The following is a 57,671-nucleotide window of genomic DNA, read 5'->3' as shown; positions in this document are numbered from 1 at the left end:
ACAGCCTATCCTTCAGAGGCCCTTCGGAGTGCTAGCTCCGCTTTCCAACAATCTATGAGAGCGTCCCCAGGGACGGATCTGATGCCTGAAACTACAGACCTGCCGAAAGAGGCCACGATCGCGCCGCCGCTCGTGGACCTTCCGATCAATACGCATGACCGCGGATTCTACGACGGTTTCAGTCGAGCGGTCACGATCCCTTCCAAGATCGTCGTGTCGCTCATCGTACTGTGGGCAATCTTCTTTCCCGTAAGTGCGAGCGAGACGCTGACGGCGGCCAATTCGACCATTATTTCGACCTTCTCGGGGTGGTATGTCTATCTCGTCGCCTCCCTCATGGCGATTTGCGCCGTGCTGGCGATCATTCCGCAATCGGGGTCGCTGCGTATCGGTCATCCCGGCGAGAAGCCTGAATTCGGTCGACTGTCGTGGTTCGCCATGCTTTTCGGCGCCGGTATCGGCATCGGAATGCTGACCTATTCGACCGGCGAACCGCTCGCGCATTTCTCCAACAACCCCGACGTGATCCGCGGTCTCGTAGAGCCGCAATCGGCCGAAACGGTGCGTTCGGCCTACATCTATACGTTCCTTCATTGGGGGTTCGCGGCTTGGGTAACCTACGCGCTCGTCGGCCTGGCGATCGGCTACGTCGCCTATCGGCGGGGACTGCCTCTGACGATCCGCTCGGCACTTGCTCCGATCTTCGGCAGGGCAATGTCCGGATTGGCAGGACATCTGGTCGACATCGTTGCCGTGGTCGCGACGATCCTGGGAGTGGCCGTCACGATGGGGCTCGGCGTAGAGCAGTTCGTAGCCGGTCTTGCGAGGCTAGGACTTGGCGACTGGCTACTCGATGCCGATGGAAGCTCGTCCCTGCCGGCGGTCCTTCTTGCACTCGTCCTGCTTGTCGGAGCCTCGACGCTGAGCGCGCTGTCGGGCGTCGGCAAAGGCATCAAGTGGCTTTCGAATGTCAACTTGGGGCTTTCGGTCGCTCTGCTCGCATTATTCGCACTTGTCGGTTCCGGGATGTTCGGACTCGAACTGCTAGGTGTCGGCATTTACGACTATTTCCGGACCTTGATACCAAACTCGCTCACCCTCTTCTCCGACGCCGCTCCGTTCGGAGAGGAACTGGTGCAATGGCAGCTGGACTGGTCGGTCTTCTACTGGGCATGGTGGATCGCTTTCTCGCCATTCGTCGGTATGTTCATCGCGCGCATCTCGCGCGGGCGCACGGTGCGCGAATACGTTCTGGGCGTCGTGCTCGTCCCTTCCCTCGTCTGTTTCATCTGGATGACGCTGGTCGGCGGAACCGCAATCGATCTGGAACTGAGCGGTGCAGCGAACGGAACGATCGTGAACGCGGGCATTTCGGACCAGCTATATGCGACACTTGCCCTATTGCTCGATCCGGCCATCTTCCAAATCGTCTCTGCCCTCATCGTACTCCTGCTGCTGACCTATCTGGTCACTTCGGCGGACAGTGCCATTCTCATCGTGAATACGATCAACGGCGCAGGCGAGACGGAGGGCGAAAGACAGGTCCATATCCTGTTCTGGGGGATGGCTCTCGCCTTCGTCGTAGGTTCGATGCTCGTGCTCGGAGGTATCGAGGCGATCCGCATAACGATGATCATTGGCGCCCTGCCATTCTCCGCCGTCGTCGCACTGATGGGGATATCCATCTGCAAGGCCGTCCTGTTCGACCTGCTGAGGAAGCGGCAGGGGGTACCGACTACCGCCGAGGGCTGCGCGGAACTGATCGCGGACGAAGTTCGCACGGGCCAGTAGAAAAATTTCTTCTATCGATCTTCAACCCGAATGGCGGTCGTTCATCGGAGAGCTCAGCCAGTTCAGTTTGAAGAAACCTCGGAAGGCCTGTCTTGTTAATAGTCAAGCAGGAGCAGACTGATCTTTTTCAAATACCAAGCAAGCAACACGATCATAGCGAGAGATCGAACACCGGGCTTTCATCGCTGCGTCAAAGGCGCCCTAATCGCTGCGGCATTCGCCCTTTCGAGTTGCGGTTCGGCCTCCGAACAGGCTCCGACAGCGACCCCCGCGGCAAATCAGCAGGTGTCGTCAACCACGGGACTTTCCTCATCCGGTATCGCGCAAACCATCGATGCGGCAGAGCGCCTTCCGCAACTTAATTCACTGATCGTCATGCGCGACGGTGAGACGATCATCGCCGAACGTTTCAACGCAGGTCCCCCGCTCGATCGACCCGTGAACGTCAAATCGGCTTCCAAATCGGTTATCTCGGCCCTTGTCGGCATTGCCATAGAGCGCGACATCCTGCGCGGGACGGACCAGCCGATCCTTTCCGTTCTCGGACCGGATGCCCCGGCCAATTCCGATCCTCGGCTGGGTGAAGTGACGATCGGCAATCTTCTGTCCATGCAGGCCGGACTGGAGAGGACTTCGGGCGACAATTACGGGCGCTGGGTCACCAGTGGCGACTGGGTCGGCTATGCACTTGCCCAGCCCTTCGTTGCCGAGCCGGGCGGTCGGATGCTCTATTCGACGGGCAGCACCCATCTGCTTTCAGCCATCCTGACCCGCGCGTCCGGCAGAAGCACCTATGAATTAGCGCAAGACTGGCTCGCCACGCCGCTCGATATAGCGATCCCGCAATGGCAGCGCGATCCGCAAGGCATCTACTTTGGCGGCTACAACATGCTGATGAGCCCGCAAGGCCTCGCGAGGTTCGGCGAACTCTACCGCATGAACGGCATGATCGATGGAGAGCGCGTGCTGCCGGAAGGCTGGGTCGAGGCAAGCTGGACGCCGCGGACCGTCTCTCCCTGGAGCGGCGAGGATTACGGTTATGGATGGTTCATCGGCGAAGCGGGCGGGTATGCAGTCCGCTACGCCTGGGGATATGGCGGGCAAATGGTGTTCGTCCTTCCGGAACTGGCCTTGACGGTCGTGATGACGTCCGACACCGACAGCGAACGCGGAAGCGACCATATCGGCGCGCTTCGCCGGTTGCTCGCGGAACAGATCGTTCCGGCGGCAGAAGCGGGCGCTGCGTGAAGCAGGTCAATTCGCACCATGATGACGAGGGATCTTACAGCATGACCGAGCCAATTACGCTCTATGGCCTGCCCCATTCGCTCTATACGGGAAAGGTGCGGTCCTATTTTCGCAAGCAGGGGATCGACTATCGCGAAGTCGCGCCGACCGAAGGCCGCTTCGCCGAGCATGTCGTTCCGCAGATCGGACGGGTCATCATTCCCGTTATCGAACTGGACGATGGAACGATCGTGCAGGACACGGTCGACATCATCGATCACTTCGAAGGAGCGGGCGTTCGCTGGTCCGCCTACCCGGAAGGCGCGGCCCAACGAGCGGTGGCGCATCTGTTCGAACTTTACTCGGTCGCTGTCCTCACGCGCCACGCGATGCATTATCGCTGGTCATATCTCGAAAAGCAGGAGAATTTCCTGCGCGATGCCTTCGGCCTCGGCGGCGATCCGGAGCGCACCGAAACAACCATGCGCAGGATGCACAGCTACCTGCCGATGCTCGGCGTGACGGAAGAGACAATCCCCGCAATCGAAGAAAGCTACCTCGCGCTGCTCGCAAATCTGGAAAGGCACTTCGCGCGCTTCCCCTATCTGCTAGGAAATCGGCCTTCGATCGGGGATTACTCGTTACTCGGCCCGCTTTTCGCGCATCTCGGGCGCGATCCGGTGCCGCTCGGCATCATGCAGGACCGTTCGCCCAAGACCTTTCGCTGGGTCGAGCGCATGAACGCCCCCGATCTCGATCTCGTTGGTTACGATCACGGCAACAGCGATTTCCTTCCCGACGACGAAATCCCCGCAACGTTGTTGCCACTGCTCGATCAGATGGCTGCCGAACTCCTGCCGGGGCTGACGGACGGGCTTTCTGTCCTGCGCGATCACGTTGGAAAGGGGCACGCCATCCCCGGCGAGCCAGTAACCGACAAGCCGCATCGGCGCATCATCGGACAGGTCGAAACGACGTTTCGCGGTGCATCCTATGTCGGAGGCGTGCAGCCCTATGTCTTTTTCCTGTGGCAGCGACTGCGCGATGCGAGTGTCGGGGATGCAAACGTCCTTCGGCTATTCGAAGAGCACTCCCTCGCCCCGCTCCTGCAGCGGGATTTGCCGATCCGCGTCGAAAGGTCCCGGAATATCGAGATCTGGGGAGAGCGGAACTGACCTGAGAGAAACAGCCCATACGCCGCCCCAGCACCTATATCGTGGCCCCGCCGTCGACGACGATCATCTGACCCGTCGTCCATTTCGCGGCTGGCGAAGACAGGTAGACGGCGGCGCCTGCAATATCGCGCGGCTCGCCGATCCTTCGCATCGGCAATCGTGCTTCCGTCGCGGCGAGCGCCTTGGGATCTTCCCACAATGCCCGTGCGAAATCGGTCTTCACGAGGCCGGGCGCGATTGCGTTGATGCGCACGCCATACTGGCCGTTCTCGACCGCATAATTGCGCACGAGCTGGAAATCGGCCGCTTTCGAAACGTTATAAGCGCCAATCGTAGGAGAACCGCGCAAACCGCCGATTGAACTGACGACGATGACCGCACCTTCGCCCTTCTCTCGCATGTCCGGCAAGGCCAACTGCATGAGCCAGTGATTGGACAGGATGTTATTGTCGAGCACCTTGCGAAACTGCTCGTCGCTGATCCCGTCCATCGAACCGTAATAGGGATTGGACGCTGCGTTGCAGACAAGAATATCGACCGGACCCAAGCGTTCGCGCGTTTCCTCGAATAGCGCTGCGAGCTGGTCCTTCTCCGAGATGCTGGCAGCCACAGCGATTGCTGCCCCCTCCCCGTGCTCGGCGTTGATCGCCGCTGCCACTTCCTCGCAGGCATCCTGCTTGCGGCTGGAGATGACGACCTTGGCGCCATGCGCTGCAAGCTCTTCCGCGATGGCCCTGCCGATGCCGCGGCTCGAGCCGGTAACGACAGCGACCTTGTCCTTCAGATCGAATAGCGACATTTTGCGATTTTCCTTTCAGTCCTGTGGCGTTTCCCGCTCGCCTTCAGCGGCCAGCATTCGTTCGCGTACCTCGCCCTGCGGTCTCATGAGGCTTTCCTGTGTGACGCTCGCCACCATTCGACCATCGATGTCGTAGAAGTGTCCGCGGTTGAGGCCGCGCGCATGACCGGCCCACGGGCTGTCGGTGACGAAAAGGTGCCAGCGGTCGAAATCGGGGTTCTCATGAAACCAGATCGCATGATCGAGGGAAGCGGCCTGGACGGTCGAACTGCCCGGCCAAACCCCGTGCGGCAAAAGGGCATTGCGCAGCAGCATCATATCCGAGGCATACGCCAGGAGGCCGCGCTGTTCGATCGGGCTGGCATGTGCGGGCTCGCGCATTCGCATCCAGACGCCGTTATGTTCAGCCTTGATCTTCGAACCGAAGATCGCTCCCGGATCGAGCGGAACGAGTTCGATGGGACGTTTCTGGAGGCGCTCGATTATCGGGGCCGAATTGGCTTTGGGATTGTTCTCGCGCCATGTGTCGAGCGCGGACCGTGCTGCGTCAATGTCGAGCTCGAAGGCGGGCGCAACTTGGTGGGCGAACCCCATTTCCTCGAGCTGGAACGAGGCTATCATGGAAAAGATCAGCGTATTGTCCTGAAACGCCTCGACCCGCCGCGTCGCGAAGCTGCGACCCGCCGACAGGCTCGTGACGCGATATTCGACCGGGTCTTCGCTGGAACCGGCTTTCAGGAAATAGGCATGTAGGGAATGGGGTAGTCGCCCGGTATCTTCCTCTTCCCCCGCGGCGAGCAAAGCCTGCGCGACTGCCTGTCCGCCGAAGAGCCTGGGACCCATCGATGGCCCGACCTTGCCCAGATAAACGCCGTCACTCGTTCGTTCCGGCATTAGGATCGCTTGAAGATCTATGGTCCGCCCCCCTTTATCTGTTTTCTGCATACCGGTTATTGGAAAGCCACCGCCGTCGCAACCCGACTGTCGCGTTATGTCAGTATGATCTGCGATAACCGCCGGAGCGTCATACCCCCCTTTCCAACTTGAACCTTGTGAGCGTCGCCGTTTGGAGATAGCTTCGCCCTCGGGAAAGAGGAGATGCGTCTTGGAGCCCTTGGGGAGGCACCATACGATACTCGTGAACTGCAACCGCGCCAGAAACGCGGTGGTGCCTTGCGACGCCCTACCGAATTTTCAGGAATGGATGGACCGCCGGCAGTGCGCAGTCTCAGATCGACGTCTCCTCAGCAACACCCTCCGCATAATTAAAACGGTCACGGTTGAGGATATTTTTCGATGAGAAAATTTGGATTTTCGGCAGCGCTCCTGCCCGCTTTGTTTGCCGGTACGGCATTCGCCCAACCCGCGACGACCCCGGTCGTCGAAACGGATAAGGGCCTCGTCCAAGGCCTCGAGCAGGACGGGATCGATGCGTTTCTCGGGATACGCTACGCCGCGCCGCCGACCGGCGAACGGCGCTTCATGCCACCCGAGCCCGCCGAAGCATGGGATGGCATCGCCGATGCCAGCGGCTACGGCGCTCCGTGCATGCAGCTCTATACGCCGAGCGGTCCGAACGCGTCCGATCTCACGCGCCAGTTCCAGAGCATCTTTCTGACCGGGACGGAAGAGAAGATCGATAACGAAGATTGTCTGTTCCTAAATGTCTGGACGCCCGACGCCGGCGACGGCGGGAAGCGACCGGTCATGGTTTGGTTCCATGGCGGCGGCTACGCCTACGGATCTGGCGGCTGGCCGGCCTATAACGGGCGCAATCTCGCAGAGAAGGGCGATGTCGTCGTCGTCACGGTCAATCACCGTCTCAACGCCTTCGGTTACATGAACCTGGCCGAGCGGTTCGGAGCGAATTTCGCCGCATCCGGCAATGCCGGCAATCTCGATCTCGTCCGCTCGCTCGAATGGGTGCGCGACAACATCGCTGCATTCGGCGGCGACCCGGACAACGTCACCATCATGGGCGAGTCGGGCGGCGGCTCGAAAGTCAGTCACCTCATGGCGATGCCTGCTGCCGACGGGCTGTTCGACAAGGCGGTCATTCAATCCGGACCGGGCGTGACCAGCGGGAAGCCTGCAGAAGCCGCCGCTTATGCGGGAACGGTACTCGATGCTGCGGGCGTTGAATCTGTCGAGCAACTGCGCACATTGCCCGCGGACGATCTTATCGCGGCGATCCGCGAAGCGACACCCGCCGATAGCGGGTTCGCCCGCGGACCGTCCTTCGGGCCAATCGCCGACGGATCGATCCTGCCGCGCGATCCATTCCTGCCCGCCGCGCCCGAACAGTCGAGCGATATTCCGGTCCTCATCGGTTACAACAAAGATGAGATGACCCTGTTCGTTGCGAGCCAGCCGTGGTTCGGCCGGCTCGACGAAGCGACGCTCGAAATGATGAGCGGGGCGATGGGCGAACAGGCGGTTGCCGCCGTCGCCGCCTATCGCGAGATGTATCCCGATTATTCGCCGACGCATCTCGCCAGCGCGGCGATGGGTTCGCGGTTCGTGCAGGGCAGTTACCTTCTCGCCGACCAGCAGAGCCGAAGCGCGGACGCGCCGGTCTATGTCTATCGGCTGACTTGGGAGACGCCGGTCGGCGGCGGCATCCTGCGCAGTCCGCACACGCTCGACATCCCCCTGATGTTCGACAACGCCAAGGAGAGCGCGGCCCTCGTCGGGACGGGCGAGGAAGCGCAGCGCATGGCCGACATGATGAGCGACGCGTGGATCGCCTTCGCGAAGACGGGCACGCCTTCCAGTCCGCTGCTGCCCGAATGGGAGCCCTACACGGTTGCCGACCGCAACGTGATGGAACTCGATCTCGAACCGCGTATCGTCGACGACCCGGAACGCGCCATTCGCGAACTCGGCGGCTAAGGCCAGTCGCTAGGACATAAGAAAAGGGCCGGCTCCCTCTCCGGAACCGGCCCTTTTTCATATCTACGCATTTACTTGTTGAAGCGTTCGCCCGCTTCGGCTTTCTTCGCCAGATAGTCGCTGACCGGAAGGTCATGCTTCTTGAGGCCGTCAACGACCGTCTTCAGCCCGATCGTGTCGGCCCAGAACATCGGTCCTCCGGTGTAGAGCGGCCAGCCATAGCCGTTGATCCAGACGACATCGATGTCGCTCGCGCGCTGCGCCATGCCCTCGTCGAGGATCTTCGCGCCTTCATTGACCATCGGATAGAGCAGGCGTTCGCGGATCTCGTCTTTCGAGATGTCGCGCTGCTCGTTGCCTTCCTTCTCCGCGAAATCGGCGATGATTTTCTTCACCTCGTCAGATGGCGTCCGGTTGCGCGCTTCGTCGTAGTCGTAGAAGCCCTTGCCCGCCTTCTGCCCGAACCGTCCTGCGGCACACAGTGCCTCGCGCACGGTCGTCACCTTGTTGGGGTCACGGTGCCAGCCGATGTCGAGCCCGGCGAGATCGCCCATCTGGAAAGGGCCCATCGGGAAGCCGAACTCCAGCAAGACATCGTCCACTTCCCAGTAATTCGCTCCTTCGAGGATAAGCTGGTTAGCCTGTTCCTGACGCTTCGAAAGCATCCGGTTGCCGATAAAGCCGGGGCAGACGCCGGACACCGCGGCAACCTTGCCGATGGTCTTGGACAGCTTCATCGCGGTCGCGAGAACATCGTCGCGGGTCTTCTCGCCCCGCACGACTTCCAGCAGCTTCATCACGTTCGCCGGAGAGAAGAAGTGCAGACCGATGACGTAGCCCGGACGCTTCGTCGCGGTCGCGATCTCGTCGATATCGAGATAGCTCGTATTGGATGCGAGGATCGCGCCGTCCTTCACGACTTCGTCGAGCTTTGCGAACACTTCTTTCTTGACGTCCATGTTCTCGTAAACCGCCTCGATGACGAGGTCGCAATCCGCCAGATCGTCATAGGAAAGCGTCGGGGTGAGAAGGTTCATTGCTCCTTCCACCTGCTCTTCCGTCATCCGGCCACGCTTCGCGGTGTTCTCGTAATTCTTGCGCATTACGCCGGTGCCGCGGTCGAGCGCGTCCTGCTTCATTTCGAGCATAGTCACCGGAATTCCCGCGCTGAGGAAGTTCATCGCAATTCCGCCGCCCATAGTTCCGGCGCCGATGATACCAACCTTCTTGACGTCGATGAGCTTCGTGTCGCTCGGCACGTCGTCGATCTTGTTCGCCGCGCGCTCGGCGAAGAAATAGTGCTGCATGGCGGCGCTTTGCGTTCCCATCATCAGCTGGGTGAAGAGTTCGCGCTCCTTCTTCACGCCTTCGGCGAAGGACATCTCGCCAGCGGCCTTCACCGCCGCAATACCCGCGTTAGGCGCATCGAAACCGCGCAGCTTGCGCCCGTTCTTGGCCCGGAAGTCATCGAAGATGTCCGGGTTCTTCACGCCGTCCTGATTGTTCGTCATTTCGGAAGTGCGCGGAATATCCGCTCCGATCTTGGACTGCGCGAAGGAAATGGCGGCGTCCTTCAGATCGCCGTCGGTCACGATGTGATCGACGAGACCGATGCCTTGCGCTTTCTTGGCCGGGATCGGATTACCCATGACGACCAGCGGCAGGGCCGCTTCGGCTCCGACGAGGCGCGGCAGGCGCTGCGTTCCCGCGGCTCCGGGGATGAGGCCGAGCTTAACTTCCGGCAGGCCGAGCTTCGCATCGGCGACAGCGATCCGGTAATGACAGGCAAGCGCAACTTCGCAGCCTCCGCCAAGTGCCGTGCCGTGAATTGCAGCGACGACCGGCTTGTCAGATGCCTCGATGGCATCGCAGACCTCGGGCAGGCTCGGCCCTTGCGGGGGCTTGCCGAACTCGGTGATGTCGGCACCGGCGAAGAAAGTGCGTCCGTCACAGCGGATGACGACCGCTTCGACGTCGCTGTCGGAGCCTGCCTGTTCGATGGCTTCCTTGAGGCCCTGCCGGACCGCCTGGCCTAATGCGTTTACCGGCGGGTTGTCGGAGGTGACGACAAGGACGTTGCCCTGTTTTTCTGTCGAGATGGGGGATGGCATGTTCTCTCCTTCGTTCAAGCGTAGCTGTCGTTCAAAGCGGAATAGATAAGTGTCTTCAACTGTCGGCGGATGGGATAGGTCGAAGAGGGATAGAGCTGCGTCATGAAGACGCAGGTTATTCTCTCGACCGGATCGACGAAGAAGGCGGTCGAATACGCCCCGCCCCAGTAAAATTCTCCCTTGCTCGCGGGCATCAACGTTCGCGCAGGATCGATCACCATCGCGAAGCCCAGTCCGAACCCGGTCCCGGCATTGTTCGCCTCGCTGAAGAGGCTCTGGCTCATCTGCGTGAGGTCCGCGCCGCCCGGGAGATGGTTTGCGGTCATCAGGTCGAGCGTCTTGGGTGCGATGATCCGCGTCCCGTCGAGTTCGCCCTTGTTGAGCAGCATCGTTGCGAAGCGGTGATAATCGGCAGCCGTTCCGACGAGGCCGCCGCCGCCCGAATGAAACCGAGCAGCCTGCAGCGCCTTGCTCTCGGCGCCCTTCTCCATCAGCAGCGGCTCCTTGCCGGGTCGATACTGATAGACGTCGGCCAGGCGGTCCGCCTTGTCGGAAGGAACATCGAATCCCGTATCGCTCATGCCGAGCGGACCGAAGATGTGCTTCTCGAAATACTCGCCGAGTTTCATGCCTGACAGCCGCTCAACCGCGACGCCAAGGACATCGGTCGAGACCGAATAGTTCCAGCGCGTGCCCGGTTCGAACTCCAGCGGAATCCGCGCAAGCGTCGCGATGTATTCGTCCGAATCGATGTTCTGCCGGGCAAGGTCCAGCCGCGCCTCGCGATAGGCGGCATCAATACTGCTGCGGTTCTGAAAGCCGTAGGTGAGCCCCGACATATGCGTCATCAGATCGACGAACCGCGTCGGCCGACCCCGCTTCGTAGGCGCAAAGGGGATCGAACCGCCGCCGCCGGCATATTCGCCGAGCTTGGAGAATTCGGGAAGGACGCGCGAAACCGGATCGTCGAGCGCGACCTTGCATTGCTCGACGAGTTGCATGAAGGCGATCGAGGTAACCGGCTTGGTCATGCTGGCGATGCGGAACAGGGCGTCCTCGCGCATTTGCGTGCCGTCTTCGCGCATGATGCCCTGATGGCCGTAATGAACCGGCTTGCCGTCGCGTGCGACGATGATCTGCGTGCTCTTCAACCGCCCCTTGTCGATATAATCGCGTTCGAGAAACGCATCGATCCGGGCGAGTTTGTCGGCGTCGAAACCTGCCCCTTTCGGGTCCGCTACATCCATATCCTCTTCCCTTGCTGCTCTATGCTCGGCGGCATACCGCTCGTTCTTTCGTTTTGCGATAGCCATCTTTCGGCGCAGATTGAACCCTCATACCCGAAGTTTAGAAACTTCTCCCGTTTTGTGCTCTTGCATCGCAGCGGCGCATCTGCCTTTATCGATTTCGAACGGAAGAATCGCATCGGTCTGGTGCGATCGGCACGGGAGAGATAGAGTGAGTTCGCAGTCGCAACCATCGAACCTTGCATCGGCAATCGGCTGGGTTCCGCCCGACAACTGGCCGGCCATGAGCCGGGAGCAGTGCAAGGAACTGCTGACGGCTCCCGGCGAACGGTTCGAAATGGAAGAGGTCGACATCCGCGGCGTCCGCCTGCGCACCTGGAAGAATGCGCCTCCCAATCTTCGCGCCCTCGCCATGTTTGGCCGGATGTATGGCGAGCGCGAATTCATGATCTACGACGACGAGCGCGTGACCTACGCGGCCTGGTTTCAGGCGGTCGCGAAATTAGCGCATGCCTTTCGCGAACACGGGATCGCGAAGGGCGACAGGGTGGCGCTCGCCATGCGCAACCTGCCCGAATGGCCAGTCGTGTTCTTCGCGGCGACCACCATCGGCGCGATCTGCGTCCCGCTCAACGCGTGGTGGACCGGGCCAGAGCTCGCTTACGGCCTGTCCGATTCGGGAACGAAGCTGCTGGTCTGCGACGACGAACGGTGGGAGCGTATTGCCGAGCATCGCGGCGACTGTCCGGCAATCGAAACGGTTATCGTTTCGCGATGCGAGGGCCAGCCGGAAGGCGCAAGGCGGCTCGAGGACATCATCGGCAAGCCCAACGACTACAAGTCCCTCGATACCATGGAACTGCCCGAGGTCGAGATCGCGCCCGAGGACGACGCGACCATCTTCTACACCAGCGGCACGACGGGTCGACCGAAAGGCGCGCTCGGCACGCATCGCAACCTGTGCACCAACATCCTGTCGAGCGGCTACAACGCGGCCTGTGCCGTCCTGCGCCGCGGGGAGAAAATACCTGACCCCGTCCCGAAAAAGGGGCTGACCGTCATTCCCCTGTTTCACGTCACCGCCTGTTCGGCAGGACTGATGGGGAATATCGCCGCCGGGAACACGCTTATCTTCATGTACAAGTGGGACCCGATCGAGGCCTTTCAGATCATCGAGCGGGAAAAGGTCAATGTGACGGGCGGCGTACCGACGATCGCCTGGCAATTGCTCGAACATCCAGAGCGGAAGAACTACGATCTCTCCAGCCTGGAAGCGATCGCCTATGGCGGCGCACCCGCCGCGCCCGAGCTGGTCCGCAAGATCCGCGAGGAGTTCGGCGCGCTGCCTGGCAATGGCTGGGGCATGACGGAAACGATGGCGACCGTCACCGGTCACTCTAGCGAGGATTACCTCAACCGGCCCGACAGTTGCGGCCCGCCCGTCGCCGTCGCCGATCTGAAGATCATGAGCGAGGACGGTTCGCGCGAGCTGCCTGTCGGCGAAATCGGGGAGTTGTGGGCGCGCGGTCCGATGGTGGTGAAAGGCTATTGGAAGAACCCGGAAGCCACCGCCGAAACCTTTGTCGACGGGTGGGTCAAGACCGGCGATCTCGCCCGGCTCGACGAGGAAGGCTGGTGCTATATCGCCGATCGGGCGAAAGACATGATCATTCGCGGCGGAGAGAACATCTATTCGAGCGAGGTCGAGAACGTCCTTTACGACCATCCGGCGGTGACGGATGCCGCACTGATCGGCCTCCCGCATCGCGAACTGGGCGAGGAGCCGGCAGCGGTCGTGCATCTCGCACCGGGTACGCAGGCGAGCGAGGAGGAGTTGCAGGAATGGGTCGCCGACCGGCTCGCCAAGTTCAAGGTGCCGGTGAAGATCGCGTTCTCGCACGAAACGCTGCCGCGCAATGCCAATGGCAAGATCCTGAAGAAGGACCTGGCGGGCATGTTCGGCTGATGCGTGCCGCTTGCGCTTGGCAGCAGGGGCGTGTTTGATGTAACGCGCGTCATTCTCGGGGGAGGTCATGGCGAGCAAGAGCAGTGAAACCAAACGCTTTGGCGAGAAACGCCGGGCGATCGTCCATGCGGCGTCGAAGTCGATCAATGACGTCGGGCTGCAGGCGACGACCTTGTCGAGCGTTGCGCGCGCCATCGGTCTCAATGCAACCAGCATCACCTATTACTTCCCGCGCAAGGACAAGCTCGCGGTTGCGGTTTACGAAGAAACCCTAGACCTCATGCACGGGATGGCGAGCGAAGCGCTCGCCGAAGCGGACCCGGCGGCGCGGCTGCGCAAGTACATCGCGCTGCATGTGGGCCTGCGGACCCGGATCCGGCAGGGCGAGCGTGGTCTCATCACCGCATTGTCCGAGATAAGGACGCTCGATGACGAGGTGCAGGCACCGCTGCTCGATCGTTATCGCGAGATCGTCGATTGCGTGCGAAGCTTCTTCGGCGAGCCGGCGTCGCAGGAAGAGCGGGCGCGGTTTTCCGCAAAGGCTCACATGCTGCTGGAGGCGTTCATGTGGTGGCCGATCTGGTCGCTGCGCTATTCGACGCTCGATTTTCCGCGGATCGAGGACCGCATCTTCGACATTCTCGCACATGGCGTGGCGAGCGCGCCCGAACGCTGGAACCCGGCCAAGCTGTCACCCGGTGGCTGGCGCAGCGACACTGGCGAACCGCCAAGCCAGAACGACGAGTTCCTGCGCGCTGCCACGCTGATGATCAACGAGCGCGGCTATCGCGGGGCCTCGATCAATCGCATCGCGGAAATGCTGAATGTCACGAAGGGCAGCTTCTATCATCATCACGATGCGAAGGATGATCTCGTGCTTGCCTGTTTTCAGCGTAGCTACGATCGGCTGTCAGCCATCCAGATGGCCGGGATCGACGCGCCGGGCGACTATTGGACCCGCACCACGGGAATCTTGGCGGAACTGCTGGAATTGCAGTTCTTCGATGCCATGCCGCTTTTGCGCACGACCGCATTGCAAGCGCTTGAAAGCGGCCACCGGGAAGATGTCGTCACGCGCTCCAACCGGCTGGCGCGCCGCTTCGCCGGGATGCTGATCGACGGCATAGCGGACGGTTCGGTGCGACCGATCGATCCGTTGATCGCCAGCCAGGTGATGATGTCGACGCTGAACGGAGCCTATGACGCGCGCCGCTGGGCGCAGAGGTTCGACGATCCGGCAACGGCGATCGAAGCCTATGCGCAATCCCTGTCGGGAGGCCTTCTCGGGCCGAAGAAAAACTGATCAGGCAGCATCGAACTGCCGCGGCTCCTCGACCCGCCAGACGAGCAGCACCAGGGCTGCCCCCAAGGCCGCAAGCATGATCGTGAAGAGCGGCGCGAAGCCGTAACCCGCGACAAGCAGACCGGCGAGGACCGGGCCCGCCGCAGCGATCGCGCCCTCGACCGTCGTGGTGAAGGCGAGCCGCATCGGCGTGTCTTCCTGGCTGCCGAATTCGAGGACCATCGTGGTCGAGGCCAGCATCCATCCCGACATTCCCATGCCGAGCAGGATGAAGGCGGCATAGATCGGTGCTTCGCTCGCGCCGATAATGAGGCAGACGATGCCGGCCAGGGTGCAGATAAGCGATCCGGCATAGACGCGCTTGAACCCGTAGCGATCGCCCATCGGTCCCCAGATGATGTTCGATACCGTGTCCGATCCGAGAAAGACGAAACTCAAACCCCCGATCAGTGCGCCATCCAGCCCGAGGACGCTGCCCGCATAGACCGTCCAGAACGGTCCGCCGACGCGAGAGACGGTCGCGAAACTGTGCACGATGAGGAAATTGCGAAAACCCCTCTCCGCCATCAGTTCGGGAAATTGCCTTAGCCGTTCCATCATCGGCATTTGTGGGCGGGAGATGGGCGCAGCAGGCTCCCGGATCATCGTTTGGAGGACGACGAGGCCCGCGCTCGTCAGCAGGAAGGCGAAGAGGAAGGTCGTCGCATAACCGTTCCCGAGCCAGGCATCCTCGATAAAATAGGCACCGGCAAAATAGGCGAGGATCGCGGCGATCAGCCCGCCGGCGAAATTGCGATAGCCTTGCAACCGGCCGCGCTGCCGGATCGGGATGAGCTTGCTCATCAGCATCTGGAACGCGACCCGCTGCGCGCCTGTGAAAAAGCCGAGCAGGAGGAAGCAGGCGAACGTCGCGACAACCAATAGATCGCCGGTCAGGAACCACGCTGCCAGCGCCAGTCCCAGGATCATGAGCCGCATCAGCGAACCCACGCGAATGGCATAGGGCAGGATATGGCTGCGATGTTCGATCCGCGAGCCGCTGGCGATGGGGCTGATGGTCGCGCCGAGTTGCAACAGCGCTGCGCCGAGGCCCACGGCAGCCGTGCTTCCCGTGAGAAGCAGCAGATAGGCAGGAATGATGGTCGGCGCGTAGATCAGGCGAAAGCCGGTCATGCCGAGCACGCCATGAATGAAATTCGCGCGGTAATTCTTCTTCAGATTGGCGTCGACGAACCGCGCATGTTCGGCCAGCGCGCTACGCTGCGCGCTAGCCACGTCGGTTTGTGCTTCCGGATCCCTGAGCGGATCCAAGGGGTCAATAGCCGCTCAGTTCCGCAAAGCGGCGCTTCAGATACGAAGTATCGCCGAAACTCGCCTCGAGCACGCGGGCGCGTTTCAGATAGAAGCCGATATCGTATTCGTCGGTCATGCCGATACCGCCGTGCAACTGGATGCCCTCGCGGCTCATCAGATGAAGGACGCGGTTTGCTTCGGCCTTGGCCTGCGTCGCGGCACGCGAGATGCCGAACCCGCCGTCGATTGCCTGCAGACCGCCCTCGACCGCCGAACGCATCAGCGCGAGATCGGCAAACAGGTCGGCCATGCGATGCTGCAAGGCCTGAAACGTGGCGAGCACCTGATTGAACTGCACGCGCTGCTTCAGGTAATCGAGCGTGGTGTCGAAGATCGCCTGCGCCATGCCGAGCATCTCGCACGCCGTCAGGACACGAGCGCGGTCCAGCACGTCGTCGATCAGCGTGTCCTTGCCGCTTGCCAGCTTGTCGGCCGCGACACCGTCGAAGGTGACTTCCGCATGGCTGCGCAGGTCCGCCAGCTTGCGCGTCGATAGCGATACGCCTTCGCCCTTCTCCGCGAGGTAGAGGCCGTCCTTTGCGGCGACCACGAAAACATCGGCGCCGTGTGCTTCATGCACGAAGGCCTTCGTCCCGCTGATCTTGCCAGCCGATACGCTCGTCTCGATCTGCGAGGGATCATGGCGCGGCCCCTCGTCCACGGCGATCGTCCCCACGGCTTCGCCGCTGGCGAGTTTGGGCAACCATTTCGCCTTCTGTTCGTCACTGCCGCCCATGATGATCGCGCTCGCCGCGATGGTCGATGCGACGAGCGGGCTTGCCGTGATGGTCTTGCCTAGTTCCTCGATCACCAGCCCGGCGCTGAGCCAGCCGAAGTCGGAGCCGCCATGATCTTCGGGAATGATGACGCCCGCCCAGCCCATTTCGGACATGGTCGCATAGGCGTTCCTGTCATAGGCAGCCTCGTCACCGTCGCGGCGAACCTTGCGCCATTCGGTCACCGGGCTTTCGTTCTTCGCCCAGTCGCGCGCCATGTCGCGCAGCATTTCCTGTTCTTCGTTCAAGATAGCCATGTTCTCGCGGCCCCTTCTTACTGGTGGTCGAGCATGCCGAGGACACGCTTCGCGATGATGTTGTTCTGAATTTCGGTCGAGCCGCCGTAGATCGTCGTCGCCTTGCCGAACAGCCAGGCACGAACGCCGCGCAGTTCGCTGTCCGTGAAGCCTTCGCCTTCCCAGCCGAGCCCCTGGAGGCCCATGATCTCGATCGCCATTTCGGCGCGCTCCTGCCCGAGTTTCGTTCCGACCTTCTTGAGGACCGAGCTGATTTCGGAGACGCCGCCCTGCGCCTTGGATTCCTCGGCGGCACGACGCGCCGTCAGCAGGAAGGCGTTCCAGCGGATCTCGAAATCGGCGATGCGGTCGCGCATGACGGGGTCCGCCAGACGTCCTTCGCTATCGGTGCCGATATACTTCTTCGCGATGTCCGACAGGCTCGCGCCCATCAGCCGGGCCATGCTGCCACCGCCCGACAGGTTCGTGCGCTCGTGCTGGAGGAGGCGCTTGCCGATGGTCCAGCCCTGCCCTTCCTCGCCGACGAGGTTCTCCTTGGGGACCTTTACGTCGGTGAAGAAGGTCTCGCAGAAGGGGCTCATGCCGCTGATCATCTGGATCGGCTTCACCTCGACGCCCGGCACATCCATGTCGATGAGCAGGAAGGAGATGCCCTTGTGCTTGTCGCTGCGATCGGTGCGCACGAGGCAGAAGCACTTGTCCGCCCACTGGCCGCCACTGGTCCAGGTCTTCTGACCGTTGACGAGGTAGTGATCGCCCTTGTCCTCCGCCATGGTCTGAAGGTTCGCGAGGTCCGAACCGGCATTGGGCTCCGAATAGCCCTGGCACCAGCGCACTTCGCCCTTGCAGATCGGGGGGATATGCTCGTGCTTCTGTTCCTCGCTTCCGAATTCGAGGAGCGTGGGACCGAACATCATCACGCCCATGCCGCCGATCGGATTATATGCCCCGGCCTTGGCGAGTTCCTCGTTGAGAATGGCAGCCTGCTTGCGCGTCAACCCGCCCCCGCCATATTCCTTCGGCCAGGTAGGGGTGCCCCAGCCGCGTTCGCCCATGGCGAGGCGCCATTTCTTCTGCGCTTCGGTTTCGTCAAGGTCGCCTTCGATGCCGGCGCCCGGATTGCCCTCGCCCTTCAATTCGGGCGGGAAATGGGTCGCCAGGAACTGGCGCACTTCCTCGCGGAAGGCTTCTTCTTCGCTATGCGTGTCGATTTCCGGCTGGGTAGCCATGAGCTTCTCCTTCGTTATCTGGCAGGACCGCCGATCGGCGTGTCGCGTTGTTGCTGTTCGCGCGCTTCCGCCTCGCGAGCGCGCAGGATTTCGACGTTCCGTTCATGGCGGGCCTGCGTGATGGGGTAGAATAGCAGAATGAGCGCACCGATGGTCCACAATGTCAGGTTGATCGGAATATAGCTCATCAAGAGGCTGTCCAGCGCAGGCTGGCCGATCGTGTCCGGATCGGCATTCTCGGGAAACTGAGCGATCATCAGGACCTGGCCCGCGACGAATATGCCGAGCGCGTTGGAGCATTGCTGCATGAAGCTGCTCGCCGCGAAGAAGGTTCCTGCCGTGTGCCGCCCGGTCTCGACCGCGCTGTCCTCCACGACGTCGGCAAGCATCGACGTCGTGTTGATGAGTGAAATTGTGACCATCGCCATATAAACTGCTCCGATGAGGAACAGGGTCGGCAACAGCAGGGCATCGCCTGCGACGAAGAACAGATCAAAATAGCTGAGGATGAGGGGCGAGAGGCCGATGGAAACGCCGAGTACGGCGAACACCATCGAACTCGTGCGTTTGCCGAAGATGCGCGAACAAATGGGCGCAAGCGGCGCGGCGAGCGTTGCGGCGAGAAAGCTGTCCAGCGTCAGCAATGCGAGTGCCCCGGCGTTCAGCTTGAAGAGATACGTGCCGAAATAGATGTTGATCGCGCTGTAGAGACCGATCGCCGTGTACTTGAATACGCCGAAGCCGAAGATCGCGAGGAATGCTCGGTTGCGGAATGCGGCGAACATCTCAGCCAGATGCTCCTTCACGGGCATGCTGTCGCCATCCGCGCGCTGGTCCGCTTGGCGCAAATAGGGGATCCGCGAGCGCGTACCGAATGTGCAAACGAGGATCGCGAGCAGGATGAGCCCGGCGCCGAGCAACGCGAAATTCGCGTAGCTCGCAGGGTTTAGCTGTCCGCGCGGATAGGCCTCGCTCTCGATGAAGATGAAGGCGAGCGAAAAGGCGGCAAAGCCGTATGCCCCCGCATAGCCGAACCAGTAGCGGATGCTGAACAGCTTGGTCCGCTCACTATAAATTTCGGTCAGTTCGGGAGCCATCGCCGATGCATTGATCTCGAAGGCGCTGATCGATGCTCGCGTGGCTGCCGCGAAACAGAAAATCCAGATGCCGTACTGGATATCGGTGAGGCCCGTCGGCGGAAACCAGGTGAAGAAGAAGAACAGCGTCGTCGGAATGGCCGAGGCCAGCATGAACGGATGGCGCCGGCCCCACCGCGAGCGGGTGACGTCGGCCCACCGCCCGAGAAAGGGATCGACGATCGCATCGACCAGCAATGTCAGCGCAAGCGCGGTTCCCACGATGCTCGCCGGAACGCCGATCACCTGGTTGAAGAACAGCATGAGATAGGTGGAGAAGGCGGCACTCTTGATGCCGTTGGCCATCGCCCCCGAGCCGAAAGCAAATTTCACCCGTGTCGGAAGCGGCGGTGCCGCAGGCCGGTCGTTGACCATTGCCGAATTGGTGGGTTGCACGTTCACGACGGCAACATCCCCGATTTTCGATCCTGCGACACTGGCCGCATTCTCGGACAAGCGAAAGGGTCCGCTTCAGCTTTTGGCATAGTATCCTTCCCGGTGGTCGGTGTTCAGACACCTGACTCGCCAATGAGCATACCGCTTTTTCAAAGTGGAGCAACAGATTGTCGTCCAGCTACGCCGCTAGACCATAATCTCGAAAAAAAAGGGCACCGCGCCCGATGCGCGATGCCCCATTTCTTGAGCGAATGACGTGTGCGGCGAAATCAGGTTCGCGGCGGGACATCCACGAGATTGTTGTCCCGCTCACGGGAGATTTCGTTCAACCGCAGCCCGGTTCCGTTGCCGAGGTCACCGCCGGCACAATTCAGCAGCTTGTCGATGCAGTTGTCATTCCACGTCTTGAGAACGTCGTCGTCCCACGCGCCGAACCAGTCGGCATGGAAGGTGTGGCCCGACGGAAGCCAGGTTTTGCCTTCCATCCGATCGGAGGCGAAATACCACGTCTGGCGCGAGGTCGACAGGTCGCCCGACCGGTCGAGCGTATCGTCGGTCGTGTACCAGACCCCCATCGTAAATTGCGGCAGGGTGTAAGGATGTGTGCTCGGGCAGGCCTGCTGACCGGTGTTCCGGTCTCGCTGCATATAGGCCATGTGCGAACGGTGGTCGGCACTGTCGAGCTCGGTTCCGTTCCAGCATTGCGGCGATGCCACAACTGCACCAATCTGCCGACCTGAAGGACAATTTCGAGCCGCTTCAGGTAGACTGTCGTATTTCCCGTCCACGTTCATGCATTTGAAATAGACGTGATCGCCTGGTCCCGGGCCGGACATCGTACGGCCAAAGACATAGCGCAGACCGCGCGGAACGGGGACGCATCCCTTGCCTTCCTGGCACGCCGGATCGCTCGCCGGGCGACGCTTGTAATAGATGGAGATGGCGTCCGGCATGACGACCTGGCCACGTCCGTTCATCAAGGCCGGCATCCAGTAGGCTGAGCGGTTAAGGGCGTTGTTGCAGGTGCTGTCGCCCGTCGTCCGGAGACTTTCATAGGTCGAATTCGCATCGGTCATCGTGTTGCCGAAGAAGGTGTGCAGATGCGCTGCACCCTTCTGGCCCGGAAAGACGATGGGATCGTCATACGCATTGTGGCTCGGGCGGCAGATGAACCGGAATGCACCCACGACGTCCGGTGCTGAGGAATCCGGCAGACTGCGCCCTCCGATCCACTCGCTCCTGTCGAAATTCGTCGCGATCGGATCGAGTTCGACGTAGCCCTTCTCATTCTTGATGCCGGTCGGCGACTGCGTCGGGGTCGGCGTCGGAGCAGGGGCAGGTGCGGGCGTTTCTTCGGGTGTCGTTTCGACGGCAACCGGTTCGGGTACGGTTAGCAGGTCCTCGGTACCATCTTCCGGCACGCAGCCCGCTATCGCCATCAGCGCCGGCAGGTAAGCCAGCCGCATTACGTTTCGCATAGTTTCCCTCGCATTTAATTCGAGGGCGAACTTTCTCTAAATGGGTAAAAACCACCTTAACGGCGCAAAACAAGGCGTTGGGCCGGGTTCATCTTGCGATGGTCTGAAACGACACGCATATAGCTGCGACGAACCGAGGAAATCCGCGGGTTACAGCGTGTTTTCGTTTATCGGCTCGTCGCTGATCAGACTCCGTTCGACGGAACGATTCGTTAACATTATCAAAAGTGTTAATGTAAGCTCGCATGTGCGGCTTCCTCGTCCGAACGCATGATGTGCTCGATCGAGCTCGGAAGCGCGGGATCATTCATGCGCATGACACATTGTCCCGCTAGGCAACGGTTACGGGCCTTCGTTAACGGCTCAAATTACGACAGGATCATTCGACCTCATCTGTGCCGAATTGGAGCAATTTCGTTTCATAGTGGCACAAACGAGGTCCAATTGGGCCAAGTATGAAAAAAACCTGTGTTTCGAGGAACTTTGACCAAGTTTAAGATTCTGTTAAGTGAATTGCGACTCGCTTCCATCGCTCGACTAAGACGAGTTTCCGGCAAGGCAAAAGCCACCGGAATTAGGGTCGCAGTTTAGAACTGGATGCCGACCGGACCCGCCGGGAGGTGTCACATCCTACGCTCAAAAGGGGTAATCTATGAAGAAACTAATGCTTACGACCGCTGCGTCGTTGGCCACTGTGGCACTGGCTACGCCAGCGTCCGCACTGGTCGAGATCGACGGCGGCGAAATCGTCCTTGAAGAAGAAGACGGCACGGAAACCGGCGTATTCGCCGCGACCGTCGACGAAATCGACAACTTCTCGGCGACCTTCACCTTCACGCTCGACGAGTCCGGTGTTCTCAGCGGCTCGGCCAGCACGACGACCGTCCAGATCGGCAGCATGACCGACGTGGACTTCACGTCGATCTTCCTGAACGGTGAAGAATTCACGCTGTTCGAAGGTCCGTTCGGCTTCAACGAGTTCGGCGCGATCGCTGAGCTTCCCGCCGTCGCCGGTCTTCAGACGCTCGTCGTCAACGGCATCTCGCGCGGTAACGGCTCGTTCGCCGGTACGATTTCCTTCGCACCGACCGCAGCCGTTCCCGAGCCGGGCACCTGGGCGCTTCTGCTCCTCGGCTTCGCAGCCGTCGGCTTCAGCATGCGTCGCAGCAAGCCTGCCGTCCGCGAAAGCCGCGTACGTTACAACTTCGCATAAGCGAAGCTGCGCAGAACCAAACGAAAAGGGGAGCTTCGGCTCCCCTTTTTTTGCACCGTTGCCCCCCCCTCACCGCCTGCATAGAAAAGAAGCCAGTTGCAAATCGTCGAGAATTCACGACCGATGAGCCACCAAAGGCTATCCGCGACCGAATAATACGAACTACGCGTCTCGCCTTATGGCGGCGTTAATGTATTATCGGCAATGCATCCAATAACAGGACAGTTCGGCAGAGCAGACGCGATAGGCATTGTCGCGCCGGGTCTTCGCCTATAATGTCCAATTCACCCGGAGAGGGTGGGGCAGCTCGGAACAATGATGAACATGGCAAGCGTGGTAGAAGCGGACAAGCAAAGCGGGCAGCGCCCGCTCGATCCGGCCAGCCTGTTCTCGCCTGCACTGCTGATCCTGCTCGCCGGCCTCGTCGTCTTCATCCTCCCGACCATGCTGTTCGTCGCCCGCGAAGGGTGGAGCGGGGAAGAAGGCGCGCACGGCCCTATCATCCTCTTCACCGGCCTGTGGCTGCTCTGGCGCGAATGGGCGCCGATCCGCCACCTCGCCTCGCAGCCGCCCATCGGGCGCGTCGTCGCGCTCCTCGCCGTGCTCGTACCGCTCTACGTCTTCGCGCGCGTGACAGAGATCGTCGAGATCGAGGCCTACCTCATGTATGCCGTCCTCCTCGTCGTCCTGTATTCGATGATCGGCGGGACCGCGATGAAGAAGCTGTGGTTCCCGCTGCTCTATCTCGGCTTCGCGTTTCCCCCGCCCGACACGCTGGTCGCGGCCATCACCGTCCCCTTGAAGATCGAGCTGTCGCGCATATCCATCGCGTTTCTAAACCTGCTCGGCTATCCGATCGGCGGCGAAGGCGTGCGCATCTATATCGGACAGTACGAGCTGCTCGTGGCGGCCGCCTGCTCCGGCCTCAACTCGATCATCTCGCTGACCGCGATCTCGCTGTTCTACGTCTATCTGCGGCACCAGGCCGAATGGCGTTATGCGTTGCTGCTCGTCGTGCTGGTCATTCCGATCGCGATGATCGCCAATTTCGCCCGCGTCCTCATCCTTATCCTGCTGACCTATCATGCAGGCGAAGCAACGGCGCAGGGCTTCCTCCACAATTTCGCCGGCATCTTCATGTTCGCCATCGCGCTGGGCCTGACCTTCGCGCTCGACGAGTTGATCCGGCCCATCTGGAACAGGAAGATGCGCAAGCATGGCTGAGAAGGATTTCGCGAACCCCGGCGCCCCCACCCGCGCGACGCAGCCGCTGATTTCGCGGCGGCACATGCTGATCGGCGGGGCGCTCGCCGCTGCCTCGGGCATCGCCTATGCGCGGATGCCCACGCCGCACAAGGAGCCGGTCGATCCCGAAGAGTTCGAGGAGATGGTCCCGCGCACCGTCGGTGGATACGAGGTCGTCTCGGAAAGCGGCGTGGTCCTGCCCCCGCCCGATACGCTGCGCGACCGCTTGTACGACAATCTCGCGACGCGGGTCTATTCGAAGGAACAGGCCACACCGATCATGTTGCTGCTGGCCTATAACAACACGCAGGACGGCGTGTTGCAGGTTCATCGGCCCGAAGTGTGCTATCCGGTCGGCGGGTTCGAACTGACCCCGACGCAGGAACTGCCGATCGCTGCCGCCGGGCGCACCATTCCGTCCAATTTCTTCACCGCCACCGGCCCCGACCGGGTCGAGCAGGTCGCCTATTTTACCCGCCTCGGCTCCGCCTATCCGCGCAGCTGGGCCGAACAGCGGTTGAGCGTCGTGCGCGCCAACCTGGCCGGGAACATTCCCGACGGGATGCTGATGCGCGTCTCGATGCTTTCGCCCAATCGCGAAAACGCGCTCGAACAATTGCGCGACTTCGCCGCCAACTTCATCGCAGCCTCGCCCCCGGCCCTGCAACGGCTGCTGCTTGCCTGATCTTCTTTCCGGAGGGAAAACCATGAAACACCGCTTGCTCACTATCGGCCTTCTCGCCAGCGCCGCTCTTCTTTCGGCATGCGACAACGAGCCGACCGGCCAGGTTGCCGCCGTCGTCAACGGCGAGGAAATCACCTTGCAGGAAGTCAATACCGAGCTTGCCACGGTTCCTGCGCCCGAAGGCGTGGACGAGGATCGTCTGCGTCAGGGCGTCCTGAAGCGGATCATCGACCGGCGCCTGCTCGCCCAGGCTGCGCGCGAGGATGGCCTCGACCAGACGCCCGAATTCCTTATCCGCCGTCGCCAACTTGAAGACGCGCTTCTCATCCAGCTGCTTCAGCAGCGGGAGCAGCGGGCCGCAACCGTGCCGAGCGAAAGCGCGATCGACAATTACATCGACGAAAATCCGAGCATGTTCGCGAACCGCACGATCTATACGCTCGACCGCATCCAGTTCCCGCTTCCCGGCGATCTTTCGATGCTCAAGCAGCTCGAGGACGACATGACGATGGACGAGGTCGCCGCCTCGCTCAACTCGATGGGCATAGAATTCACCCGCGGTCCCGCCCAGATGGACAGCGCGCGTGTGGGTGAGGAACGCCTGCGTCAGATCCGCGCCGTTCCGGCAGGCGAGCCGTTCGTGACGCCTGAGGGCGGCAATGTGACGGTTGCGGTCATCACCGGCTCCGAACCCCGCCCGGTCAGCGCGCAGGAAAGCCGCCCGATCGCGCTTGAGGCGATGCGTCGCAACAATATCCAGCAGACGCTCGAGCAGCGGCTGGAGCAGCGTCGCGCGGAAGCCGAAATCACCTATCAGGACGGGTTCGATCCCGACGCCGAACCGGCTGCCGAGCCCGCCGCCGAAGCGGCGGAGTAGCCGCTCCGCCCGAACCCGGCGCGTCGCAGTCCTTTAGCGGGCGGGCGCGCCGACAACCGGGACTCTCCCAGCCATGCGTATCCTTTTCGCCCTTTCCGGCTTCCATCGCTACGATCGCGGGGCCGAGGTCGCCCTGCTGTCGGTGGCGAGCGAGCTCGCCCGCACAGGCGACGAAGTAACGGTCTGCGGCAGCGGGACGGAACGATCCGATACGCCCTACACCTTCCGCCATCTTCCGGCGATCGGGCGCGAGAAGTTCGAGAAGTTTCCCGCCCTCCCCGGTTTCCGAAACGAGACGCAGTGGGAAGATGCCACTTTCGCCGCGCGCCTCGCCATGAGCGGCGAGGCCGGACGCTATGACGCCACGGTGACGTGCGGTTTTCCCTACGCCAACATGGCGCTGAGGCGCGGCCGCAAGGCTGGCGCGAAACACATCTTCGTTACGCAGAACGGCGACTGGCCGGCCTTTAGCGACAAGAGCGAATATCGCCTGTTCTCCTGCGACGGGCTGGTCTGCACCAATCCGAGCTATTACGCGCGCAACAAGAAACGCTGGCCAGCCGCGCTGGTCCCGAACGGCATCGACCTTACCCGGTTCGGGCCTGATGCGGCGGCAGGTCGCGCCATGCGCGAGCGACTCGGCCTGCCCGCCGACAAGCCAATCGTCCTCATGGTGAGCGCCTTTATCGAAACGAAGCGCGTGCTGGACGGGATGCGGGCGATCGCGGAACTGGACAATGCGGTGCTGGTCGTCGCCGGCGACGGTCCCTTGCGCGGCAAGGGCGACGCGCTGGCAGCGGAGATTCTGCCGGACCGCTATCACCGAGTCAGCCTGCCCGCGACCGGGATGCCCGACCTCTATCGCGCAGCGGACGCATTCCTGCACATGAGCATCAACGAATCCTTCGGCAACGTCTTTCTCGAAGCCTGGGCCAGCGGCCTGCCGGTGGTGGCCGAGGACAGCGTGCTGACGCGCTGGATTCTCGGCGACAAGCAATATCTGTGCGACACGACGAAGCGCGACGAACTGGTCGCGACGCTGCGCAACTCGCTGTCCAGCGGGGCACGGGCCGGCAAAAGCGGGATAGAGCGTTTCACCTGGCCCGTCATCGCGGCCCAATATCGCAGCTTCATCGAACAGGTCATCGCCGGTTCCGCGCGGCCCGACGGTGCTGCCGGTCCGTTCGCAAACGCCGCCGACGCGGCATGACCCTGCTTGCCTGGATCATCGCGTTGCCGCCGATCGTCGCGCTCGGCTGGTTCACGCTGGAGATCCTGCTCGGGCTGAAACGGCTCGATCGAGCCGAACCCGGCGGACCGCTGCCCCGCACGACCATCCTCATTCCCGCACATGACGAGGAAACGACGGTTGCGCGCACGCTGTCGGGTCTGCTCGATGCGATCGCCGAAGAGACCGCGATGTCGATCCTCGTCGTGGCCGACAATTGCAGCGACGCAACCGCGCGGATCGCGCGCGAGCACGGGGTGAACGTCGTCGAGCGCTCGGATGCCGAGCGGCGGGGCAAGGGCTACGCACTCGCGCATGGACGCGATCATCTGGCGAGCCTGCCCGCAGATGAGCGACCCGAAGCGGTGATCGTTCTGGACGCCGATTGCCGCAGCGACCGGGCGAGCCTTGCGCTGCTCGCGCGGCAGGCTCACGCATTGCAAGTCCCGGTGCAAGCGAGCAATCTGCTTGCCTCGCATCCCGGCGCGCTGCCGATGGTGCAGATATCCAACTTCGCGATGCTGGTGAAGAACCTCGTCCGGGCGCGCGGCATGAACCGCATCGGCGGCGGGATCACGCTGTTCGGAACGGGCATGGGCTTTCCCTGGCCGATCTTCGCGACAGCGGCCTTGGCGAGCGGCGACCTCGTCGAAGACATGAAGCTGGCGCTCGACCTCGCGCAGGAGGGGCGCAAGGTGCAGCTTGTCGAACGTGCCCGCATCATAAGCGAGCCCGCAGCCTCCGCCGACATGTCGGCGCAGCGCAGCCGGTGGGAGCATGGCTTTCTGCAAACGGCACTGAGCCAGGCGCTACCGCTGGTGGCGCGCGGCGTCCTTGGCCTGTCGCGGCACCTTTTGGCGATCGGGATGCACCTGCTCGTGCCGCCGCTCGCGCTGCTGTTCATGCTGTCCTTCGCCTGCCTGCTCGCGGTCGTGCTCCTCGCATTGTTTTCGGCTTCGCTTGCCCCGGCCTCGGTGCTGCTTGGTGCCATCATGGCCGGTTTAGGTGCAGTTGTGCTCGCATGGCGCAAGGAAGGTCGCAAGACTTTGACTTCGCACGCTATTTTGCGCGTTCCGGGCTATGTTTTGTGGAAGATACCGCTCTATCTGGGCTTCTTTAGAAACCGCCGGACGGGGTGGAACAGGACCCGGCGCGAGGGCGAAATCCGCGACTGATCACCGGGCCAGACGCCTGTTATCGTGCCACTTTTTCCAGACTCGGAAGATGCGTGGACCATCGAGGAGATAGCGCCGCCAGAGGCGCGTCGGCTCGCTTCCCAAGCGGAAAAGCCATTCCAGTTTCAGCGCCTGCATCCACCTCGGCGCCCGCTTTTTTTCGCCCGTCATGAACTCGAGCGAAGCGCCGATGCACAGCCCTACACCCCGCGCTTTTCCGCGCTTTTTGATAAGGTCACAGACGATCTCGCTTTGCGGAGAACCGATCGCGAACAGGAAAATGCGCGCTTCGCTCCGCTCGACGAATTCGGCGATTTCTTCCTGAGCCGCCGGGTTTCTCGCGACGCCCATCGGCGGTTCGTCATGCGTCCATTCGATCGTCGGATAGAGGGTCCGCAACTCGTTGAGAAGCGCCGCATCCCCGCCGATTACCGCGACTTTGGCGGTGTCCGAACGCCCCCGCCGCGCGAGGTCCGCAACGAGCTTCGCCGTCAAATCGCTGCCCGTGACAAGTGGCAGATCGATCTCCGACAACCGGGCGAGACCTTGCAGGATCCGACTGTCGCAGACGATGACCTCGGCTTCGCGGTAAGTGTTCCATAGGGGGGCATCGCGCTCCATTGCCGATAGCCTCACCATGTGATCGACATTCGGCGTTACGACGAGAGAGAACTCGTCCTGCCGCGCCCGGACGTCGATCATTTCAAGCGTCTGGACCTGATCCGCGACGTCGAACGGCAGCCCGAGAAATTCCACGCGTTCGGCCAACGAACCAGCTTTCGTCAGCGCGTTACGAAGCGGCCGAACAGGCCATTGGGCTGCAATTGTCCCGTCGACAGGTCGAGGCCATAGCGGTCGGATACCGAGGCGAAGCGGGCGCGCGCCTCGTCCGCACAGCTGGCATTGGCGCGGGTACAGATGGTGCCGTAATAGGACCAGCCGCGCTGGGAGGACGGCGAGTCCCGGGTATAGCGGCGCATCACCGCAACAGCCGGCCGCGCCTCGCCATTTGCCATGAGCCAGTCCGCAAAGGTCTTCGCGACCGTGAAGTTCTGCGGATTTTCAGTCAAGGCCTGGCCAAGGATGCGGCGCGTCGAGGCCGGGCGCTCCCAAGCATCGTAAGCTTCAGCCGCCGCGAAGAATGCTCCTATGTCCTGCGGACATTCGGAACTTGCCTGCTGCGCAAGGCGGACGGCATCTTCGGCACGATTGCGTGCGAGGAAGACTCGGCTCTGTGCAACGAGCGCGTCGCAATTGGTGCTATCGGCGGAAAGCACCGCCTGGGCCGAGCGCGCAGCGGCGGAGTTGTCGCCCGCGATCGCCTGGAGGCGGGCAACCAGCCCCGGCTTGGCGCGCCCTTCGATCGCATTGATAAGAATGCGCGCGGGGTCGAGGGCTTCGGTTGTCAGGAGATAGCGAGACAGCGTCGGCAGGGCATCCTGGCTCGTTCGGGATGCGATCTGCCGCCATTGCCCTGCATCCAGCACATCGGCGCCGTATTCGTCGAGAATGCGCGTTGCCTCGACCGCATTGGTCTCGGTCACATTGTCATTGGATAAAGCATTCGTCAGAAAGTCGGCTGCTTCGTCTGGCCGCCCCCGGCGAAAATAAAAATTGGCTTCGTCGAGGCGCAAGCCGACATCCTGCTGCCGCATACCTTTCAGGCGCGTAAATTCCGCCGCCAACCGCGCCTCGTCGCGCATCTCCCGGAATATCTCGAGCCGGGTCAAAGCAATCGTTTCAGATGGCGCGATGCCGCCTTCGATGGCCTCTGCCTCACCCGGCAAGGCAACCTGAGCGAGCGCTTCCTTTGTTTTGCCATCAAGGAACAGCGCACGGGCCTTTAGAATGCGCGCATTCTCGTTCATGCCGCCCGTTGCGGCAAGTCGGTCGGCATATTCGATCGCATCGGAATATCGGCGCCTGACCAGTTCATGGAGTCCGCGGACAAGAAGCGCGCTTGGCTGGTTCGGATCGAGCGTCAGTATCCGGTCGGTCGCGTCGAGCGACTGGTCCAGATTACCCGTCGTCAGGCCCAACTGCGACACGGCCTGCAATGCCTCGACATTTACAGGGTCCAGAGCGAGTGCTGCGTAATACGCGCCATAAGCTGCCTCCGGTGATTCCGCCGCGAGCTCGATTCTGCCTCGCAGGAGTTGCAGTTCGACCACGTCGTCTCGGGCCGAAACGGCTTGACGAATGGCCTCTCTTGCGGCTGGAATATTCCCGTTCTGAAGATGCGCCTGTGCGAGCGCGCCATATTCCGCCGCTTCCTCACGCGAATCCGAGCAAGCCGCCATTAAGAGACACGCGGCCAAGAATGGGACAGCCCACCATTTCACGTGGCGGTTTCCATGTTTAATTAATTGGATTGAAATCATCTTCTGTCTTACTATGCCGGAATTACCCGGGAACAAGGCCCAAATGCATTGGGCAGAGGTTATCTAATGAAGCTTTGGACGAAAAAAGTGATTATTGCGTTGACGGCTGCCGGCCTCTCGGTTGGCCTGCCGACAGTGCCGGCGATGGCACAGGACGCGGATCAGAGCGGCCAGCTTGCCGATTACCGGATTAATCCGGGCGACGTGCTGGAAATCTACGTCTGGGGCGAGGAACGCCTGCAGCGCAACGTGAACGTTCTGCCCGACGGGACGATTGCGTTTCCCCTGATCGGTCAGTTGAACGTGCGCGGCCTGCTTCCCAGCGAACTCGAAGAGCGGATCCGCGAAGGACTGAGCGACCAGTATCGCGGTGAAGTCCCGCAGGTCACCATTTCCGTCTCTCCGGTCGGAATGCAATTCTCGGTCATTGGCCGGGTCAACTCGCCTGGCAACTTCCAACCGGGTCGCTACGTGAATGCGCTCGAAGCCTTGAGCCTTGCTGGCGGGCCGAACGAGTTCGCCGACGTCAACAACATCGTCATCATTCGCAAGTTCGGCGACGAATTGCGCCCGATCCGTGTGCGGATGGGTGGCTTGCTGAAAGGTAGCGTCAGCAGAAGCGATGTTTCCAATTCCAATCTCGTTCGGATTGAAAGCGGCGATACGGTGATCGTCCCATGATTGCCGGACGCACCGCCACGATACGCGCACGTTGCGCGACTGCCCTCTTCACCGGGACGGCAGCGTTCTTCGTCATGCCTTCCGCTGCGCAAGCGCAGGTGGAAACGCAGGTCCGCGTATCTGCCGGTGCAGGCGCGGAAACAAACGCCTTTCTGCGCGACGGTGACGACACGACCGCACTGCGGGGAACGATCGAGATCGAACCGTCGCTCTATTATCAAGACGAGCGCACGACATTTCGCATCGCTGGCGACATCCGGTTCGAGCAATATAGCGAGCGATACGGCACTCAGGATGCCTATTACATCACCGGCGGCGGTGCGACGCGGCTGAACGAGCGGACCTCGCTCAACGCGACCGTGGGCTTTCGCTCGAGCCGCAATCGGGCGCAGGATTTTATCCGCGGCGGACTTGTCGGCTTCGACGATCCGACAGACGAATTCGTGGACACGGACGACCTCGGTCCTGAACTTGGCATCGACGATGGCAATATCGGCGTCGATGCCGGTCTCGATCCGGGCGAGTTCCCGCTTGTCGATTTCTCCGACCCGACCCTGGCCGGACTTGGTACTCGCTCGGAATCGCTGAGCGCGAGCGCATCGATCCGCCATATCCTTTCGCCACGAGACAGTTTCGCCGTCGGCATCAGGGCATCGGAGCGATCCACCGCCCGCATCGATGCATTCGACTATCGGCAGGCCGGCGCCTTCTTCAGCTGGGCGCACCAGCTGTCGCCGCGTCGCAATCTGCAGACGAACATCGATGCCTCGCGCGTCGAACGTGTCGGCACTTCGGTCGGCGATGCCTATTACGTCAGCCCGCTCATCGGTATCTCACAGCAACTCAGCCCGACGCAGAGCCTTACGCTTCAGGCCGGCGCATCGTTTTCGTGGGTCAACACGGCGACCGGAGAAACTTTCTCCAACACGAGCTTCGCCTTCAATGGGTCGTTCTGCAACCGCGGAGCACGCACGAACCTGTGCATCAACGGTTCGCGCAGTGCGCGTCCGACAACCTTTGGCGGATTGAGCAATTCGACGACCGTTGGCGTCAATTACAGCCGCGCCTTGAGCGAACGGGATTCCATTTCGGTCAATGCGCGCTATGGCCGCGCCAGCCGGCTTGGTAATGTCCAACTCGTCGAAGACCTGCCGGTCGATTCCGAAGTCTATGGTGCCCAGGCGCGCTACCGGACCTATTTCGGAAACCGCCTGTCCGCCTTCCTGACTGCCGGTGTGTCGGACAGCAGTTCCAACTTTGGCACCAACCGCGATCCCAATCTCCTGTTCGAGATCGGCATAAGCTATCTTTTCGGAGAAATTTCGTGAGCACAATGCCTGGATCGGATGAGCCGGCCGGAGCGGGGATCGGAAGTTTCTTCTCGCAGATCCCGACGATCCTGTGGGACCGTAAGTGGTGGATCATAGTTCCGTTGATCCTCGGTCTGATAGCCGCTGTCGCAGCGACCCTTCTCATCAAGCCGGTCTATCAGTCGTCCGCCTTGATGGTCGTTCAGTCGCCGCAGGTGCAGGGGGAAGTCTTCGCCGACCTCAACAACGAGGTCGTCGACCGGCGTATCGCCCGCATCCGCGAAGAAGTGATCAGCAGACCGAACCTGGTCTCGCTCATCGAACGGCATCGGCTGTATACCGAGGCGCGCCAGTCGCAGCCGCTTTCCGATGTGATCTCGACGATGCGCGACAATATCGCGCTCGTACCCACGACGGCCGAGGTCGCTTCCGGACGCGACGAACGCACGATCGCCTATCGCCTGAGCTTCCAGTATTCCGAGGCTGCGCCCGCACAGGCCGTGACCCAGGACTTGATGGATAGCATTCTGGAGCTCGACGCGACCGGCAATGTCGAGCAGGCGACCAATACAGTCCAGTTCCTCTCAGATCAGGCCGCCGAACTGCAGGAACGGATCGACGCCGTCCAAAGTCAGATTGCCGGCGTTACCATGCGCAACGGTCAGGTTCTTTCGAACGGACCGGTCGTTAGCGGCGGTGGCGGCAGTTACGACGTGCAGATCGCCTCGCTGCAGCGCGACAACGCCAATCTCGTCATTCAGCGCAATCGCGCACTGTCGTCCGATCAGCGCGATCCCGGCGTATTGTCGGCGGAAGCCGCGCTCGCAAGTGCACGTGCAATCTACACCGAGAACCATCCCGACGTCGTTCGCGCAAAGCAGCGCCTTGCCGAAGCACGCGAGCTTGCCCGGCAAAATGTTTCCAACCTGCCCTTCGAAGCGATCGACGACCAGATCGCGTTCAACAATCGACAGATCTCTGCGCTTCAGGCGGCAAAGGCGCAGGAGCAGGCCCAACTCAATGCCCGCCTGGCCGCTCAGTCGAGGGCGCCCGTCGTGCAGCAGGAACTGTCGGCGCTTCAGCAGAACCTTTCCGGCCTCAACTCGCAATATCAGGACGTGCAACAGCGCCTGACCGCTGCTCGGGCCGGGGTTAAAGCCGAGGACGAGCAGATTGCGGAACGCCTCACGCTGGTCGAGGCTCCGATCATCCCCGATACGCCGATCTGGCCGGACCGACTGCTTATCTTCGCCATCTGCGTCGGTGCGGGCCTTGCGCTTGGCGGTGTGCTGGCGCTGGCGGTCGAGTTCATCATGCGCCCGATCCGTGGCCCCGACGCGCTGCTCGGAATTACGGGTCAGAACCCAATGGCCGTCGTACCGGTCATCGAAAAGCGCAAGACGCCGAAACAACGGGGCGCAAGACGCTTCATTCCCGGTCTCGCCGGTCGACGATAAGACAGGAACAACAGAGATGGCCGAAGCCGATCCCATGACCACGCCGCGCGAAGCCTTGCTGGACTACACCGCCCTCCCGACCTTCACGCCCGATGCGGCGGTGCTGGAGGAACATAAGATCGTAAGCCTCGATAGCCGGGACATACGCTCGCGTCCGTTCAATTTGATGCGGACGAAGTTCACGAAGCAGCTATACGCGCATAATCTGCGCATGGTGGGCATTACCTCGCCGGCGCCGACCGCAGGCAAGTCGTGCCTGTCTCTCAATCTGGCCGGCGCGATTGCTCGCCTAAACGACACGCCCGTTCTGCTCGTCGATCTCGATCTGCGTCGTGGCTCGATCGCGCAGGATCTCGGTCTTGAGGTCCAACGGGGCATCGGCGATTTCCTCGAAGGAAAGGTCGGCAGCATTCGCGACATTGCGATCCGGACGGAAGAGTTTCCGCTAGCCATTCTGCCGACGATGCCGGTTTCCGGGGATTCGAGCAGCCTGCTCGCCAGCGAGAACTATGCCGAACTGATGCGACAGCTGCGCGCTGAAGCGGAGAAAAGCATCGTCCTTGTCGACTTGCCGCCGGTCTTTGCCAATGACGATACGATGCTGACCATGGAACAGCTGGATGCTTATCTCATGGTCGTGCACAGCGGCAAAACGACGGAGCGGCAATTGCGCGACAGTATGGAAATGCTTCGCCCTGCGCCATGCATCGGCACCGTTCTAAACCGCTACAAGGGCGGACTGGCCGACAGTTACGGCTATACGTCGTCCAAGACCTACAGCCGTTATTACGACTGAATTTGAGCCAGTTGCGCCTGCTCGGCGTGTGACAGGGCCTTCTTCTGGTCGAACAGCGCTAGAAGCGGTTGAACGGCACGTTCGATGGCAAACTCCTGTTCGACCTTGAAACGGCCATTCGCGGAAAGCCTTTCGCACAAATCCGGCTGTTCCATCACCGCCGTCATCTGCCTTTCGAGATCGTCCCAGTTGGAGACTTCGAAGAGCAATCCGGTTTCGCCATGCTCGATGAGTTCGGGTATTCCCGCGACACAAGCTGCAATGGACGGTTTTCCCGCGGCCATGGCTTCCATCAGGACGACAGGCAGGCCTTCCATTAGGCTCGGCAGGACGAACGCATCGGCCTTGCCGATCTCTTCGAGCGCTTCCTGTTCCGGTAGCGCGCCACGGAGGGTCACGCAGTCCGTCAGTCCGAATTCCGCAATCTGACGGCTTATATCCCTGCTGAGCGGGCCATCGCCGACAATGGTCAAAGTTGGATCGAGCCCTCTCCGCTTCATCGAAGCAAGCGCTTTGAACAGGCCGAAATATCCCTTTTCGGCGGACAATCGTCCGACAGTGCAGAAATTGCGAACAGGACCGGAAGGCAATGGCGGCTTCGGCGGAAGTTCGACGCCGCAGCGCACAATCGTGAACTTGTTCCAGTTTTGCAGCGAGGTAATTCTCATCCCCTGCGCGCGCATGAAGGAGCTTGCCGCAGCCACGAAGTCAGCGCGTTCGATCTTGTCGGCGAGAAGGCCTCCCATCGGATAGTCCGTCTCGGAGATGCCGTGCAGCATCAGGCTCCAAGGAATGCCGACGAAATGTGCCGCCAAGAGGCCGACGGTCGCGCCGCTGTTCGCGAAGTGCGAATGCAATCGCTCCACTTTCGCCTCGCGTAGCATGTCTGCCAGGACGAGCGCCTCGATGAAGTGAAAGATGCTCCACACCCATTCCTTCAGGCCCGGCACGCGATGCTGCTGCGAAACGACGAAGGTCCGCAAAGAGCGAACGGGCGAGAGCACAAGCGAGCGGATGACGCGCAAGACGATACGCGACTTCGCTTGCCCGAGGATGGATGGAACGGTCTCTCCGGTTTCGATCTGGCCCGGCCTGACCGAGAATGTCAGGATGTCGATGCCCTCGGACCGCAACGCGGCAATCTCGCGACGAATGAAGGTATGCGACGCCGCGGGATACTGGCTCGTCAGATAGCCGATGGTCATTGAAAGGGAGTCCGGTGCACGAGGATCGCAGGTGAGTGAATTGGCACGAAGCCGGGGAAATGTGAATAAAGGATAAGTGCCAACCGGCTCGGTCCACCTGTCATTTCGTCGAGCGTGACGGCGGGGGAGACAGCATCACGCCCTTGATGCCCCGATCCTTTGCTTTTTCCGGCTTTCGCGCCGCCGCGAGGGGAAGCACGGGCTGTGCCTTTCCGGGGCGACCCAGACCGGACGTTCCTGCAAGTCCCGGGGCGCCCGCCCCTGTCGAGCCGTTCGCCTCTTCGCCTTCCTCGACTTCCCCGGCTGCCGCCCGCTGTTCGGCCAGCATCGTCGAAATCTTGCCGCTATTGGCGAGGCGGATCGACCCGGCAATAATGCCGAGTGCCACTGCGAAGATCGTTTGCACTTCGTAGGTGACGAAGATCCACTCGTAGAAGCCGTGGATCGCGATGACGATCATGGTCACCGTGAATCCCAGCACGAGATCTCCGATAGGGTCGCGTCGATTGCGTAACGCAAAGGCAAGCCCGCGAACGATTATCCAGAACAGAAGGAAGCTGAAGGACAGCATTCCCCCCCATCCCGTCTCGGCCCCCATCAGCAGATACATGTGATGAACGTTCGCGCTGCGACTGCCATACGCCCAGATGACGCCGGCACGGTCCGAATAACCCAGCAAGTTCGCAGCGAGCGGATACTGGTTCGCGCCGACGCCCATCGGATTTTCCTGAAGCATCATGGTCGCGGCGCTTTCGAAGGCAGCGCGCTCGTCATAGCTTCCTTCGTCCAAGGTCTCGTAACGCTTGTCGAGACCGGCTACGACGATCGGCGATACGACGACGGCAAGGACGGCGACCCCTCCGATGATGCCGTATTTTCGCGATGTCGACTGACGGATGAGCGAGAGGGCAAACAGCAGGACGACGCCCATCGCAACGAAGGCGATCGACCCACGCGAGGCTGACAGGGAGACGGCAATCGTGCCGGCGGCAATTGCCCAGAGATATATCGCGGGCTGCTTCTTCAGCATGACCAGCGAAAGAAGCGGAATGGTCACGAAGTGCAGCATGAAGCCGAGCGTGTTCTGGTGCGCGAAGGAGCCGGTCACCTGGAAAACGCCGGTCAGTCGCTGATAAATGCCCATCGCGCCTTGGTAGACGGCACCACAGGCAAGCCCCAGACAGATCATCTTCACCGCTTCCGGCTCCTTCACGACGGCTGCCACCGCCAGAAAGATGATGAACACCCGCATGAGCTGTACGACATAGAACGTCGCCGGAATGAACTGTTCGGCAAAGAACGTCGAGGTCGCAACGGCCAGGATGTAGACGAGAAACGGGCCGACGAACGGCAGATTCTTCAACACGTTGCGATGCGTCGCGATCAGGGCGAGCGCCAGCGTGTCCAGAAGGCTGAAAGAGATGGAATCGGTATATCCGAGCCAGCGCGGCAGGTTGTAGAAGGCTGCGTCGACATTCAGCGCACTCAGCAGGAGCGGCAGGAAACCGAGGGCGAAATATGCCCATCGCCGAAATTGCGGCTGCGAGGTCAGGATCAGATAGAAACCCGGCAACGAAGCGATAACGAGGACAATACCGATATAGCGCATTTGTTGTTCGCTCGTTCAGTCGGCCGTCAGTACGCGTTCTGGTGCACGACAACGCGCAAGGTGCGCAGAATGATGATGATATCGTTCGCCAGCGACCAGGTAGCGAGATATTCGATGTCCGCCCGCACACGATCCTGCAGGTCTTCGATCCGGTTGGTCGCGCCCCGAAATCCGCGCACCTGCGCAAGGCCGGTGATACCGGGCTTCAAGGCATGTCTCAACCAGTATTGATTGGTAACTTCCCAGAAGAGGTTGTTGCCGGCCTGCGAGCCGAGCGCATGGGGCCGCGGCCCGACGACACTCATTTGACCGAGAAAGACGTTAAGCAATTGCGGCAATTCGTCGATGCTCGTGCGGCGGATAATCCTGCCGATCCGGGTGACACGATCGTCGTCCCGCGATGCCGAGACATTGCCATCTGAATCGCTGCGCTCGACCCGCATGGAACGAAACTTGTAGATCGAAAACTGCCGGTTGCCCTGTCCGACACGCGTCTGCTTGAAGAACACCGGCCCCTTGGATTCCAGCTTGATCAGCAGCGCAACGATGGCGAAAATCGGTGCGAGCAGCAGCAGGCTGAGGGCCGAAACGACGATGTCGAACGTGCGCTTCTGCAAGCGGTTCGGCAGGCTCAAGGGACCGCGCGACAAGACCAAAGTGTCGTGGTCGGCATATTGACCGATGGAAACGGCACCATAAAGCAGGTCGCGGTCGAGAATAATCTCGCCCCCCCACGTCGTGGCTGCGCAAAAACATCGCCCAGTCGCCGCGATTTTCGTACTTGCAGGCGACAATTACGCGATCGAACGGCTCGACCAGGCGCGACAGGATGTCCATGCTAGCCGGATCGTTCAGCCTGAGCTTAATGTCGCACGCCGGCAGGTCGATCACATCCCTGATGCCCCGATCCGGCACATCGAGCCCGTCAAGCAAAAGGACGGTCGCAGTCGCCGACCCGCCCATCCAGCGCTTGAAAATGAAATCGAGGATCAGCTTGCCGCAGATGCTGAAAAGGGCGGCAACCGCAAAGGTGATGACGAACCCCAGGCGGGAAAACTCGTCGACGTTGAAGAGGAACAACGCACCGAGCATCACCAGTGCCGTCGCACCCAAGGCCCCGAGCGCGCGCCGCGTGCCGATCGATCGGCTCTCTAGGGACTCCTCGGACTGGACCTCGCGCGCGATGGCGAACATGATGAACACCGGAAGTGCAATTCCGATGAGGGACTGATCCGCTGCCTGCAGATAGGCAAGATCGCGCATCGAGGTCGCGACGATATATCCGCCGACCAAGGCAAGCACGTCCAGCAGCATCGATACGACGTAGAGGATCGTACGCTTCTCGCGCGCGGGTAGCCGACCAGACGCCGAAGATTCGACGATCTGCCGTGCGTTGACTGTAAGTTTGGCGCTGGCGTTCACGACATCACCCGTTTTCATAAGACCTTGGCATCGAGGAAGATCTCGGACGATCCTAGCGAAGCTTTCCTAATCGCATCTCAATTCGATAGCGAAATAACATTTCTTAATTAATGCCGCATGACGCCCTGACTGAAAGCGAAGTCGAGCAAGTCTTTTTCACCCCCATTGCCGCTGCATCCCATCAGGATCGACCGCCCGGTATTTCGACCTTCAGCACCTTGAAGATGTAGATGATGACTCCGACGAGGATCAGGCCCGCCAGCCAGTGTATTCCCTCGTTGCCGACGTAATTGGCGACGGCACAAGCGACCGCTGGAGGAGCGTAGTGCCATAGCTTGTCGCGAAGAACCTCTTCGCTCGAACGCTGTAGCATCAAGGTGACGAGGCCGGCGAAGCAAAATATCGTCAGCCAATCCCATATGGTTTCCAAGTCTGGACTCCCGTTGCGGCATAATCGGAAAGCAGCTTCACTAGCAGATTACGAAAGTCGCTCAATGCGCGTGATTTCGGCACGAAGCCACTGCCTTCACCCGCGGCGGTTCATTTCGGCACTCGTTTTGTGTCCAGTGTTAACGCGCCGCTCGCCGCTGGGCGCTCAGCGCACAATTCCGGCAGCCCGCATTTCCATGTCGCTGACGACGCCATCCCGATCCGAATCGATCTTGTCGAAATTCGCTTGCGTTCCGATGCGATATTCGACGAGCGTGATCACGCCGTCCCGATCGCTGTCGAATTGCTGCATCAGCGGGGCGGCATCGACGGGAATGGCGTCGGGATTGGCCAGCGCCGCGAACTCCTGCTGGCTGAGTTGCCCGTCCTTGTCGGCGTCGAGCCCTGCGAATACGCGGGCATTCTGGCGCAATGCTTCCTCTCGTGCGCTTTGTCGCTGGGAGGCGAGTATCTCACCCTCGTTGATGAAGCCGTTCGCGTCACCGTCGAGCCGCGAGAATTCGGCGTCCATCTGCGAGATGAAGTCGGAGCGCGTCAGCGAACCATCCTCACCCGCCTGCTGCGCGGAGAGCGGCGCTGCAAGAGCGAACATCACGGCTACGATTGTAAAGCGCACGCATAATTCCTTGAACTGACTTGTCTTTCGCCCACCGCGTCTAGCGCTTATGGATGAGCGCCACGTTTACGGCGCAGGATATTCACTCGATGGTCCGGCCGCGCACCATAGTCCAGTCGACATTTTCGAGGACAGTCACATCGCTCAACGGATTGCCACGAACAGCGATCAGGTCCGCCGAATAGCCGGGTGCAATCCGGCCAATTTCGCTTTCCATGTCGAGTAACCGGGCGGCGCGCGTCGTAGCGCTGGCGAGCGCTTCCCTGTTCGACATGCCGACGAGTTCGCGCAGCATTCTGAATTCTTCTGCGTTGCGGCCATGCTCGAACACGCCGGCATCCGTGCCGAATACGAGTTCGACGCCCCCCTCATGCATTCTCGCAGCCGCTTGCCCGACAACTTCGAGCGTCGCGCGTATCTTGTCCTCGACCTGCGGCGTATAGACGCCCTGGCCCAGCCTTTCCCGAATGCCGGTATAAGCCATCAGGGTGGGGACGCAGGCTGTCTTGTTGCGCTTCATTTCGGCGATCGCGGCATCGTCGCCGAAGGTGCAGTGCTCGATACTGTCCACGCCAGCGCGACTTGCCGCCTCGATCCCGCGCGCACCGTGGGCATGAGCGGCGACTTTCAGTCCAAGCGAATTGGCGGTCGTCACGATGCTTTCCATCTCGGCATCGGTGAAATGCGCTTCGAGACCACGTGCCTGCTGGCTGAGGACACCGCCGGTCGCGGTAATCTTGATGACTTCAGCGCCTTGCTTCGACGCCTTGCGCACGACTGCGGCACATTCGGTCGCCCCGGTACAGGTGAACCCCGTCGCGAGAGCTTCGTTGATCTGCGGCGTGAAGCCCGACACGTCGGCATGGCCGCCGATGATCGCGATTGAATTGCCTGCGGTGACTATGCGAGGGCCGGGGACAAGCCCTTCGGCGGTAGCTCGCCGGAGCGACTGCATGACCTGGCCGCCCGAACCCAGATCGCGAACCGTCGTGAAACCGGCGCGCGCTGTCAGCCGGGCGTTCTTCGCCGCGACCAGCGTGTTCCACTCGGTCGGATCGACGGCCTCGCGCCAATAGTCGCCGCCAGGATCCCCTGACAGGTGGGTGTGCGTATCGATGAGGCCGGGAAGGACCGTATGGTCCTTGAGGTCGACGAGTGTTGCATCCGCCGGTGGCTGTGCAAAACCCGGAAGCACTTCGACGATGCGCCCGTCCGTCACGGTTATCGTCGCTTGCCCCGATGGCTCGCCATCCGCATCGCTGATGACCGACCCCGCATGGATGTAGGTCGTTTCCGCCTGCGCCGCGATCGGTGCCAGCAACGCGACGGCAGCCGCGCTGCAAAGAGTAGCGATCTTCGACATTCCAGCCCTCCCTCATTAGCTTTTCGGACGTCATGCCGCCGTGACGGCCGAAGAGCAAGTAGCCAGGAATTTTGCCCGCGTGGCCGATGCCTTGCCCTCGACGTCGTGCTTGCTATGAGAGCCGCACAATTCGCTCCAACAGGATGAATAGATGAAACATTTCCGCCCCGCCCTTCTTGCAACATCCCTTATCACTGCCACAGCGGTGACAGCAGCACCCGCGTGGGCACGTCCCATGACGCCGGAGGACGTGACCAAGCTGGAAAGCGTCGGTGCGATAGCGGTCTCTCCCGATGGACAGCGGATCGCCTACACGACTTCGCGCCTGCCCGACATTACCGGCGGCGAGGAAGACGGCACGTCCACCCAGCAGCTGAAGCTGGTCAATGGCAGCGACCTGCGCGAATTCCTCCCCGAAGACATGAACGTGTCGGGTATCGCCTTCTCGCCGGACGGACGCATGGTTTCCTTCCTCTGGTCGGACGGCGACGAAGAACGCGCGGTCTGGGGCATTCCGGTCGACGGCGGCGCCTATCGCAAGCTCGCCGAAGTCGAGGATGCTGCGGTTCGCTCCTATGTGTGGGCGCCGGACGGTAGTGCGATCTACATGCTCGTCGGGGCGGAGAGCGTCGAACGACGCGAGAGCGAACGGGACGCCGGCTTCAATGCGATCGTCTACGAAGAGGAAGCGCGTCTCAATCGGCTGTTCCGCGCGAATGCAGGCGGCGAAGTCGATGCCGAACCGCTGGAAATCGAGATTCCCGGTTATGTCAGCGCCTTTCAGGTGGCGAGCGACGGACGACGCGCGATCGTCGATAGCGCCCCGACGCCCAGCGTCGATGACAGCTATACGCGCAAGCGTGTCCACATCATCGATCTCGCGAGCGGAAACGTCAGTGCGGTGGTCGAGACCGAAGGAAAGATCGACGACGTCGAGATTTCACCGGACGGACGACGCCTCGCACTCATCGCAGGGGTTGACGTCAACGATCCCGCTCCCACGACGCTTCATTTCGTCGACATGGCGACCGGATCGTTCGAAGCGGTCAATCCCGGGGCAGCGGAAGCCGTCGTCGATACCGAATGGCTTGACGACGGTCGTCTCGCTGCGGCTGTCCATGTGGGCGCGCGAAGCCTTCTGCGGATGTATGATGGCGACGGCAACGTCCTGCAGGAAATCGATCCCGGCAACCTCATCGTGATGGACATCGAAACCGATGGCGGGACGATCGCGGTCGAAGCACATTCGCCGATGCATCCGCCCGAGCTTTTCCGCCTCGACGGCGAGCGCCTGACACGGTTGACCACGCATAATCCGTGGCTCTCGGAGATCGACTTCGGCGAGCAGCGCATCATGACGTACGTCGCGCGCGACGGTCAGCGCATCGAAGGCGTTCTCATCGAGCCGGTAGGTGGCCTGCCCGATGGCGGCGCACCGACGATCCTCAACGTGCATGGCGGACCGGAAGCACATGAATCGAACGGATGGCAGACCGCTTACAGCAAACCCGGGCAAGTTGCCGCAGGTCAGGGTTATGCCGTCTTCCTGCCGAACTATCGCGGTTCGACGGCTTACGGTACGGCGTTCGCGAAGGCCCATCAGAACGATTACGCAGGCAAGGAATTTAACGATCTCGTGGACGGGAAGCGGGCGCTGGTCGAGGCGGGCATTGCCGATCCCGACCGTACCGGCATCACCGGCGGGTCCTATGGCGGATATGCGTCTGCGTGGGGCGCTACCGCACAAAGCGACGAGTTCGCCGCCAGCGTGATGTTCGTCGGCATCTCCAACCAGATCAGCAAGTTCGGCACGACCGACATCCCGCGCGAGATGTACAACGTTCATGCGCGGCAATACCCGTGGGAGGACTGGCAGGGCATGCTGGAAGTCTCGCCGATCTATTACGTCGACCGGGCCGAGACTCCGCTCCTCATCATGCATGGCGCGGAGGATACCCGCGTTGCCCCGAGCCAGTCCTACGAACTCTATCGCAACATCAAGGTTCGCAAGCCCGACACGCCGGTCCGGCTCGTTCTGTTCCCAGGGGAAGGCCACGGCAATGCGCGCGCCTCTTCACGCTACGATTACAATTTGCGGATGATGCGGTGGTTCGACACCTATCTCAAGACCGGCGACCGTGATGCGCCGCTACCCGATGCGCGGCCCACGCTCGCTGCGGGAACGACCGGCACGACTGCCGCGGCGGACTGACGCACGAAGCCCGGTGCCCGTTCGTCGGGCGCCGGGCAACTCGCTCTAGTCTAGAAGGTGTAGCCGATACCCGCGGCGACGAAGAACTGGTCGGCGTCGCCGCGAATGCTGGTCAGCGGCGTATCCTTTGCATCGCCGACAAGGCGCGAATAGCCTGCGATGGTAACGATCGCGAGACCTCCATCGGTCGCATCACCGCTGAGATCGAAGCCCGCAAGCAGGTTCGCGCTTACCGAGTTTATGCCGCCGTCAGCCTCGAACTGCGGCAGGCCACTGACGGCTGAACCGGCTTCGGAAACCGAGAAGTAGTAGTCGTTGAAATCGCTATCGGCATATTCCGCCCCGATCGAGAGAGAGGTTACGATGGCGCGGCTCAGCGGCGTGAAATAGGTGATCGAGGGGTTCGCAGAAAAGCCCTCATGCGCTCCGGCGACGTCCCAGCGCGCATCGACGCTAAAGCTCAGGCTGTCGAAGGGATTGAGGACCCCCGGGAAACTCACGCCCACGGTTGGACCGACTTCGAAGGCCGTATCGAGCTCGCCCAGCATCTCCACTACGGGATCGTCGATATCCTCGATGTCGGTGCGATTGTTCCTCAGTCGTGCGGCGATGCCGAGATCGAGCCCCGGTCCCTCATCCGCATCGGGGAGGAAGTCGAGGGCCAGCCCGCCCGGCCGAGGATTGACGTCGATGCCGCCCAGCGAGCCCTGAACGATCGGCAGAACGGAAAAACGGTAAGCGTCAGACCCGGTATAGCTCGGGCTGTAGGCGCCGCCGATGCCGACACTGACCCAGTCACCGTCGAAGACCGTCGGCCCCATCAGCGCGTCATCTTCCGGCTCCTCGATGTCCGGAACGACCGTCGATGTCTCTACGTCGACCCCGTCCTGCGCATGGGCGGGCATCTGGATAGCAAAGGCGACGGCCAGCAGGCTGCCGGCGATGGACAAACTGTTCTTCATGCAATTCCCTCACGTGTTCGCAGTTTTTAACTGACGACCTGCCGCCCCGTTCCGCCCGCCCCCTTCTCGGTATGCTCGGCGGAGAGATTGCCCTCCTCCGACAGACCCCCTAAAGCTTGCTGGTGACGAGCGTTCTGCGAAGCGATGTGGCAATAGCCGGCGGCGGTCTGTCGGGCGGCCTCATCGCCCTTGCCCTGCAGCGCAGAAATCCAGGCATTTCCGTGACTTTGATCGAAGGCGGAGAGCAGATCGGTGGCAACCACCGCTGGAGCTGGTTCGCCAGCGACATATCACCGCAAGATCATGATTTGATGAAAGAATTTCCGCATAAGAGTTGGCGGGTTCGCTACGAGGTGCGCTTTCCGCAATATCGCCGGCATCTCGCCACCTCATACAACTCCCTCTACTCGACCGAATTCGCGCAAACCCTTGAAAACCGGCTCAATCAACGGAGCATCCTGACAACTCGGCAAGTCGCTAGCCTTGATCGGAACAGCATCAGCCTGGCCGATGGCGACCGGGTCGAGGCAGATGTGGTCATCGACTGCCGCGGTATCACGAACGCCCCGCAACTATCTGGCGGATGGCAGGTTTTCCTCGGCCAGACCTGGAAAACGGACGTGCCGCACAATGTCGTCGAACCGGTCATAATGGATGTCGAGGTCGCCCAGAAGGACGGCTATCGCTTCGTTTACGTCCTGCCGCTCGACGAGCATCGCGTGTTCGTCGAGGACACCTATTACAACGACGCGCCGACGCTCGACATCGAAGCGCTTCGCGGACGCATCGCGCAATATGTCAGCGAGCAGGGATGGTCGGGCGAGGTCGAGGACGAGGAGACCGGCGTCCTGCCCGTCATCACCGGCGGCGACTTCGCAGCCTTTCAAGCAGCGCACCGGATCGAGGGCGTTGCTATGGCCGGGGCGCGCGGTGGCTTCGTCCATCCCCTGACCAGCTATACCCTCCCCAAGGCGGTCGAAATCGCGCACCTCGTTGCGGACGAGATTGCCATCGGACGCGGGCCGGTCCTGGCAGCAACGCTGGAGAAAGCGGCGCAGGATCACTGGCGCGCCACGGGCTTCTACCGGATGCTCGGCAAGATGCTGTTCGGCGCCGCCCGCCCGGAAGAGCGCTACCGGGTATTCGAGCACTTCTATCGCCTGCCAGAAGACCTCGTAGAGCGATTCTACGCCTGCCAATCGACTTATGCCGACAAAGCGCGTATTCTCATCGGCAAACCTCCCGTTCCCGTCGGTCGTGCGATCCGGACCCTGGCGACATCGCGCACCGAACCCCTTTCCAAGGAGACAGCGGCATGAACGCCGAAACCGACCTCAAGTCGCAGCTTCCCGGGCTCGACAATGACGATACCCCCGTCCGCGGCTTCAGCCCTGCCCTGTCAGGCAAGACCGCCTGCGTCGTGGGTTCAGGCTTCGGCGGGCTTGCCCTCGCCATCCGGCTGCAATCGGCGGGGATCGCCACGACGGTGGTGGAGAAGCGCGACAAGCCGGGCGGGCGTGCATATTACTGGGAGAAGGACGGCTTCACCTTCGACGCCGGACCGACGGTCATCACCGACCCGCCCTGCCTCGAGGAATTGTGGGCGCTGACGGGTCACGACATTTCCGACGACATCGAACTCATGCCGGTCTTTCCATTCTATCGGCTGAACTGGCCGGACGGGACGAATTTCGATTATTCGAACGACGAAGAATCCCTGCGGCAGGAGATCGGCAAGCTGGAGCCGGAAGACATTGCCGGTTATCACCGTTTCCTCGACTACGCCGCCGGGGTTTACGAGGAAGGCTACGTCAAGCTGGGGCACGTCCCGTTCCTCGACTTCAAGTCGATGCTGAAGGCGGCCCCGGCCCTCGCCAAGAAGCAGGCCTACCGCTCGGTCTATTCGATCGTGTCGAGCTTCGTGAAGAACGAGAAGCTGCGCGAGGCGCTGTCCTTCCATACGCTGCTCGTCGGCGGCAATCCGATGAAGACGAGCGCCATCTACGCGCTCATTCACAAGCTGGAAAAGGATGGCGGCGTCTGGTGGGCGAAGGGCGGCACGAACCGCCTCGTCGCGGCGATGGTCAAGCATTTCGAGCGGCTCGGCGGCACGATGCGGCTCGGCGACGAGATCGTGCAGCTCCATTCGCTCGGCAACCGCATCACCGGCGTCGAGACGAAGAGCGGCTGGCGGCAGGATTTCGATGCGGTGGCGAGCAATGCCGACATCATGCATTCCTATCGCGATCTGCTGTCCACGTCGAAGAGGGGCGGCGACTACGCAAAGACACTGTCGCGCAAGAAGTTCTCGCCCGGCCTCTTCGTCGTGCATTTCGGACTGGAGGGGACCTGGCCCGGTATTCCGCACCACATGATCCTGTTCGGGCCCCGCTATAAGGGCCTGCTGGAGGACATTTACGACAATGGCGTCCTGTCGCAGGATTTCTCGATCTATTTGCACCATCCGACCGTCACCGACCCGAGCATGGCCCCGCCGGGCAAGAGCACGTTCTACGCGCTCGTTCCCGTGCCGCACATGGGCAAGCTGGCAATGGACTGGAGCGAACTCGGTCCGATCCTCGAAAGGCGCATCCTCGACGAGGTCGGCCGCCGCCTCGTGCCCGACATCCACGACCGGATCGTCACGAAGTTCCATTACGCACCCAAGGATTTCGCCGGCGATCTCAACGCCCATCTGGGCAGCGCCTTCAGCCTCGAGCCGATCCTGACGCAGAGCGCATGGTTCAGGGGCCACAACCGGGACGATGTCGTGAGGAACTTCTATCTCGTCGGTGCCGGCACGCATCCGGGCGCGGGCATTCCGGGCGTCGTCGGCAGCGCCAAGGCCACTGCCGGTCTCATCCTGCAAGACCTGTCGGTTCCTGCATGAGCGCACTTTCGAGCGTCGCGGTCTATTGCGGCTCCGCGACACCTGCCGATCCACGCTATATCGAACTGGCGCGCGACGTCGGGCGCGAACTGGCGGAGCGCGGCATCACCACGGTCTATGGCGGCGGGCGGCTCGGCTTGATGGGAGCGGTCGCATCGGGCGCGCTGGAAGCGGGCGGCGAAGTCATCGGGATCATTCCCGAGGCCCTCGCCAGCAGCGAAGTCGCCAATCACGATTGCACCGAGCTTCATACCGTGTCGGGAATGCACGAGCGCAAGGCCCGGTTTACCGATCTGTCGGACGGGTTCGTCACCCTGCCCGGCGGCGTCGGCACGATGGACGAGTTGTGGGAAGCGGTCAGCTGGGCGCAACTCGGCTATCATCGCAATCCCGTCGGTCTGCTCAATGCCTTCGGCTTCTACGATCAGCTGATTGCCTTCAACGCGCATATGGCTTCGGTCGGTTTCGTGCGTCCTGCGCACCAGTCCATCATCGTTCAGGCGGCTACGTTGACCGCTCTGCTCGAAAAGATGGACCGGTACGAACCGCATCGCCCGATTTTCGAGATGACCGCCGACGATCTGTGACGCCCGCTCCCGTTCCGAATGGTGTGCGATTTGTGAACACTTTCATATTACGATAACGCATCCACAAGAATCTCACCCGGACTGATTATTTCTTGAGCAAGCCCCGCCTTCTTTCCCCCTCGCGCGTCATGCGCGCCACCCCGGGCCAGCCCGGCGGCGGGCGCGACCGCTATGCGCTGGTGGACAAGGCGCATGAGGCGATCCGCGAGGGTTCGCGCAGCTTTGCAATGGCGTCGGCCCTGTTCGACACGAAGACGCGCGAGCGGGTATGGCTGCTTTATGCATGGTGTCGCCGGTGCGACGACATCGCCGACAATCAGGAAATGGGCGGTGAACTCGGTTCGCAGAAGAACAAGCAGGACCGGGTCGAGGCCATCCGCGTCCTCACGCGCCGCGCCTTCGAGGGGCAACCGACCGCCGATCCTGCCTTCGACGGGTTCGGCCAGGTCGCGGCGGAAGCCGGTCTGACGAAGCAGATGGCCGACGACGTCATCTCGGGCTTCGCGCTCGATGCGAGCGACTGGCAGCCGCGCACGGATGGCGACCTGATGCGCTATTGCTATCACGTTGCGGGTGCGGTCGGCGTGATGATGGCGCAGGTCATGGGCGTCCCCGACGGTGACGACGATACGCTCGACCGGGCGTGCGATCTGGGCCTTGCCTTTCAGCTTGCCAATATCAGTCGCGACGTCGTCGAGGATGCTGCGGCGGGGCGCTGCTACATTCCCGCGAACTGGCTGGTGGAGGCCGATCTCGAACCCGGCGAGCACGCGAAGCCCAACAACCGCTTCGCGCTCGCCAGCCTGATGCCGCGCATGATCGAGCGGATGGACCGGCACATCGCCGCGGCGCGACTGGGGGCGGCGCGGCTGTCCTTCCGGCAACGCTGGGCGATCTTGGCCGCAGCGCGCATCTACGGTGCGATCGGCCACAAGGTGCTCGATCGCGGGCAAAACGCCTGGAACCACCGGGTCGTCGTGGGGCGGCTCGAAAAGCTCTGGCATGTCGCCGCGTCTTTCGGGGAAGCGCTGATCAACCGGCCAACCCCGCCCGACCCGATGCCCTACTGGAAGCGCGAGATGCTCCTGCCCGTCAGGGGCTGGTAACGTGCCGCGGCTTTCCGGTCAGGCCTGATCGACCGGCTGGTTAGGGCGCCGAAACAGGCGACCGTTCTCGCTGAACAGGACGAGGAACAGCGACAGGATCGCGCAGATTACCAGCGACATCGCGAAGGGGCGCGCCGTCCCGTCGAAGGACTGACCGATCGCGCCGCCGAGGATGGCTCCGGTCGACATCCTGAGGAACGTCTGCGCCGAGGATGCCGAACCCGCGATATGGAAGAAGGGCTGCATCGCGATCGAACTGAAATTCGCGCCGATGAATCCCAGCAGCCCGAGATTGACCGCCATCAGGGGCGCGAACTGCCATAAGGGCTGGTCCGCCTGGCTTGAGGACAGCAGCTGGAGGCCGCTCACGATGATGAACAGTAGCAAGGCGAGATGGCTGACCCGGCGCGCGCCGAACTTCTCGACGATGCGGCTGTTCACGAAATTGGCGAACACCATGCCGCTCACCATCGCACCGAAGACGAAGGGGAAGATGTCGCCCACGCCGAAGGTCTCGCCGATGAGTTGCTGCGCGCTGTTGATGAAGCCGAACAGCGAGCCGAAGATGAGCGCGCTGCCGAGCGTGTAGCCGATGGCGCTGCGGGTCGTAACGGCAGTCTTCATGTTGCGCAAGATGGAGCGAACATGGATCGCCTGGCGGTTGTCGTGCCCCAGCGTTTCGGGAAGACGCAGATAGATCCAGCAGGCGATCGCTCCTCCCTGAAGCGCCATCGCCCCGAAGATCCAGCGCCATTCGGCCACCAGCAGGATCGCCTGGCCGACGAAGGGAGCGAGCAGCGGCACGGCGAGGAAGGTCATCATGATGAGGCTCATCAGCCGGGCCATGCGGTCCCCGCCCACTTGGTCGCGCACGATGGCAGCAGGCACGACCGTCAGCGCAGCGCAGCCGATCCCCTGCACCGCTCTCAGCCCGACGAGCAGCGGAAAGCTGGTCACGAACGCGCAGGCGAGCGACATCCCGATATAGAAGGTCAGTCCGAAGAACAGGAGCGGGCGGCGTCCGAACCGGTCGGCGAAAGCCCCGGGAAACAGCGCGCCGAGGCCCGAACCCAGCAGATAGGCGGCGACGACGAGCTGGCGCGAATTGCCGTCGATCGCGAAATCCGCCGCCATCGCGCCGAGCGCGGGCAGCATAGCGTCGATCCCGAACGCCTGAAGGCTCATGAGGGCCGCCATCATGACGATCAGTTCGCGTTCGCCCGGCGCTGTGCGTTCGCTGATCGAGGCGGCGGTATCCATCGGTTTTCCTTGAAAGGCGCCGGTAGAAGCCGCTTTCAGGCCACCGGCGCATTCGGTTTACAGGGTTGAGCGTTCCGGCAGAGGAACGGTTCCACCACTGGCAAGACCCGCTATATCGGAACGATCGTGGACGATTTCGACCCCTCAGACGACGATGCGCACAATGGCACCGAAACGTCCTTCAACGATGTCGAGGCGAGCGATACCGAAGCCGGGACGACCCGCAAGATCATCCATATCGACATGGATGCCTTCTTCGCCAGCGTCGAGCAGCGCGACCACCCAGAATTACGTGGCAAGCCCGTCGCAGTCGGCGGGTCGTCGGGGCGCGGCGTGGTCGCGGCAGCAAGTTACGAAGCGCGGCGCTTCGGCGTGCGCTCGGCGATGCCCTCCGTCACTGCAAAGCGGCTGTGTCCCGACCTCGTCTTCTGCAAGTCGCGCTTCGACGTCTATCGCGAGGTGAGCCAGCAGATCCGCGAAATATTTCGCCATCATACCGATCTCGTCGAACCGCTGTCGCTCGACGAGGCGTATCTCGACGTGACCGAGGACCGCCACGGCCTCGGCTCGGCGACCCGCATCGCGCAGGCCATCCGCCGCTCCATCCGCGAGGAAACGCGCCTCACGGCTAGCGCCGGAGTGAGCTACAACAAGTTCCTCGCCAAGCTCGCCAGCGACCAGAACAAGCCGGACGGCATTTGCGTCATCAAACCGGGCGAAGGAGCCGCTTTCGTCCAGTCCCTGCCGATCCGCCGCTTTCACGGCATCGGACCCAAGGGCGAGGAGAAGATGACGCGCCTCGGTATCGAGACCGGCGCCGATCTGGCGGCCCGCGACATGGCGTTTTTAAGGGCCAATTTCGGCAGCTTTGCGGAATACCTCTACCGCGCGGCGCGCGGCATCGACGACCGCCCCGTCCGCTCCAACCGCATCCGCAAGTCGGTGGGCGGGGAGCGCACCTTCAGCGAGGACATTTCCGCCGCGCCCCGCCTGCGCGAGACGCTGGACAACATTGTGGATATCGTGTGGGCAAGGATCGAGCACAACAAGGCGCGCGGCCGCACCGTCACCCTGAAACTGAAATATAACGACTTTCGGATTTCGAGCCATGCGAAGACGCTCAATCGCGCGGTCGCGGGAAAGGAGGAATTCGCGCAGATCGGGCACGAATTGCTGGGCGAGATGCTGCCCCTCCCCCTCCCCATCCGGCTGATGGGTCTTACCCTGTCGAAGCTGGAAGGTGTGCCGAAGAAGAAACCGCGTTCGGAAGCAGCGCAGCTCACATTGTTCTAGATCGAGCCGGACGCTCCCTCAAGATGGCAGCGCACTGCCCTTCATCGCGCCGACCCCCTTTTGCCAGTCGCGCCACAATTCGAGCCGTTTACGCGCCTGTGCGCTGAGCGGTTCGGGCAGCGAATGGGTGGGAAAGAAGCGTGCCTCGATCACCTCGCGACAATCGACACGCGGCATGTCGGACAGGGTGGCGGTATAGAGATGTGCCGTGCTCTCCGTGCCGAGAACCTCTTCCGCGAAGGTTGCGACATGCGCCAGCCGCGCCGGTTCGCAGCCTGTTTCCTCGCGTAGCTCACGCCGCGCCGCGGCTTCGGCTTCCTCGTCCTTGCGCATTCCGCCGCCCGGCAGGGTCCAGTGCCCCGCGCCATAACTCTGGCGGATGAGCAGCAGTTTACCCTCTGGCGTCGTTCCGATCACGTGCACGCTGCGTAGATGCGGCTGCGTGAAACGGAAGAGCATGATGCGGAGCGGATGGGCGAGGCGCAGCGCCAACCGATGAAGAGGTCGCGGAAGAAGGGCGGTCCTCACGCGAAGCAGGTGACGGGCTGCCGTGCCGCCGCCAGCAGCCTGGCGACGGGCAGGTCGTTCGCGCCCCGCGCCGCTTCTTCGAACACGTTTCGTTTGTCCTCGCCGCGGATGACGAAGACGATCTGCTCGCTGTCGAGTAGCGCGGGGATCGTCAGCGTGACGCGGTCGAACGGCGCTTCGCGAGGAAGCGGGTCGGGCGTCAGCTGCCTCACTTTCTGCGGATCGTCGGCCTGCGGGTCGGTATTGGGAAAGAGCGAGGCGATATGGCCGTCCGCGCCCATGCCCAGCCAGACCAGCGCGAAGTGCGGAACCTTTTCCATGATCGACAAGGTCACGACATGCGCTCCGACAGGTTCGAAGAGTTCGCGAAGCTTGCCCGTATTGCTGGCGGGATGGCTTTCCTCGACGATCCGGTCGTCGCCCGGCCAGATATTAAGGCGCGCAAAATCGAGCCGCTCATCGGCGGGCAGATCACGATCGTGCGCGATCAGCTGTTCGAGGACGGGAAACGGCGTCGATCCGCCGGGGAGAGAGATGGCAACAGGCTCTCTCGTCTGCGCCAGCCTGTCGAACAAAAAGGAATGGAGCCACGATGCGATCACCGCATCGTCGGCTCCGTCCATCATCGTCGGTTTCGCCGTCATGTCTTCCTTCATGCGGCGAAGCCTACGCTCAATTCGCTTCTACTTCAAAGTCTGCGACAAGAACCACACGCGTTCTTCGGCCATGTCGGTCCATTCGTCGAGCAATCCGTCAGTCGCATTGTCGCCCGCATTCTCCGCCAAGGGCTTCATCCCCTTCAGCCGCTCGACCATACGAGCATTGTCGTCGCGGAGTTCGGCGACCATCGTATCGGGTTCGAGAGCGGTGTCGTCCTGATCCTTCACCTGCGTATGTTGTGCAACCGCACCGACTGACGTCAACGTATCGTGGCCGATCTTGCGAACCCGCTCGCCGATCGCATCGATCTGGTCGCGAATTTCGATCGCCTGCTCGTCGAACAGCAGATGAAGGTCGCGGAAACGCGGCCCGGCAACGTGCCAGTGAAAGTTCTTGGTCTTGATATACAAGGCGAAGTGGTCGGCCAGCAGGCCGTTCAGTTCCTTCACCAAGGCGGTCTTCGAATTATCCCCGGTCTGGGTCATATTTTCTCCTGATTTCTCACATTTGCGTGTCTGGTAAATCAACGAAGAAACAGGTGCGCGGTTTCCCGCAAGCGCGCGCAATAAGCCGATTACTGTAATTGAAGGTTTCCCCTCGCTTAGGGCGGGTGAAGACTAAGCCGGGAAGGCAGTGATCGCCGCCGCTACGCTCGCGAAGAGCACCGGAGCGAGGGCGAAACGATAGCGAATTCGTACTCGATCCTTTGCCGCTATGGGCCTCGAAAGCGCGATGCCTGCCGCGATTCCGAGCATCCCGCCAATCGCGATCGCGACCGGCTGCCCGGTCATCATCGTGAGAGCGAACAACACGAGCGGAGCGGCATCGAATACGAGGAGTCCGCTCAAAGCAAGTGTCGCCGCGCCGAGCGACCGTGTCGGTTCCGCCGGAAGGCGCTGTTCGCTCCAGATGAGAAGGCGGATACCGGCCAGGAACAGCGCGCCTGCCGTCAGCACGAGCAACAGTTCGCCTGAGAACGCGCGAAGGGCGAGATGACCGAGCGTGGCGCTCGACGCAGAGACGATCGCAGCCGCAAGCAGACTTGCGACAAACGGAAGGGATTTACCGAGGCTCCTTCCCAGACCGCTCGCCAGGCGTTCCGCGCGCGATCCGAAAACAATCAGTCCGCCGACGACGAGCGCCATTGCGAGAGTCGGCGCGAACGTTTGCGGATAAAGGCTCAAGTGGCTGCGTCGGTTACCACGGCCCGGTTATCGCCAGCGTCCGCGCCGGGCTGTAGGCGTTGACGAACAGCGTGCGTCCGTCGGGTGAGAAACACGCACCCGCCGGCTCCGTCTGAAGGCGAAGCAGCGCGAGCGGATAGGCCTGCCCCTGCGGCGTGATGCCCCGCAAATGGTTCGACACCGTTTCGGTATACTGGTCCTCGCACACGATAAGGTCGCCATTGGGGGCCACGGTCAGATTGTCGCCGTAGTTGAACTGCTCGGGATCGGTCGATTCGAAGAACAGTTCGAGCGTGTCCGGCGCACCGTCACGACCGGGAACCAGCCGGAAGATCTGGCCGAGCTTCGCTGCGCCGCCGCTGGTCGCGCAGAAGTAGAAATCGCCGTCTCCCAGATGGATGCCCTCTCCGCGCGCGATCTTCAGGCCGCCCTTCGCGGCCGCACGCTGGCGCAGGTCGTCCTCGGGACTTTCGACATCGTCGAGGTCGATCCAGCGTGCCTCGTATCGCTTGGCGAGGCGCATCGACAGCGCGTCCCAGTTGCGCGAATCCTGAAGGCCGTCGACCAGCGCGAGCGCCTGCAACCGGCCACCGCGCGCCAGTTGCCCCGGGACGTTCGGAATGAAGCGATAGAGCATGGAATCGTCGCGGTCTTCGGTCTCGTAAACGATGCCCGTCGCCGGATCGACGGCAGCCGCCTCGTGGTTGAAGCGGCCCATGGCGCGCAGCGGCTCGGGATTGACGAGCGTATTTGCCGCCGCGGGAACCTCGAATACCCAGCCATGATCCTTGCCGATCCCCTCGCCGTAGCGCTGTCCGGGCCGGACGGGGGCTTCTTCGCAAGTGAGCCAGCTGCCCCACGGCGTCACGCCGCCCGAACAGTTGCGGATGGTCCCGGCGAGCGAGCGATACTGCCGCTCGACCGCCAGGGTATCGGCATCGAGCACCAGCGTCGTCGTGCCGCCGGGCAGGACCTTGCCCTCGCGGCTATCGAAGCCGGCTGGGATTGCGCCCCCGGCCTCGTCGGTCGTGATGAGTTCGTGATTGCGCACCAGTGCGATCTTCCCGCCGCCGATATCAAAACAGCCCATCCCGTCCGCCTTGTTCGGCACGGTGAAGCCGTCATTCATTGCGTCGCCGAGGCTCGAGATGACCCGATAGGAGAAGCCTTCGGGCAGGTCGAGCAGCCCGGCAGGGTCGGGGCGAAGCGGACCGTAGCCGCTGGGCGTGCTCGCATTGGCGATCCGCGGCGAGACGGAGCAGCCGCTCGCGACGAGGGCTGCAAAGGCGCTGCTGGTCGCGCCGAGGAAGCGCCGCCGCGATTGGGGAAGCGATGGCAGGGAACGGGTCATAGTGATCTCTCGAAAGTGGGGCGCACCGAAACATGGGGCGCCGTGCCGTCGTCGGCGGACGATTTCGCAATAGGCTGCGAAGCATGAATTTTCGATGACAATCGAACAGGCGAGGCAATAGGCTACCCTTCCGACCGACCCGTTCGATTACCGCTCCTTAACCACGTGACGGCTATGCCTTTCCCGTTTCGGGACGGCCTTTCCGGCTCTCTCCACTCACAAAGGGTCGCTCCAACATGATGATTTCGAACATTTCCGCGCGCGCAATGGCTATGGCGGGCGCAACGGGTTTCGCCATGGTTGCAATGCTGGCGAGCGCACCGGCGGCGCGCGCCGACGACTGCCTGCTCGATACGAACAATGACGGCGAAGTTACGGCGGGGACCGAGGCCGACACCGATGGCGGCGCGAATTCGGGAAGCGGCAATATCGACCGGCTCGCCTGCGGAACTTACGCCACTGCGTCCGGCGCGAATGCCACGGCTATCGGCATTTCCACAACAGCGATGACGGATGGAACGGCGGTGGGCGCAGGCGCGGTCGCCGGAGCTGATGCGGCGGCTCTCGGTCGATCGGCGCAAGCGTCGGGTTCGGGAAGCATCGCCATCGGTGCGGACTACAACAATGACGGAACGGGGGCCTATGCGAACGCTATTAGTTCCGTCGCGCTCGGTGCCGATGCCCGCGCCACGCATACGAACAGCGTCGCTCTCGGCGCAGGATCGCAGACTTCTGCGAATAACACAGTGTCGGTCGGCTTTTCCGGCGGCGAACGGCGCATCACGAATGTCGCGACCGGGATCGCGGCGAGCGATGCCGCGACAGTCGGACAGCTGACCGCCGCTCTTGCCGATGTCGGGAACGACTATGTCGCGGTGAACGGTTCGGTCGCGGCAGCAAGCGCGATCGGGGAAGCGGCCATCGCAATCGGCGATTCGAGCTCGGCTTCCGGCCAATATGCGACGACCGTCGGCCGCTCCGCAACGACCAGCGGAGCCTTCGGCGCGGCGTTCGGGACGGGCAGCAGCGTGACTGCCGAATACGGTTTGGCTTCCGGCCCCTATGCTTCGGTCGATGCGTCCTTCGGCACGGCATTGGGCGCCCACGCCCGCGTTTATGCCGAAGCCGCCCGCGCGGTCGCCATCGGCTCCAGTTCCGTCGCGAGCGAAGCCGACACCGTCTCCTTCGGCAATGCGACCTCGCAACGCCGCCTCGTCAACGTCGCGCATGGGATCGACGACAACGACGCAGCGACAGTCGGGCAATTAAACGCTGCCCTCGCCGAGGCTGGCAACGACTACGTCTCGATCAATTCGACTGGCGCGGCGGCAAGGGCAACCGGCATCGACGCGCTCGCTTTCGGCAAAGCGGCAGGAGCCTCTGCCGAGCGGGCAGTCGCGATCGGGGCTAGCGCCTTGGCAGGCGACTACAACACGATCGCCATCGGCGGCGACGGATATGACGGTTTCGGCGGCGCCTTCAACGAAGCCAATGCAGCGCAGATCATGGGGACGAGTGTCGACACCATCGGCGCTTCGGCCAGCGGCAGTTACGCCATCGCCATCGGCACCGATGCCACGAGCGTCGGCGGCAATTCCGTTTCCTTCGGCGCGCAGGCGAACGTTTCCGGCCTCAACTCGAACGCGCTGGGAGCGGACAGCCGCGTTGCCGGCGACTTCTCGACCAGCATCGGGGGCGGCGGCATCGAAGGCGGAGAATCGGTCGCACTGGGTTACGACAGTTACGCCGCGGGGGGTCGCGCTACGGCAATCGGTGTCGATGCGACGGCGGAAGGCATGGGAGCCACTGTGCTCGGCGCTTACGCCTATGCCGACAAGGAAGGTGCAATTGCGGTCGGACGCGCCGCACAATCGACCGGCACGCGCGGCATCGTCATCGGGACTGACGGCAACGACCTCGACGCGGAAGGTGCCTTTACCGACGGCCATGACGCCATCGCCATCGGAACCGATGCGCGCAGCACCGGCTATGCAGCACTCGCAATGGGTCGCGAGGCACGCACGAATGGCAGCGAGAATATCGCCATCGGTTCGAGCGCCGTCACGGTGGGCAGTTTTGCGATCGCACACGGGGCGGGCGCTTCGGCCAACGGAACGGGTACGCTCGCGCTCGGTCGCAATACTTCGGCGAGCAACTCTCATGCAGTTGCCATCGGCGAGGGTTCGACCGCCAGCGGGATGCGCTCTGTCGCACTCGGCGGAGGGCCCCAGGGAGGGGCTGCCGCTTCGGGGAACGACGCCCTCGCCTTCGGCACGAACGCGGACGCCTCGGCCATCAATTCCATCGCGGTGGGCGCGGGGGCGGTCGTCTCGGGCAGTTCCTCGCTCGCACTGGGATACAATGCCAGCAGCAGCGCTTCCGGGTCAGTCGCACTCGGCGCGGATTCGGTGGCGAGCGAAGCGCAGACCGTCTCTTTCGGCAACGAAACGTATCGTCGTCGGCTCGTTAATGTCGCCGATGGCGTCGCTGCAAGCGATGCCGCAACGCTCGGGCAGGTAAGCGCGATGATCGCCGGCCTGTCCAGCGGCGGGGCGGGCATCGACCAGACCGCGCGCGATCTCGCCGCTGCTGCTAATACGACGGCGCAGGCGAATGCGAGCGAACTCGCTTATTTTGCCGTCAACGGAAATGGAGCGAGTGCTATATCGCAAGGCGACAACGCTTTGGCGATTGGTTCTGGTGCGCGAGCGCTGACGGCGAACGTTGTGGCGCTTGGAACGAATGCGGTATCGGGGGGCAACCGGACGACGGCGCTTGGAACGAATGCG

At 62.1% G+C, this 57,671-nt stretch carries 48 protein-coding genes; 24 read left to right on the top strand and 24 right to left on the bottom strand.

Going from position 1 to position 57,671, the window contains the following annotated elements:
• Positions 1–81: 81 nt before the first annotated feature.
• The 3 genes from GRI38_RS13565 (at position 82) to GRI38_RS13555 (ending at position 4,193) form a co-directional block, all read left to right on the top strand.
• A complete protein-coding gene (locus GRI38_RS13565; RefSeq protein ID WP_160685299.1) occupies positions 82–1,791 on the top strand; it encodes a BCCT family transporter in 1,710 nt (569 codons plus the stop codon).
• A 285-nt stretch (positions 1,792–2,076) separates the two neighbouring features.
• Positions 2,077–3,039 (top strand): serine hydrolase domain-containing protein, encoded by a 963-nt coding sequence (locus GRI38_RS13560; protein ID WP_337191302.1) that lies wholly within the window; start codon positions 2,077–2,079, stop codon positions 3,037–3,039.
• A gap of 41 nt (positions 3,040–3,080) precedes the next feature.
• Positions 3,081–4,193 carry a glutathione S-transferase family protein gene (locus GRI38_RS13555; RefSeq protein WP_160685296.1) on the top strand — a complete coding sequence of 371 codons (1,113 nt, stop codon included), beginning with the start codon at positions 3,081–3,083 and terminating at the stop codon, positions 4,191–4,193.
• A 34-nt stretch (positions 4,194–4,227) separates the two neighbouring features.
• On the opposite strand, the gene GRI38_RS13550 is transcribed toward GRI38_RS13555, so the two are convergent.
• Together GRI38_RS13550 and GRI38_RS13545 are read right to left on the bottom strand one after the other, a co-directional pair.
• Positions 4,228–4,992: an SDR family NAD(P)-dependent oxidoreductase gene (locus tag GRI38_RS13550; RefSeq protein ID WP_160685293.1), complete on the bottom strand. Its 765-nt coding sequence runs from the start codon at positions 4,990–4,992 to the stop codon at positions 4,228–4,230.
• 15 nt (positions 4,993–5,007) lie between these two features.
• Positions 5,008–5,886, bottom strand: coding sequence for an acyl-CoA thioesterase (locus tag GRI38_RS13545; protein ID WP_237487562.1), 879 nt, complete (start codon positions 5,884–5,886; stop codon positions 5,008–5,010).
• Between the two features lie 402 nt (positions 5,887–6,288).
• On the opposite strand from GRI38_RS13545, the gene GRI38_RS13540 reads away from it, so the two are divergent.
• Positions 6,289–7,884 carry a carboxylesterase/lipase family protein gene (locus tag GRI38_RS13540; protein ID WP_160685289.1) on the top strand — a complete coding sequence of 532 codons (1,596 nt, stop codon included), beginning with the start codon at positions 6,289–6,291 and terminating at the stop codon, positions 7,882–7,884.
• Between the two features lie 71 nt (positions 7,885–7,955).
• Here the strand turns inward: GRI38_RS13540 and GRI38_RS13535 are convergent, their stop codons facing one another.
• Together GRI38_RS13535 and GRI38_RS13530 are read right to left on the bottom strand one after the other, a co-directional pair.
• Positions 7,956–9,995, bottom strand: a complete 2,040-nt coding sequence (locus GRI38_RS13535; RefSeq protein WP_160685285.1) for a 3-hydroxyacyl-CoA dehydrogenase NAD-binding domain-containing protein — start codon at positions 9,993–9,995, stop codon at positions 7,956–7,958.
• A gap of 14 nt (positions 9,996–10,009) precedes the next feature.
• Entirely contained in the window at positions 10,010–11,242 is a 1,233-nt protein-coding gene (locus GRI38_RS13530; protein WP_160685281.1) for a serine hydrolase domain-containing protein, read from the bottom strand.
• A 283-nt stretch (positions 11,243–11,525) separates the two neighbouring features.
• Between GRI38_RS13530 and GRI38_RS13525 the strand changes: the two genes are divergently transcribed.
• On the top strand, positions 11,526–13,208 hold the full coding sequence (locus GRI38_RS13525; RefSeq protein ID WP_202390012.1) for a class I adenylate-forming enzyme family protein: 1,683 nt from the start codon (positions 11,526–11,528) through the stop codon (positions 13,206–13,208).
• A 67-nt stretch (positions 13,209–13,275) separates the two neighbouring features.
• Positions 13,276–14,511, top strand: a complete 1,236-nt coding sequence (locus GRI38_RS13520) for a TetR/AcrR family transcriptional regulator (RefSeq protein ID WP_160685275.1) — start codon at positions 13,276–13,278, stop codon at positions 14,509–14,511.
• Here GRI38_RS13520 and GRI38_RS13515 read toward each other — a convergent pair whose 3' ends face one another.
• From GRI38_RS13515 to GRI38_RS13495, 5 genes are all read right to left on the bottom strand, one after another.
• Positions 14,512–15,786 (bottom strand): MFS transporter, encoded by a 1,275-nt coding sequence (locus GRI38_RS13515; RefSeq protein ID WP_337191301.1) that lies wholly within the window; start codon positions 15,784–15,786, stop codon positions 14,512–14,514.
• Positions 15,787–15,826: 40 nt separating this feature from the next.
• Entirely contained in the window at positions 15,827–16,897 is a 1,071-nt protein-coding gene (locus tag GRI38_RS13510; protein WP_160685270.1) for an acyl-CoA dehydrogenase family protein, read from the bottom strand.
• Positions 16,898–16,914: 17 nt separating this feature from the next.
• Positions 16,915–18,126, bottom strand: coding sequence for an acyl-CoA dehydrogenase family protein (locus tag GRI38_RS13505; protein WP_160685267.1), 1,212 nt, complete (start codon positions 18,124–18,126; stop codon positions 16,915–16,917).
• 14 nt (positions 18,127–18,140) lie between these two features.
• Entirely contained in the window at positions 18,141–19,664 is a 1,524-nt protein-coding gene (locus GRI38_RS13500; RefSeq protein ID WP_337191300.1) for an MFS transporter, read from the bottom strand.
• A gap of 263 nt (positions 19,665–19,927) precedes the next feature.
• Entirely contained in the window at positions 19,928–21,136 is a 1,209-nt protein-coding gene (locus tag GRI38_RS13495) for a DUF1996 domain-containing protein (RefSeq protein WP_160685264.1), read from the bottom strand.
• A gap of 652 nt (positions 21,137–21,788) precedes the next feature.
• Here GRI38_RS13495 and GRI38_RS13490 point away from each other — a divergent pair.
• The 6 genes from GRI38_RS13490 to GRI38_RS13465 all read left to right on the top strand — a co-directional run bounded on the left by GRI38_RS13490 (position 21,789) and on the right by GRI38_RS13465 (position 27,559).
• Positions 21,789–22,349 (top strand): FxDxF family PEP-CTERM protein, encoded by a 561-nt coding sequence (locus GRI38_RS13490; RefSeq protein WP_160685261.1) that lies wholly within the window; start codon positions 21,789–21,791, stop codon positions 22,347–22,349.
• Positions 22,350–22,664: 315 nt separating this feature from the next.
• A complete protein-coding gene (gene xrtV, locus GRI38_RS13485) occupies positions 22,665–23,573 on the top strand; it encodes an exosortase V (RefSeq protein ID WP_160685257.1) in 909 nt (302 codons plus the stop codon).
• Positions 23,566–24,279, top strand: a complete 714-nt coding sequence (gene epsI, locus GRI38_RS13480) for an exosortase-associated protein EpsI, V-type (protein WP_160685254.1) — start codon at positions 23,566–23,568, stop codon at positions 24,277–24,279. The genes xrtV and epsI overlap by 8 nt, the downstream gene beginning before the upstream one ends.
• A 22-nt stretch (positions 24,280–24,301) precedes the next feature.
• Complete coding sequence (locus tag GRI38_RS13475; protein ID WP_160685251.1) at positions 24,302–25,156, top strand: EpsD family peptidyl-prolyl cis-trans isomerase; 855 nt, start codon at positions 24,302–24,304, stop codon at positions 25,154–25,156.
• A gap of 73 nt (positions 25,157–25,229) precedes the next feature.
• Complete coding sequence (locus tag GRI38_RS13470; protein ID WP_160685248.1) at positions 25,230–26,366, top strand: glycosyltransferase family 4 protein; 1,137 nt, start codon at positions 25,230–25,232, stop codon at positions 26,364–26,366.
• Positions 26,363–27,559, top strand: coding sequence for a glycosyltransferase family 2 protein (locus GRI38_RS13465; protein ID WP_160685245.1), 1,197 nt, complete (start codon positions 26,363–26,365; stop codon positions 27,557–27,559). Before GRI38_RS13470 ends, GRI38_RS13465 begins: the two co-directional genes overlap by 4 nt.
• Here the strand turns inward: GRI38_RS13465 and GRI38_RS13460 are convergent, their stop codons facing one another.
• Together GRI38_RS13460 and GRI38_RS13455 are read right to left on the bottom strand one after the other, a co-directional pair.
• On the bottom strand, positions 27,560–28,327 hold the full coding sequence (locus GRI38_RS13460) for a WecB/TagA/CpsF family glycosyltransferase (protein ID WP_160685242.1): 768 nt from the start codon (positions 28,325–28,327) through the stop codon (positions 27,560–27,562). It lies immediately after the preceding gene.
• Between the two features lie 14 nt (positions 28,328–28,341).
• Positions 28,342–29,859: a tetratricopeptide repeat protein gene (locus GRI38_RS13455; RefSeq protein WP_160685239.1), complete on the bottom strand. Its 1,518-nt coding sequence runs from the start codon at positions 29,857–29,859 to the stop codon at positions 28,342–28,344.
• A gap of 147 nt (positions 29,860–30,006) precedes the next feature.
• Between GRI38_RS13455 and GRI38_RS13450 the strand changes: the two genes are divergently transcribed.
• From GRI38_RS13450 to GRI38_RS13435, 4 genes are read left to right on the top strand one after another with little or no spacing between them, the layout of a single operon-like run.
• Positions 30,007–30,621 carry a polysaccharide biosynthesis/export family protein gene (locus GRI38_RS13450; RefSeq protein WP_160685236.1) on the top strand — a complete coding sequence of 205 codons (615 nt, stop codon included), beginning with the start codon at positions 30,007–30,009 and terminating at the stop codon, positions 30,619–30,621.
• Positions 30,618–31,949 (top strand): hypothetical protein, encoded by a 1,332-nt coding sequence (locus GRI38_RS13445; RefSeq protein ID WP_160685233.1) that lies wholly within the window; start codon positions 30,618–30,620, stop codon positions 31,947–31,949. Before GRI38_RS13450 ends, GRI38_RS13445 begins: the two co-directional genes overlap by 4 nt.
• A 5-nt stretch (positions 31,950–31,954) precedes the next feature.
• A complete protein-coding gene (locus GRI38_RS13440) occupies positions 31,955–33,388 on the top strand; it encodes a GumC family protein (RefSeq protein ID WP_237487566.1) in 1,434 nt (477 codons plus the stop codon).
• Between the two features lie 16 nt (positions 33,389–33,404).
• Positions 33,405–34,184 (top strand): CpsD/CapB family tyrosine-protein kinase, encoded by a 780-nt coding sequence (locus tag GRI38_RS13435; RefSeq protein WP_160685227.1) that lies wholly within the window; start codon positions 33,405–33,407, stop codon positions 34,182–34,184.
• Here the strand turns inward: GRI38_RS13435 and GRI38_RS13430 are convergent.
• From GRI38_RS13430 to GRI38_RS13420, 3 genes are all read right to left on the bottom strand, one after another.
• A complete protein-coding gene (locus GRI38_RS13430) occupies positions 34,175–35,389 on the bottom strand; it encodes a glycosyltransferase (RefSeq protein ID WP_160685224.1) in 1,215 nt (404 codons plus the stop codon). The genes GRI38_RS13435 and GRI38_RS13430 overlap by 10 nt on opposite strands.
• Before the next feature lie 100 nt (positions 35,390–35,489).
• A complete protein-coding gene (locus GRI38_RS13425) occupies positions 35,490–36,998 on the bottom strand; it encodes an O-antigen ligase family protein (RefSeq protein ID WP_160685221.1) in 1,509 nt (502 codons plus the stop codon).
• A 26-nt stretch (positions 36,999–37,024) separates the two neighbouring features.
• On the bottom strand, positions 37,025–37,615 hold the full coding sequence (locus GRI38_RS13420; RefSeq protein WP_160685417.1) for a sugar transferase: 591 nt from the start codon (positions 37,613–37,615) through the stop codon (positions 37,025–37,027).
• A 121-nt stretch (positions 37,616–37,736) separates the two neighbouring features.
• Between GRI38_RS13420 and GRI38_RS13415 the strand changes: the two genes are divergently transcribed.
• Complete coding sequence (locus GRI38_RS13415) at positions 37,737–38,153, top strand: hypothetical protein (RefSeq protein ID WP_160685218.1); 417 nt, start codon at positions 37,737–37,739, stop codon at positions 38,151–38,153.
• 448 nt (positions 38,154–38,601) lie between these two features.
• Here the strand turns inward: GRI38_RS13415 and GRI38_RS13410 are convergent, their stop codons facing one another.
• The 3 genes from GRI38_RS13410 to GRI38_RS13400 all read right to left on the bottom strand — a co-directional run bounded on the left by GRI38_RS13410 (position 38,602) and on the right by GRI38_RS13400 (position 40,849).
• Positions 38,602–38,850: an XrtV sorting system accessory protein gene (locus GRI38_RS13410; RefSeq protein ID WP_160685215.1), complete on the bottom strand. Its 249-nt coding sequence runs from the start codon at positions 38,848–38,850 to the stop codon at positions 38,602–38,604.
• 165 nt (positions 38,851–39,015) lie between these two features.
• The gene (locus GRI38_RS13405; protein ID WP_337191299.1) at positions 39,016–39,486 is read right to left on the bottom strand and encodes an EF-hand domain-containing protein; all 471 of its coding nucleotides are present in this window, start codon (positions 39,484–39,486) and stop codon (positions 39,016–39,018) included.
• An 82-nt stretch (positions 39,487–39,568) separates the two neighbouring features.
• Positions 39,569–40,849 (bottom strand): metal-dependent hydrolase family protein, encoded by a 1,281-nt coding sequence (locus GRI38_RS13400; protein WP_160685212.1) that lies wholly within the window; start codon positions 40,847–40,849, stop codon positions 39,569–39,571.
• A 235-nt stretch (positions 40,850–41,084) separates the two neighbouring features.
• On the opposite strand from GRI38_RS13400, the gene GRI38_RS13395 reads away from it, so the two are divergent.
• Positions 41,085–43,061 (top strand): S9 family peptidase, encoded by a 1,977-nt coding sequence (locus GRI38_RS13395; RefSeq protein ID WP_237487561.1) that lies wholly within the window; start codon positions 41,085–41,087, stop codon positions 43,059–43,061.
• 50 nt (positions 43,062–43,111) lie between these two features.
• Here the strand turns inward: GRI38_RS13395 and GRI38_RS13390 are convergent, their stop codons facing one another.
• Entirely contained in the window at positions 43,112–44,023 is a 912-nt protein-coding gene (locus GRI38_RS13390; RefSeq protein WP_237487560.1) for a MipA/OmpV family protein, read from the bottom strand.
• A 146-nt stretch (positions 44,024–44,169) separates the two neighbouring features.
• Here GRI38_RS13390 and crtY point away from each other — a divergent pair, with 146 nt between their 5' ends.
• The 4 genes from crtY (at position 44,170) to GRI38_RS13370 (ending at position 48,606) form a co-directional block, all read left to right on the top strand.
• Positions 44,170–45,342, top strand: coding sequence for a lycopene beta-cyclase CrtY (gene crtY, locus GRI38_RS13385; RefSeq protein WP_337191298.1), 1,173 nt, complete (start codon positions 44,170–44,172; stop codon positions 45,340–45,342).
• The gene (locus tag GRI38_RS13380) at positions 45,339–46,913 is read left to right on the top strand and encodes a phytoene desaturase (RefSeq protein WP_160685203.1); all 1,575 of its coding nucleotides are present in this window, start codon (positions 45,339–45,341) and stop codon (positions 46,911–46,913) included. Before crtY ends, GRI38_RS13380 begins: the two co-directional genes overlap by 4 nt.
• A complete protein-coding gene (locus tag GRI38_RS13375) occupies positions 46,910–47,500 on the top strand; it encodes an LOG family protein (RefSeq protein ID WP_160685200.1) in 591 nt (196 codons plus the stop codon). Before GRI38_RS13380 ends, GRI38_RS13375 begins: the two co-directional genes overlap by 4 nt.
• A 92-nt stretch (positions 47,501–47,592) precedes the next feature.
• Entirely contained in the window at positions 47,593–48,606 is a 1,014-nt protein-coding gene (locus GRI38_RS13370; protein WP_160685197.1) for a phytoene/squalene synthase family protein, read from the top strand.
• 18 nt (positions 48,607–48,624) lie between these two features.
• Here the strand turns inward: GRI38_RS13370 and GRI38_RS13365 are convergent, their stop codons facing one another.
• Complete coding sequence (locus GRI38_RS13365; RefSeq protein WP_160685194.1) at positions 48,625–49,866, bottom strand: multidrug effflux MFS transporter; 1,242 nt, start codon at positions 49,864–49,866, stop codon at positions 48,625–48,627.
• 228 nt (positions 49,867–50,094) lie between these two features.
• Here GRI38_RS13365 and dinB point away from each other — a divergent pair, with 228 nt between their 5' ends.
• Positions 50,095–51,159 carry a DNA polymerase IV gene (dinB, locus tag GRI38_RS13360; RefSeq protein WP_337191305.1) on the top strand — a complete coding sequence of 355 codons (1,065 nt, stop codon included), beginning with the start codon at positions 50,095–50,097 and terminating at the stop codon, positions 51,157–51,159.
• A gap of 18 nt (positions 51,160–51,177) precedes the next feature.
• Here the strand turns inward: dinB and GRI38_RS13355 are convergent, their stop codons facing one another.
• From GRI38_RS13355 to GRI38_RS13335, 5 genes are all read right to left on the bottom strand, one after another.
• The gene (locus GRI38_RS13355) at positions 51,178–51,618 is read right to left on the bottom strand and encodes an NUDIX domain-containing protein (protein WP_160685191.1); all 441 of its coding nucleotides are present in this window, start codon (positions 51,616–51,618) and stop codon (positions 51,178–51,180) included.
• Between the two features lie 65 nt (positions 51,619–51,683).
• Entirely contained in the window at positions 51,684–52,331 is a 648-nt protein-coding gene (locus GRI38_RS13350) for a 6-phosphogluconolactonase (RefSeq protein ID WP_202390008.1), read from the bottom strand.
• 39 nt (positions 52,332–52,370) lie between these two features.
• Positions 52,371–52,832, bottom strand: coding sequence for a Dps family protein (locus GRI38_RS13345; RefSeq protein ID WP_160685187.1), 462 nt, complete (start codon positions 52,830–52,832; stop codon positions 52,371–52,373).
• Positions 52,833–52,964: 132 nt separating this feature from the next.
• Complete coding sequence (locus tag GRI38_RS13340; protein WP_160685184.1) at positions 52,965–53,531, bottom strand: hypothetical protein; 567 nt, start codon at positions 53,529–53,531, stop codon at positions 52,965–52,967.
• A gap of 13 nt (positions 53,532–53,544) precedes the next feature.
• Positions 53,545–54,882: an alkaline phosphatase PhoX gene (locus GRI38_RS13335; protein ID WP_160685181.1), complete on the bottom strand. Its 1,338-nt coding sequence runs from the start codon at positions 54,880–54,882 to the stop codon at positions 53,545–53,547.
• Positions 54,883–55,118: 236 nt separating this feature from the next.
• Here GRI38_RS13335 and GRI38_RS13330 point away from each other — a divergent pair.
• Positions 55,119–57,671, top strand: a 2,553-nt coding sequence (locus tag GRI38_RS13330; RefSeq protein ID WP_237487559.1) for a YadA family autotransporter adhesin, incomplete at its 3' end; no start/stop codon positions are given.

Origin of the sequence: Parapontixanthobacter aurantiacus (assembly GCF_009827635.1) — a bacterium.
In the GTDB taxonomy this organism is placed as follows: Bacteria; Pseudomonadota; Alphaproteobacteria; order Sphingomonadales; family Sphingomonadaceae; genus Parapontixanthobacter; species Parapontixanthobacter aurantiacus.
The sequence above is the reverse complement of the archived record's forward strand: the minus strand, read 5'-3'. Positions and strand labels throughout refer to the sequence as shown.

Excerpts from the sequence above, each read along its gene's own strand:
- GRI38_RS13565 (WP_160685299.1), top strand. The coding sequence starts at position 82 with ATGCCTGAAACTACAGACCTGCCGAAAGAGGCCACGATCGCGCCGCCG.
- GRI38_RS13555 (WP_160685296.1), top strand. The coding sequence starts at position 3,081 with ATGACCGAGCCAATTACGCTCTATGGCCTGCCCCATTCGCTCTATACG.
- GRI38_RS13550 (WP_160685293.1), bottom strand. The coding sequence starts at position 4,992 with ATGTCGCTATTCGATCTGAAGGACAAGGTCGCTGTCGTTACCGGCTCG.
- GRI38_RS13545 (WP_237487562.1), bottom strand. The coding sequence starts at position 5,886 with ATGCCGGAACGAACGAGTGACGGCGTTTATCTGGGCAAGGTCGGGCCA.
- GRI38_RS13540 (WP_160685289.1), top strand. The coding sequence starts at position 6,289 with ATGAGAAAATTTGGATTTTCGGCAGCGCTCCTGCCCGCTTTGTTTGCC.
- GRI38_RS13535 (WP_160685285.1), bottom strand. The coding sequence starts at position 9,995 with ATGCCATCCCCCATCTCGACAGAAAAACAGGGCAACGTCCTTGTCGTC.
- GRI38_RS13530 (WP_160685281.1), bottom strand. The coding sequence starts at position 11,242 with ATGGATGTAGCGGACCCGAAAGGGGCAGGTTTCGACGCCGACAAACTC.
- GRI38_RS13525 (WP_202390012.1), top strand. The coding sequence starts at position 11,526 with ATGAGCCGGGAGCAGTGCAAGGAACTGCTGACGGCTCCCGGCGAACGG.
- GRI38_RS13520 (WP_160685275.1), top strand. The coding sequence starts at position 13,276 with ATGGCGAGCAAGAGCAGTGAAACCAAACGCTTTGGCGAGAAACGCCGG.
- GRI38_RS13510 (WP_160685270.1), bottom strand. The coding sequence starts at position 16,897 with ATGGCTATCTTGAACGAAGAACAGGAAATGCTGCGCGACATGGCGCGC.
- GRI38_RS13505 (WP_160685267.1), bottom strand. The coding sequence starts at position 18,126 with ATGGCTACCCAGCCGGAAATCGACACGCATAGCGAAGAAGAAGCCTTC.
- GRI38_RS13495 (WP_160685264.1), bottom strand. The coding sequence starts at position 21,136 with ATGCGAAACGTAATGCGGCTGGCTTACCTGCCGGCGCTGATGGCGATA.
- GRI38_RS13490 (WP_160685261.1), top strand. The coding sequence starts at position 21,789 with ATGAAGAAACTAATGCTTACGACCGCTGCGTCGTTGGCCACTGTGGCA.
- xrtV (WP_160685257.1), top strand. The coding sequence starts at position 22,665 with ATGATGAACATGGCAAGCGTGGTAGAAGCGGACAAGCAAAGCGGGCAG.
- epsI (WP_160685254.1), top strand. The coding sequence starts at position 23,566 with ATGGCTGAGAAGGATTTCGCGAACCCCGGCGCCCCCACCCGCGCGACG.
- GRI38_RS13475 (WP_160685251.1), top strand. The coding sequence starts at position 24,302 with ATGAAACACCGCTTGCTCACTATCGGCCTTCTCGCCAGCGCCGCTCTT.
- GRI38_RS13470 (WP_160685248.1), top strand. The coding sequence starts at position 25,230 with ATGCGTATCCTTTTCGCCCTTTCCGGCTTCCATCGCTACGATCGCGGG.
- GRI38_RS13465 (WP_160685245.1), top strand. The coding sequence starts at position 26,363 with ATGACCCTGCTTGCCTGGATCATCGCGTTGCCGCCGATCGTCGCGCTC.
- GRI38_RS13455 (WP_160685239.1), bottom strand. The coding sequence starts at position 29,859 with ATGGCGGCTTGCTCGGATTCGCGTGAGGAAGCGGCGGAATATGGCGCG.
- GRI38_RS13450 (WP_160685236.1), top strand. The coding sequence starts at position 30,007 with ATGAAGCTTTGGACGAAAAAAGTGATTATTGCGTTGACGGCTGCCGGC.
- GRI38_RS13445 (WP_160685233.1), top strand. The coding sequence starts at position 30,618 with ATGATTGCCGGACGCACCGCCACGATACGCGCACGTTGCGCGACTGCC.
- GRI38_RS13440 (WP_237487566.1), top strand. The coding sequence starts at position 31,955 with ATGCCTGGATCGGATGAGCCGGCCGGAGCGGGGATCGGAAGTTTCTTC.
- GRI38_RS13435 (WP_160685227.1), top strand. The coding sequence starts at position 33,405 with ATGGCCGAAGCCGATCCCATGACCACGCCGCGCGAAGCCTTGCTGGAC.
- GRI38_RS13430 (WP_160685224.1), bottom strand. The coding sequence starts at position 35,389 with ATGACCATCGGCTATCTGACGAGCCAGTATCCCGCGGCGTCGCATACC.
- GRI38_RS13425 (WP_160685221.1), bottom strand. The coding sequence starts at position 36,998 with ATGCGCTATATCGGTATTGTCCTCGTTATCGCTTCGTTGCCGGGTTTC.
- GRI38_RS13400 (WP_160685212.1), bottom strand. The coding sequence starts at position 40,849 with ATGTCGAAGATCGCTACTCTTTGCAGCGCGGCTGCCGTCGCGTTGCTG.
- GRI38_RS13395 (WP_237487561.1), top strand. The coding sequence starts at position 41,085 with ATGACGCCGGAGGACGTGACCAAGCTGGAAAGCGTCGGTGCGATAGCG.
- GRI38_RS13390 (WP_237487560.1), bottom strand. The coding sequence starts at position 44,023 with ATGAAGAACAGTTTGTCCATCGCCGGCAGCCTGCTGGCCGTCGCCTTT.
- GRI38_RS13380 (WP_160685203.1), top strand. The coding sequence starts at position 45,339 with ATGAACGCCGAAACCGACCTCAAGTCGCAGCTTCCCGGGCTCGACAAT.
- GRI38_RS13375 (WP_160685200.1), top strand. The coding sequence starts at position 46,910 with ATGAGCGCACTTTCGAGCGTCGCGGTCTATTGCGGCTCCGCGACACCT.
- GRI38_RS13365 (WP_160685194.1), bottom strand. The coding sequence starts at position 49,866 with ATGGATACCGCCGCCTCGATCAGCGAACGCACAGCGCCGGGCGAACGC.
- GRI38_RS13355 (WP_160685191.1), bottom strand. The coding sequence starts at position 51,618 with ATGCTCTTCCGTTTCACGCAGCCGCATCTACGCAGCGTGCACGTGATC.
- GRI38_RS13350 (WP_202390008.1), bottom strand. The coding sequence starts at position 52,331 with ATGACGGCGAAACCGACGATGATGGACGGAGCCGACGATGCGGTGATC.
- GRI38_RS13345 (WP_160685187.1), bottom strand. The coding sequence starts at position 52,832 with ATGACCCAGACCGGGGATAATTCGAAGACCGCCTTGGTGAAGGAACTG.
- GRI38_RS13335 (WP_160685181.1), bottom strand. The coding sequence starts at position 54,882 with ATGACCCGTTCCCTGCCATCGCTTCCCCAATCGCGGCGGCGCTTCCTC.